The 54,738-nt window shown below is 26.1% G+C and carries 39 protein-coding genes and 2 pseudogenes; 10 read left to right on the forward strand and 31 right to left on the reverse strand.

What is annotated here, in order from left to right; genetic code table 11:
* Nucleotides 1-640: DUF5692 family protein (locus Q1J60_RS11195; protein WP_300262173.1), on the reverse strand; the 640-nt coding region annotated here is incomplete at its 3' end.
* Nucleotides 641-923: 283 nt separating this feature from the next.
* Here Q1J60_RS11195 and Q1J60_RS11200 point away from each other — a divergent pair.
* On the forward strand, nt 924-1,526 hold the full coding sequence (locus Q1J60_RS11200; protein ID WP_300262176.1) for a TetR/AcrR family transcriptional regulator: 603 nt from the start codon (nt 924-926) through the stop codon (nt 1,524-1,526).
* A 111-nt stretch (nt 1,527-1,637) separates the two neighbouring features.
* Here the strand turns inward: Q1J60_RS11200 and Q1J60_RS11205 are convergent, their stop codons facing one another.
* From Q1J60_RS11205 to Q1J60_RS11275, 15 genes are all read right to left on the reverse strand, one after another.
* On the reverse strand, nt 1,638-3,428 hold the full coding sequence (locus tag Q1J60_RS11205) for an ABC transporter ATP-binding protein (protein WP_300262179.1): 1,791 nt from the start codon (nt 3,426-3,428) through the stop codon (nt 1,638-1,640).
* The gene (locus Q1J60_RS11210) at nt 3,428-5,239 is read right to left on the reverse strand and encodes an ABC transporter ATP-binding protein (protein WP_300262181.1); all 1,812 of its coding nucleotides are present in this window, start codon (nt 5,237-5,239) and stop codon (nt 3,428-3,430) included. The genes Q1J60_RS11205 and Q1J60_RS11210 overlap by 1 nt, the downstream gene beginning before the upstream one ends.
* A 318-nt stretch (nt 5,240-5,557) precedes the next feature.
* Complete coding sequence (locus Q1J60_RS11215) at nt 5,558-6,601, reverse strand: CAP domain-containing protein (protein WP_300262184.1); 1,044 nt, start codon at nt 6,599-6,601, stop codon at nt 5,558-5,560.
* A 564-nt stretch (nt 6,602-7,165) separates the two neighbouring features.
* A complete protein-coding gene (locus Q1J60_RS11220; protein WP_300262186.1) occupies nt 7,166-9,580 on the reverse strand; it encodes a glycoside hydrolase family 2 protein in 2,415 nt (804 codons plus the stop codon).
* 215 nt (nt 9,581-9,795) lie between these two features.
* Nucleotides 9,796-10,443, reverse strand: coding sequence for a Crp/Fnr family transcriptional regulator (locus Q1J60_RS11225; protein ID WP_300262189.1), 648 nt, complete (start codon nt 10,441-10,443; stop codon nt 9,796-9,798).
* Complete coding sequence (locus Q1J60_RS11230; RefSeq protein ID WP_300262192.1) at nt 10,443-12,143, reverse strand: FAD-dependent oxidoreductase; 1,701 nt, start codon at nt 12,141-12,143, stop codon at nt 10,443-10,445. Before Q1J60_RS11230 ends, Q1J60_RS11225 begins: the two co-directional genes overlap by 1 nt.
* A gap of 329 nt (nt 12,144-12,472) precedes the next feature.
* Entirely contained in the window at nt 12,473-13,258 is a 786-nt protein-coding gene (locus tag Q1J60_RS11235; RefSeq protein ID WP_300262195.1) for a TMEM164-related integral membrane acyltransferase, read from the reverse strand.
* A 380-nt stretch (nt 13,259-13,638) separates the two neighbouring features.
* A complete protein-coding gene (locus tag Q1J60_RS11240; RefSeq protein ID WP_300262196.1) occupies nt 13,639-14,556 on the reverse strand; it encodes a polysaccharide deacetylase family protein in 918 nt (305 codons plus the stop codon).
* A gap of 239 nt (nt 14,557-14,795) precedes the next feature.
* Entirely contained in the window at nt 14,796-15,143 is a 348-nt protein-coding gene (locus tag Q1J60_RS11245) for a hypothetical protein (protein WP_300262199.1), read from the reverse strand.
* Nucleotides 15,144-15,373: 230 nt separating this feature from the next.
* Nucleotides 15,374-15,748, reverse strand: coding sequence for a DUF956 family protein (locus tag Q1J60_RS11250; protein ID WP_300262201.1), 375 nt, complete (start codon nt 15,746-15,748; stop codon nt 15,374-15,376).
* Between the two features lie 168 nt (nt 15,749-15,916).
* A complete protein-coding gene (locus Q1J60_RS11255; protein ID WP_300262204.1) occupies nt 15,917-16,828 on the reverse strand; it encodes a PTS system mannose/fructose/sorbose family transporter subunit IID in 912 nt (303 codons plus the stop codon).
* 19 nt (nt 16,829-16,847) lie between these two features.
* Entirely contained in the window at nt 16,848-17,651 is an 804-nt protein-coding gene (locus Q1J60_RS11260; RefSeq protein WP_300262207.1) for a PTS mannose/fructose/sorbose transporter subunit IIC, read from the reverse strand.
* A gap of 41 nt (nt 17,652-17,692) precedes the next feature.
* Complete coding sequence (locus Q1J60_RS11265; RefSeq protein WP_300262210.1) at nt 17,693-18,673, reverse strand: mannose/fructose/sorbose PTS transporter subunit IIA; 981 nt, start codon at nt 18,671-18,673, stop codon at nt 17,693-17,695.
* A gap of 465 nt (nt 18,674-19,138) precedes the next feature.
* Nucleotides 19,139-19,966 (reverse strand): HAD family hydrolase, encoded by an 828-nt coding sequence (locus tag Q1J60_RS11270; protein WP_300262213.1) that lies wholly within the window; start codon nt 19,964-19,966, stop codon nt 19,139-19,141.
* A gap of 175 nt (nt 19,967-20,141) precedes the next feature.
* The gene (locus Q1J60_RS11275) at nt 20,142-23,525 is read right to left on the reverse strand and encodes an endo-beta-N-acetylglucosaminidase (RefSeq protein ID WP_300262216.1); all 3,384 of its coding nucleotides are present in this window, start codon (nt 23,523-23,525) and stop codon (nt 20,142-20,144) included.
* A 428-nt stretch (nt 23,526-23,953) separates the two neighbouring features.
* Between Q1J60_RS11275 and Q1J60_RS11280 the strand changes: the two genes are divergently transcribed.
* Complete coding sequence (locus tag Q1J60_RS11280) at nt 23,954-24,574, forward strand: YdcF family protein (RefSeq protein ID WP_300262219.1); 621 nt, start codon at nt 23,954-23,956, stop codon at nt 24,572-24,574.
* A gap of 40 nt (nt 24,575-24,614) precedes the next feature.
* Here the strand turns inward: Q1J60_RS11280 and Q1J60_RS11285 are convergent, their stop codons facing one another.
* Complete coding sequence (locus Q1J60_RS11285; protein WP_300262222.1) at nt 24,615-25,160, reverse strand: hypothetical protein; 546 nt, start codon at nt 25,158-25,160, stop codon at nt 24,615-24,617.
* A 338-nt stretch (nt 25,161-25,498) separates the two neighbouring features.
* Between Q1J60_RS11285 and Q1J60_RS11290 the strand changes: the two genes are divergently transcribed.
* Nucleotides 25,499-26,014, forward strand: a complete 516-nt coding sequence (locus Q1J60_RS11290; protein ID WP_300262224.1) for a hypothetical protein — start codon at nt 25,499-25,501, stop codon at nt 26,012-26,014.
* A 421-nt stretch (nt 26,015-26,435) separates the two neighbouring features.
* On the opposite strand, the gene hisJ is transcribed toward Q1J60_RS11290, so the two are convergent.
* From hisJ to Q1J60_RS11305, 3 genes are all read right to left on the reverse strand, one after another.
* A complete protein-coding gene (gene hisJ, locus Q1J60_RS11295) occupies nt 26,436-28,310 on the reverse strand; it encodes a histidinol-phosphatase HisJ (protein WP_300262226.1) in 1,875 nt (624 codons plus the stop codon).
* A 183-nt stretch (nt 28,311-28,493) separates the two neighbouring features.
* Nucleotides 28,494-29,207, reverse strand: coding sequence for a M48 family metallopeptidase (locus Q1J60_RS11300; RefSeq protein ID WP_300262229.1), 714 nt, complete (start codon nt 29,205-29,207; stop codon nt 28,494-28,496).
* Nucleotides 29,208-29,331: 124 nt separating this feature from the next.
* On the reverse strand, nt 29,332-29,802 hold the full coding sequence (locus tag Q1J60_RS11305; protein WP_300262232.1) for a hypothetical protein: 471 nt from the start codon (nt 29,800-29,802) through the stop codon (nt 29,332-29,334).
* A gap of 326 nt (nt 29,803-30,128) precedes the next feature.
* Here Q1J60_RS11305 and Q1J60_RS11310 point away from each other — a divergent pair, with 326 nt between their 5' ends.
* The gene (locus Q1J60_RS11310) at nt 30,129-30,656 is read left to right on the forward strand and encodes a hypothetical protein (RefSeq protein WP_300262235.1); all 528 of its coding nucleotides are present in this window, start codon (nt 30,129-30,131) and stop codon (nt 30,654-30,656) included.
* 138 nt (nt 30,657-30,794) lie between these two features.
* Here Q1J60_RS11310 and fliB read toward each other — a convergent pair whose 3' ends face one another.
* Both fliB and Q1J60_RS11320 read right to left on the reverse strand, forming a co-directional pair.
* On the reverse strand, nt 30,795-32,060 hold the full coding sequence (fliB, locus tag Q1J60_RS11315; RefSeq protein WP_300262238.1) for a flagellin lysine-N-methylase: 1,266 nt from the start codon (nt 32,058-32,060) through the stop codon (nt 30,795-30,797).
* Between the two features lie 82 nt (nt 32,061-32,142).
* Nucleotides 32,143-32,883, reverse strand: a complete 741-nt coding sequence (locus tag Q1J60_RS11320) for a hypothetical protein (RefSeq protein WP_300262241.1) — start codon at nt 32,881-32,883, stop codon at nt 32,143-32,145.
* A 220-nt stretch (nt 32,884-33,103) separates the two neighbouring features.
* Between Q1J60_RS11320 and Q1J60_RS11325 the strand changes: the two genes are divergently transcribed.
* Complete coding sequence (locus tag Q1J60_RS11325) at nt 33,104-33,685, forward strand: phosphatase PAP2 family protein (protein ID WP_300262244.1); 582 nt, start codon at nt 33,104-33,106, stop codon at nt 33,683-33,685.
* A 234-nt stretch (nt 33,686-33,919) separates the two neighbouring features.
* Here the strand turns inward: Q1J60_RS11325 and Q1J60_RS11330 are convergent.
* The 7 genes and pseudogenes from Q1J60_RS11330 to Q1J60_RS11360 form a co-directional block, all read right to left on the reverse strand.
* Nucleotides 33,920-35,141, reverse strand: a pseudogene (locus Q1J60_RS11330) (IS256 family transposase).
* 233 nt (nt 35,142-35,374) lie between these two features.
* On the reverse strand, nt 35,375-37,900 hold the full coding sequence (locus Q1J60_RS11335) for a SpaA isopeptide-forming pilin-related protein (RefSeq protein ID WP_300262247.1): 2,526 nt from the start codon (nt 37,898-37,900) through the stop codon (nt 35,375-35,377).
* 687 nt (nt 37,901-38,587) lie between these two features.
* Nucleotides 38,588-38,785 carry a winged helix DNA-binding protein gene (locus Q1J60_RS11340; RefSeq protein WP_300262250.1) on the reverse strand — a complete coding sequence of 66 codons (198 nt, stop codon included), beginning with the start codon at nt 38,783-38,785 and terminating at the stop codon, nt 38,588-38,590.
* A complete protein-coding gene (locus Q1J60_RS11345) occupies nt 38,782-38,919 on the reverse strand; it encodes a hypothetical protein (protein ID WP_300262253.1) in 138 nt (45 codons plus the stop codon). Before Q1J60_RS11345 ends, Q1J60_RS11340 begins: the two co-directional genes overlap by 4 nt.
* A 278-nt stretch (nt 38,920-39,197) precedes the next feature.
* Entirely contained in the window at nt 39,198-40,127 is a 930-nt protein-coding gene (locus Q1J60_RS11350) for a 2-dehydropantoate 2-reductase (protein WP_300262255.1), read from the reverse strand.
* Between the two features lie 35 nt (nt 40,128-40,162).
* Nucleotides 40,163-40,312, reverse strand: a complete 150-nt coding sequence (locus Q1J60_RS11355; RefSeq protein WP_300262258.1) for a hypothetical protein — start codon at nt 40,310-40,312, stop codon at nt 40,163-40,165.
* 1,077 nt (nt 40,313-41,389) lie between these two features.
* Nucleotides 41,390-46,054 (reverse strand): NPCBM/NEW2 domain-containing protein, encoded by a 4,665-nt coding sequence (locus Q1J60_RS11360; protein ID WP_300262261.1) that lies wholly within the window; start codon nt 46,052-46,054, stop codon nt 41,390-41,392.
* 635 nt (nt 46,055-46,689) lie between these two features.
* Here Q1J60_RS11360 and Q1J60_RS11365 point away from each other — a divergent pair.
* Both Q1J60_RS11365 and Q1J60_RS11370 read left to right on the forward strand, forming a co-directional pair.
* Nucleotides 46,690-48,069, forward strand: coding sequence for a GntP family permease (locus Q1J60_RS11365; protein ID WP_300262264.1), 1,380 nt, complete (start codon nt 46,690-46,692; stop codon nt 48,067-48,069).
* An 84-nt stretch (nt 48,070-48,153) separates the two neighbouring features.
* The gene (locus Q1J60_RS11370) at nt 48,154-49,485 is read left to right on the forward strand and encodes a DUF4317 domain-containing protein (RefSeq protein ID WP_300262267.1); all 1,332 of its coding nucleotides are present in this window, start codon (nt 48,154-48,156) and stop codon (nt 49,483-49,485) included.
* A 146-nt stretch (nt 49,486-49,631) separates the two neighbouring features.
* Here Q1J60_RS11370 and Q1J60_RS11375 read toward each other — a convergent pair whose 3' ends face one another.
* Nucleotides 49,632-50,588 carry a hypothetical protein gene (locus Q1J60_RS11375; protein ID WP_300262269.1) on the reverse strand — a complete coding sequence of 319 codons (957 nt, stop codon included), beginning with the start codon at nt 50,586-50,588 and terminating at the stop codon, nt 49,632-49,634.
* A 139-nt stretch (nt 50,589-50,727) separates the two neighbouring features.
* Between Q1J60_RS11375 and Q1J60_RS13060 the strand changes: the two are divergent.
* Nucleotides 50,728-50,838 (forward strand): annotated as a pseudogene (locus Q1J60_RS13060) (YjjG family noncanonical pyrimidine nucleotidase); the annotation flags it as partial.
* A gap of 224 nt (nt 50,839-51,062) precedes the next feature.
* On the opposite strand, the gene Q1J60_RS11380 reads toward Q1J60_RS13060, so the two are convergent.
* Nucleotides 51,063-51,473, reverse strand: coding sequence for a peptide deformylase (locus Q1J60_RS11380; protein WP_300262272.1), 411 nt, complete (start codon nt 51,471-51,473; stop codon nt 51,063-51,065).
* A gap of 211 nt (nt 51,474-51,684) precedes the next feature.
* Between Q1J60_RS11380 and Q1J60_RS11385 the strand changes: the two genes are divergently transcribed.
* Nucleotides 51,685-52,353, forward strand: coding sequence for a hypothetical protein (locus Q1J60_RS11385; protein WP_300262275.1), 669 nt, complete (start codon nt 51,685-51,687; stop codon nt 52,351-52,353).
* A 926-nt stretch (nt 52,354-53,279) separates the two neighbouring features.
* Entirely contained in the window at nt 53,280-54,737 is a 1,458-nt protein-coding gene (gene cls, locus Q1J60_RS11390; protein WP_300262278.1) for a cardiolipin synthase, read from the forward strand.
* The last annotated feature ends 1 nt before the right edge of the window (nt 54,738 follow it).

The following is a 54,738-nucleotide window of genomic DNA, read 5'->3' on the forward strand; positions in this document are numbered from 1 at the left end:
TACATGAAAGTAATAATGCAACTCCACAGTAAATTGAGTGATCTGATATACAGTTATAAGTATAAGCAAAGTTCCATAAATCATAAGCTATAACCCATGCCCATATCATATCTGGCCATATCATATCCTTTGTTTCATTTTTTGATATAAATATTCCGTACCAACCACAAATAGTAACTATATTTAATAATCCTGCTATACCATTCATGATATTCCAAGGTCCAGAGATTGTCCAAAGATTGTCTACAACACCACCATTAGTTAATCCATAACTAAATATTTGAAAATCTCTAATAGCAGCCTCTAATATGTTAACTGCTAGAATAATTGCTGGAAGAGCTAATGCCCATTTTTTTTTCTGTAATGATGGAATATATCTAAGAGCCATAAACCAGATACATCCTGCAAGTGCTGAATAAGTTTTTACCCAGTTAAACCAAGTTCCAGTTCCATATTCATTTCCTGGAGCAGCTGTAGTTGGCCAAACAAAAATAGTTAAAAATGTAGGTACTATTATAAATAGTAATATACCTGCCCATTTTTTTGATCTTCCAAGCTCATTAAATGCCATAAGTGCCATTAATACAAAAAGAACTATTGCCCATCCTTCAAAAGACATTCTTTCATATAAAATTCCCATAGTGTACCTCCAATTATTATTTTTTTTCAATGTGTTTTTCATTAATTATTTAGTTTAACTTATTGCTACAGCTTTTTAAATTTTATAATACCTTATGCAGAACTATATTCACCGAATATTATTCTGCACATAAAATATAGCATGATTTAATTTATTTTTCAAATATCTAATTAAATTATTTTAATTTTTTTTACAAATACATATGTACACGGTTTTTTATGCTATACTAAATAATCATATAATTAACCAAATTAATATGACATTAATCTAAAGGAGTTTTATAATGAAAAAATTAACTGATAGACAAAAACAAGCTATTAAAACAAAACTAAAAATCACCCAAGTAGCTACTGAGCTTTTTAAGATAAATGGATTTGATCGTGTGAAAATTCAAGATATTTGCAAAGCTGCCGATATCTCAATAGGAGCATTTTATCACCATTTTAAATCAAAAGCTGAAATAATTAATAAAACATATGAACAAGTTGATATTTTAGTAATGGATAAATTTCAAACAAAAAAATTCGCTTCAAACTTTGAAAAACTATTCTTTTTATTAGTTGAAGGTGCAACTACTATGGAGAAACTTGGTTGGGTGTTTGTGAGTGAAATATATAAAAATTTACTCTCTATAAATGAAAATTATACTATTAAACCAGATCGTCATATGGCATTAGAAGTTAAATCTATTGTAGAAGAGTTGCTAAAAAACAATGAGTTAGAAAGCTCTCTTTCTTCATTAGATTTAACTATGATAATACTTAGGATGTCTAGAGGTACCGTATTTGATTGGTGTCTTCATCAAGGAAGTTATAATCTTAAATCTCAAATGGAATTTGACTTAAAATTAGTTCTTTCTAATTTTAAGCCTAAAAATATAAATTAAATAAAAGTCGCTAATAAGAGCGACTTTTTTATTATCATTACTAAAAAATTAAAGCTTCAAATAAGTAAATTAATTGGTGTTCTATGTTGTAATTAAAATTCATATTATTTTTTAAATATAATATTGTGCTTGAGCACTATACATAGTTTCATACTCATTACCTTTATCTTTTACAAGTTCATCATGAGTTCCATATTGAATAAGCTTTCCTTTTTGAAATACTGCTATTTTGTCACAAAATCTACAGCTAGATAATCTATGAGAAATATATATTGTTGTCTTTTTTCCTATAAGTTCATTGAACTTACTATATATTTCATACTCAGCCTTTGGATCTAAAGCTGCCGTTGGTTCATCAAGGATTACTATTGGTGCATCCTTATAAACTGCTCTAGCTATGGCTAATTTCTGTGCTTGTCCTCCCGAAAACTCTATTCCACCCTCATCAAAGTTTTTATATACAGGAGTGTTTATTCCCTTTTGTAATTTTTCTAAGTCTTTTCCAAAACCACTCTTTATTAGAACATCTTCTATTTCCTCATCCTTAACCTTATGAAAATCATTTAAAGCTATATTTTCCTTAATTGAAAAGGACATTAGTTTAAAATCTTGAAATACTACTGATAGAAGTTTCATATATTCATCATAATCATATTCATTTATATTAACTCCATTTAATAAAATTTCACCTTCTGTTGGATCATAAAGCCTTGCTAAAAGTTTTATAAAAGTAGTTTTTCCAGCACCATTTAATCCAACTACTGATAACTTTTCACCCTCATTCATTTTTATTGAAACATTTTTTAAAGTAAACTCTTTACTTCTTGGATATTTAAAGGATACATCTTTAAATTCAATATTAACCTTTTCTAAGTTTCCAATCTTCTTTCCAACTTTAGTGTGTTTAGACTCTATATTTTCAAATTCCACAAAGGCTTGAAGATATCTACACATTTGTCTTACCATTACATAATTTCTAAAAAGATTAGATATGGATTTACTAAAATTTATGGTAGCATTAGTGTACATTGTAAAGTCACCAATTCCTATACTATTTATTAAAACTCTATAAGTTATATATCCATAAACTATAACCATTTGAAATTGTAATACTATTTCATTGAATCCTTGATACTTCCCTACTTTGCTAAACATTTTAATAAATACATTAGTACTATTTATATTAAAATCATCTAGTTTCTTTACAAATAAAGGAGCTACATTATAAAGTCTTATATCTTTACCTGCTGAAAAATCATTTATTGTATTAATATAATAGCCAAACTCTCTATTTAGTGGAATTAAGGAATCAAAGAATTTATGCTGTAACCTTTGAGATTTCTTATACATAAATGAACTTAAAAGAACAATTAAAATTATTAAGGCTATAATAATCCAATCAAGAGTTAAAATAACCCCTATTAATCCAATTATTTTAAGTATCTCAGTTAATCCCTTAGATATATTATCTGTAAGTTGCCAAATAGCCCCTTGATTTCTTATTGGAAATAAAGCTCTTTCCTTTAAGTTTAAAATCTCTGGATCTTCAATGTTTTCAAAATCCATGTCCATAACTTTCTTTCCTATAAGCAAATCAAATCCCGCTACTACTTCTTCATTTTTAATATTACATTTTTTCTCTAAAACTCTATTTATTAAATTTAATACTCCATTGCCTAGTACAGTTAATAAAACTAACATAACAAGAACCTTTATTCTTCTCGCTCCTAAGAGTTCATCTATAATATACTTTGGCATTATTATATTTAAGAACGGAACTGCTGCTGCAAATAAAGATGAAAAGAATAATGTTGGTATATAGGTCTTTGATATTCCATGAGCTAATTTTAAGAAATGTTTTATTATATATAAATCACTTGTGTACTTTTCTTTATTCTCCATTATGCTAAAGCCCCACTTTCTTCTTTATAATATTGTGCTTGTATATTAAACATATCACTATACTTACCATTTTTCTTTAATAATTCCTCATGGGTTCCATACTCAACAATCTCACCGTTTTCAAAGAAAGCTATAACATCACAGAACTTTGTACTTGCTAATCTATGAGATATATAAATTGCTGTTTTATCTCCAATTAGTTCATCAAATCCCTTATAAATATTATATTCAGCTACAGCGTCTAAAGCTGAGGTTGGTTCATCTAATATTACTATTTTTCCATTCTTATACAAGGCTCTAGCTAGAGCTAACTTTTGATTTTCTCCTCCTGATAACTCAACCCCTTCTCCATCTAAAATTTTTAAAAGAGAAGTGTCTATTCCCTTTTGAAGAGAATTTATTTTATCTCCTACCCCAGCCTTTTCTATGCATTGTAAAACCTTTTCTCTATTAATATCTTCTAAATTCTCTAGAGAAACATTTTCTGCAACAGTAAATGCAAAGGTTTTAATATCTTGAAAAACTACTGATAAGATTTTATAATACTCTTCCTTAGAAAAGTTTTTTATATTTATCCCATTTATTAAAATCTCCCCACTTGTTGGCTCATAAAGTCTACATAAAAGCTTAACAAATGTTGTTTTACCTGCTCCATTAATTCCAACAATAGCAAGCCTTTGCCCCTTTTTAATCTTTAAAGAAATATTTTTATAAATATATTTATCTGTTTTTGGATATTTAAACGATACATTTTTAAATTCTATTTCATAAGAGCTATCAATAGGTATATCACTAATTTTTTCTTTATCCTCACTCTTTATTTCTAAGAACTCTCTCATATCATCTAAATACATATTTTGTGCCTTAATATGAGCTAAGTCATCTAATATACCTTTCATCCAATCTCCAAATCCATTTATTGTTGAAAAATACATTGTGAAATCCCCTATGCCCATTCCAGTAAAAAGCACATTATATATTAAATATCCATAAACCACACATTCTCTTATTACAAGAAGTATTACATCAACAATCTTAACCTTTAATTGTTTTTCTTGAACATCCTTAGATATATCTATTCTCTCTCCCCTAAATTTCTTAAATTTATCAATAAGTATATTTTTTAAGTCATATATTCTTATATCTTTACCATAAGCAAAATCATACATTGTATCAAATACATAGAAAGTTCTTCTATCCTTATCAGCTGCCTTTTCTTTTTGACTATACTCATACTTTTTAACCATCATAGTTAAAGCATAGCTTATTAAAACATTTATTATTAAGAATAATAAAATCCATGGACTTAAAAATAATACTATAGATATATATCCTACAAAGGCAGTTAACTTTCCAAAGAGCCCTAAAAGTGTATGATATACTCCTTCAACCCCTGTATTATTACTCATAACTGCATTCATAACACTCTTTATTTTATTTAAAATCTCAGGATCCTCAGTATTTTTAAAATCCATTTTCATTATTTTATCACTTATCATAGTTATATAGTCGAATCTAATTTTAGTAACCCTAGGACTATATACACATCTAAGCCAAGCTATAGAATAGTTCACAATTGATGATAAAAGAAAAAATCCAATTAAAGTCATTAAAATTATCTCTATTCTTCTCTGTCCCAAAAGTTCATCAATTAAAAATTTTGGTAAAAAAATCCCTATAAACGGTGTAATAGATGCCAAAATAGTATAAACAGCACATTGCGCAAACAAAACCTTGTCCTGACTCCAAGCATATCCCATAATATACTTAAGATTACTTAAAAGAGTCCCCTTTTTCTTATTACTCCTCATAAATTCCATCTCCTAATTCCCATTAAACCCACTTATTTATCATCTTTAGCTCTAATTTATTAAACTATATTTTTTAACACTATCATTTACCATATCTAAATTTATTTTTTACTGACAAAGCTATTTTTTCTAAATTAAAGAAAATATTGTCACTTGAAAAATTAAAATAAAAATCCTATTTATATTATACACAATATACCAAAAATACCATAAAATTCACATAATATTTTATAAAATTTAATTTATTAAACTAAAAAAACTCATAAAAAGGGCGTGTATCAAAATAACTTTTGATACACGCCTTTTAAAATTACTATTCTATTTCATAAACTCTTGTGTAGCATAATATGTATTTCCTATTTTATAAACTCCTACACCAATAGAAGTAAAGTTAGGAGAAAGTATATTAGCTCTATGTCCTGATGAGTTCATCCAATTAGTCATAAATTGATTAGCTATGTTTGAATCACCTGAATATCCACTTAAATAAGCTATATTTTCACCCCAATAATTATATGAAATTCCATTAGCTTTCATTTTGGCTGTTATTAATTGTCCATTTGGATCTTCATGAGAAAAATATTTTCTCACTCCCATATCCTCTGACTTAATACGAGCATATTTTTGCATAGTGTTACTATAACTTAAAGGAGCAACCCCAGCTTTAGCTCTTTCTTCATTAACCTTATTGAATATCATTTGTTCAATTTGAGTTACATAAGAACTACTATTACTTGATTGTTCCACTGGTTTCTCAACTTTCTTTTCTACAGAATTATTTTCTTGTTTTTTCTCAGATTCTTTATTAGTTTCTTGTTTTTTCTCAAATTCTTTATTAGTCTCTTGTTTTTGCTCAGATTCTTTATTAGTTTCTTGTTTTTGCTCAGATTTTTTATTAGTTTCTTTCTCTACTTGCTTATTTTTATCTAGCTTTTCCTCTTGTTTATCATTTGAAGGTTTTGCCTCTTCATTATTATTTTGTGCAACTTCTTTATTTTCATTATTTGATTCAATAATTTCTAAATTTCCATTTTTATTATTAGATTCTACCTTTTTCTTTTCATCCTGTGAAGTATTTTTAATACTCTCTTGTTTTTTAGTAGTATCTATTGCTTTATCCTTAGAAAAATTCTTATTTTTATCATCAAAAACCTTAGTAAATGGATTACTGTTTAAACTATTAGTTTTCTCCTTGGATTGTTCTGATTGTTGTACTTCCATCTTTTCTTTATTTTGATTTGAAACACTTTGATTGGCTTGTACATTTTTATTGGATATATTATTACTATTAAAATATCTAGCCGCAACGCCTCCAGAACATAATCCTAAAGATAATAATATAGAAATTAAAGTTTTACTCATTTGTTTCCCTCCTAGTTTTCTTTTGTTTTCATAATAAGTGTAGCTAAAATCATTTTAGTCTCTCTTTATATAAGATATTACTACTTAAATAATTTATTATATTAAAGTAAAAATATAACTTTAAATCATTTAGCTATTAAATAAAAATTATAAAGTCTTGTCCATAGACTTTATATTAATTATATATGAATATTTAATTAACATCCAGCTTTTTCCCTAAAATTTTCCAATATTATTGCTGGTTATATAGTAAAAACAACTCTACACTAATAAATTATTCACTTCTTCCCTATTTTTTCTTATTAATTTCCATATAAATTATAAGGATATTTGTTCTTGATTTAGCTAATAATATTAATGGACCCTCTTACTCTTAAAACTTATAATTTCGACAGTTGTCGTCCTTTCAAAGTTACATAAAAAGAGTTATATCAATTACAACTTATAAATAAAAATTATAAATTATTAGTAAAATTAACTAATTACCTTAATATATTTATAATTTTTATATCTAAGTTTTGATATAACTCCATCTTTTTATTTGCAATACTTTAACTATTAACTTTACTTAACTTCTATAGAAATTTCTTGTTCAAAATACATGCTCTTAACTTTTATTTTGCAAAGACCATCTTCACCTTGAGTTCTCACCCAGAAAGCTGTTGCTCCACCAGAAATTCCAAACTTACTTGGTCCAATTATACTTAAAGGTCCATCTATTTCTACTTCAATAAAATCATTATTTAAGAAAAGAATTTCTCCTAAGTTATCTAAGAGCTTAACTACAATTCTAGTAGCATCATAACTTGTTTTATCTAAAGAAAGTTCTAAATCATCTGGTATAACTTCAAGTTTATTCATGCTTCTAAGCTCACCTATTTCTTTAGAAACAACCTCTTTATTATCTGTAAAACCTTTTATTATTAATGAGTTTTCCTTATCTCCCCAACCTCCAGCTAATTTGTAAACTAAAGACATTATTTTAAATACAGGTATATTTACTCTTTCACTAAAATCTTCAATATATTTAAAATCTTCTTCAGCTAAATTAGTTAAATTAGAATCTTTTAATTTATTTAATACAAAATCTTTAATTTCTTTTTTTGATTCTTCAGTAAGAGGTATTTCTGAATCCATAGATAAAATATGTGAAACCTCTATTGGTGGATGTGGTAAATTTGGAAACTTTTCTTTGTTAGGATAATAAGTATCTATATATATTCCATCTTTAAATATTTTTATATAATCACAGTTTGTAAGGACTGTAAATGGAAGTATTGCTCCTCCATCTCTTTCTCCTTTAGCTCCTAAAGTAATAGGCTCTAAAACTACCCCATCCTCTACTTTCTTTTGACTAGCATATGAATAAGCTGCATACTTAGGATTTCTAAACATATCAGAAACTCCATGATAACAAATTTTATCTCCTGAACCAAAGGAACTATGTGTATTATAATCAAAAGCACACCACCCTATAGCTCCACTTATTTCATCTAATCCAAAGGATTCTTCAATAACTCTTAAATGTCTATAAGCATGTTCAACTTTTTTACATTCTTGATCAAAACTTTTTGTTGGATACATATGACCATTATATTCAGTTACTAAATAAGGAACTTTCTCATCTTGTCCTGTTACTTCTCCTTGAGTTCTTAATACTTTTTCTCCACCACTATGTATAAAATCATTCATAGTATAAACATCTTCTATAAAATCACTATTTTCTAAATATCTAACTCCACCAGTTTGTCTAATAGGATCTAAACTTTTTGCCATAGCATTAGTTTTTAAATAAAACTCATGATTATCTTGAGACTCATTTATTCTAACTCCCCATAAAACTATGGAAGGTCTATTATAATCTCTTTTTATCATTTCCTCTACATTTTTAATAGATTCTTCTTGCCAAGCTTCATCCCCTATATGTTGCCATCCTGGTATCTCTTCAAAAACTAATAATCCAATCTCATCACATTTTCTTAAGAAATGTACTGATTGTGGGTAGTGAGATGTTCTAACTATATTAAGTCCTAATTCATATTTTAAAATTTCAGCATCCTTTTCTTGAACTCTTTGAGGCATAGCATATCCTACATATGGATAAGCCTGATGACGATTTAATCCAATAAGTTTTACTCTTCTTCCATTTAAATAGAAACCATCTGGTCTAAATTCAGCTTCTCTAAAGCCAAAAGTATCTTTATATTCATCTATAAGTTCTGAGCCATTTAATAACTTAACTTTTATTTCATAAAGCTTAGGATTTTCTATATCCCATAACTTAACCATATTTAATTTGTCTATTTCTATATTTTTAATACTTAATCCTTCTTCAATTGGTAATTTTGTACTTAAAGTTTCTTCAAAAGTATCATCACCAAACTCTACAACAACTTCAAAATCATCTCTATGATTTTGAAAGTTGTTTATTTCTATATCAAGATTTAATCTTTTTTCTTCCTTTAAACAATCATATGCTCTTGCATATAAATTATTTATAAATATAGGCTCAACTATTCTTAAGGAAACTTCTCTATATATTCCTCCATAAGTTAAATAATCAACAACATATCCATGAGGAGGTATATCAGGTCTTTCTGTTGAGTCAACAATAACTTTTAATATATTATCTTCATTAATTTTTAAGGCATCAGTAATATCTATTGAAAAGTTAGTGTAACCACCCTTATGTCCACCAACATGTATTCCATTTAAATACACTTCTGCCGCTATCATAACTCCTTCAAAATCTAAAAATACTTTTTTTCCTTTAATACTATCATTAAATTTTAAAATTTTAATATAAGTAGAAATAAATTGATATGATTTTTCATCAAAATAATTATATGGTAACTCTATATTTGTATGAGGTAAATCTACCCTTTCAAAATTACTAAAATTAAACTCATTTTTTAAATATTCATCTTTGTAATCATTTACATAAAACCATTGATCATTAATATGAATTATTTTCCTCATAAATTCTCCTCCTGATTTTGCGATTAATTGCATATAAATTTTCAGTTAATTATTACCATATATATTATACATGTTTTTACTATGAACTTTCTTTTAACAAATTAGAAACTTATATAAAGACTAAAAATTTTCAATCATAAAAACACTTTAACTCCAGTAAGATAATTCTTAAAGAAGATTAAAGTGTTTTTATTTTAACTTATATTTTAAAATATTTATAACTTTTTAAGTAAAGTTATTTTTCCTCTTGATAAAGTTAAAGCTCCTTCCTTTTCCATTTTTTTAAGCTTTCGACTTATCACTTCTCTCGATGTTCCTATTTCTTTTGCAATTTCATTATGAGTTATATAAATATTACTTGTTCCTCTTCCATTTAAAAATTTAATAAGCCTAATATCTACAGACTCATGTATTATATTTTCATTTTTATCTATGATTCTCTTAAACTTTTTGTATAGATCTTTATACAATACTTGAAAAAATTCTAAATCATTAAGCATATACATTCTTAATACTTCTGATGGAACTATAAAAATTTCTGAATCTTGAATAGCGTATCCTTCAATATTTAAAGGAAAACATTTTATAAAACACCCAAGAGCTTCATGACACAACTCTCCTTTTTTTATATTGTATAAATTAGTTTCATCACCTTCTTCATTTATTCTTTGAATTTTTAATTCTCCTTTAATAACAAAAGGAAATCCTGCACAACTTTTTTCTTCACTTGATTTAATAAATTCTCCACATTTTAACTTTATTAATACTATTTTTTCCTCAAAAGCTCCATTATTTTTTTTATTTATATTATTTAAAAAAGGGTAGGTTTCATATAACGCTTTTAACTTTTCTTCATAACACATTAATTAAAATTATACTCCGTTAATATTGATTCTCTTCCCATTGTCTTATCATTAAAATATTCATAAAAAGAAATTCCCAAGAAACTTCCTGTTATATTAATTATATTTTTATATCCTAAGTTTTGAAGAGCTAAAGTTGCATTATAACTTCTTTGACCAGTTCTACAATGAACATAAACTGGTATATCCTTTGGAATTTCGTTAACTCTTTCTCTTAATTGACTAAGAGGAATATTTTTTGCTCCCTTTATATGCCCTCTTGCAAATTCTCCCTCTTCTCTAACATCTATAATATAAGCTCCTAACTCTACTAATTTTCTTACTTGATCAACATTTATCTGTTTAAATGCTCCTTTTAGTAAGTTTGATGCAACATATCCAGCATAGTTTACAGGATCCTTTGCTGTTGAAAATGGAGGCGCATAACAAAGTTCTAAATCTCTTAAATCATCTACTGTAGCTCCAAACTTGATAGCTGTTGAAATTACATCAACCCTTTTAGTTGCATCTCCTTTTCCTATAGCTTGTGCACCTAAAACTTTTCCTGTTGGCACCTCATAAATTAATTTAAAATGAAGCGGATTGCTTCCAGGCATTATTCCAACCTTATCTGATAAAATTACTCTAACAATGTCATACTCTATATCCATTTTTAAAGCTTTTATTAAACCTTCATTTAATCCTGTAGAAGCTCCATTATAATTAAAAACTTTTATAGCTGATGAACCAATATATCCTTTATTTAAAACAGGTAAGCCATTTATATGATCTGCAACACTTCTTGCTTCTTTTTGAGCCGGTCCTGCTAATGAAATCTTTGCTTCTTTTCCTGTCAAAGCATTAAATACTTCTATAGCATCTCCTATAGCATAAATATCTTCATCTATAGTTCTATAATTTTGATTCACTTTTAAAGCACCAGTTTTACCAATTTCCAAACCTGCTTCCATAGCAAGGGAAGTTTCTGGAGATACACCAATTGCCATAACTACTGCTTCTGTTTTAACTTTTTTGCTTGATTCAAGTATAACCTCTTTTTCATTAAAAGAAGCCACCTTATCTCCTAATATTAAATTCACTCCATGGTCTAATAATTCTTTATGAAATATCTGCACCATATCATAATCAAATGGTTTTAATATTTGATCCATAGCTTCTATTAAAGTTACATTAACCCCAGCTTCTATCAAATTCTCAGCAACCTCAACTCCAATATATCCTCCACCAATTACTGTAACATCCTTAGCTTTGTTTGATTTTATAAAATTATTTAAATTGTCTATATCTAATACATTTCTTACAGAAAATACATTAACCTTTTCTATTCCCGGAATATTAGGAATTATAGGTTTTGCTCCTGGTGATAATACTAACTTATCATAAGATTCTTCATAAATTTCATCTGTAATAACATCTTTAACTATTACCAATTTTTTATCTCTATTTATAGAAATAACTTCACTATTTACTCTTGCATCAATATTATATTGCGCTAAAAATTTCTCTGGACTCATAAGAACAAGTCTACTAACTTCACTAATTGTTCCACTTAAATGATATGGAAGTGCACAATTTGAAAATGATACATGAGGTCCTTTTTCAAACATTATAATTTTATCATCTTCGCTAAGCCTTCTTAATCTAGTTGCAGTAGAAGCCCCTCCAGCAACTCCTCCAACTATTAAAATCTTTCTTTCCATAATAATATACCTCCATATTTTACAATCTATTAAGTTAAATGAATATTACTTTTTTCACTCCTAAAGTTATAATCTAATCTTCAGATACTTTTATTTCTTTGTTAGCTTTTACCCAAAATTTCATTCAAACTTATATAATTTTCAAATAACAAGTAATTTTTCGAATAGTTAAGCTATTTTCTCATCACAACTTAATAGAAATCATTTTTTCTATTAAATCAATTATTAGTATTTTAACTTAATTATAATTTCATTATACAACTAAAAAAAAATAGTTATGTGACTTAATCACACAACTATATATTTTAATATATTTACAATAATTACTACTAATATTTAATTAATGAATATTCAAACAGAGTTTCTTTTTTATAATTAGTCTTATTAAATGGCAAATACATAATAAAGATTCCTAATACAAAAATTAAATATGCAAATATTGATGTTGTAACAATATTATTTTCAATATTTATAAGAGTAAGTATTTTATATCCATCTGATGGATTTAAAAAGGCATAATTTGCATCAAATAAACAATTTGCTATAAAGGCAAAAACTGCAAATATAAAAGAAAAAATAAGTGCTTGTTTCATATTTTTTCTTTTTACTCTAAATTCATCTATTAATATTATATATAATGATGCTATCAATAAAAAATAATGGCCTATAAAAAATGTATAGTAAGTTATATGAGGAAAATTATAATAGTTAATTATTGGTATTATTAACGCTCCTATAGATCCTATTATTCCCCAAAAATAAGCTATTGACTTTGCAAATTCATTACTCTTCCATATCAATCCTATTGCTGCCATAATTATTGCAATTCTACATGGATACAAAGGTAAACTTTCTTGCAAATAAAAATTAGGAAATCTAGAATACCATATTGCTAAAAATATTTGAGTTGATACTAAAATAAGTGCTATAGTTATTTCAAGTATCCTTCTATATTTAAACCTCTTTATTTTTTCTTTAAATATAATTACTATAAATATTGTTGCTATTATTATACATAAAATAATTTTAAAATATAAAAATGAAAATAATGGAAAAGTATAATCATCTGTTTTTATCCTAAATATTTCATTGCTAATCTCTAACAATCTATTCAAAGTATTTTCACTACTCAAAATATTTGCTGAGTAGTTTCCTCCTTCTTAAATTTATTTTTAAACTATATTGTAAAACTCTACTAAAATATAACTTCTTAAATTTATAATCATACAGTTAATAACCCCCTTATATAATCAACTTCTTATTGCTTTAATAACTTTTTACTATATTATATACTTTATCATATTAAAAACAAATAATTTATTAATTTATTCTTTACAATATTTTGTTAATTTTCTTAATTATAAAAAATTAAAGCTACTAATTTTATTATTTAAATTATATCGCATAAAATTAGTAGCTTTTATCTATATTATTTTCTTATTTTTATCTATATACTTTATTAAATATTATCTTTTAAATAAAACTTATAACATATTTATTTAATACTTTTAAATTCAAAGCCCTTACTTTGTAAGTATTCAATTATTCTTGGCAGCGCCTTAACTGTTTCTTCTTTTCCATAAGTATCATGCATTAAAACTACAACATTATCTGCATTAGGACCTAAAGCTTCTACACTTTGTTTAGCAAATTCAACTAATTCATCTGCATTTTTCTTTTTTCCTTCTGCATCTGCATTTAAAGCATTCCAATCAATATTATATATTTGCTCTTGAATCATTTTTTCCTTCATAGGCGTTCTCTCTTGCCAAGACCAATATCCACCTGGAAATCTAACTATTCTTGTTGAGAAATCTTCACCTAATACTTCTTTCATTAAGTTTTCATTCTTATTTATGTCTGTCATTATATTATTTACATTCATCTTTCTATTAGGATAAAGATATTTGTAATCGTGACTATATGTATGATTTCCTATGGCATGTCCATTTTTAACGATTTGCTTTAACAATTCCTTTGATTTTTCTCCAGCTTTTATAGAATCTCCTGTTACAAAGAAAGTTCCTTTTATATTATACTTATCTAAAATATTTAAAACTTCTGGTGTATTAGTTGTTGATGGACCATCATCAAAAGTTAAATAAGCTATCTTTTTGCCATCTTTTCTAACTGGATACTGTAATGTTCCCTTTAAAAGACCATTAGTGTACTCTGACACAACCTTACCATCCTCAGCATTTGGATCTTTATCAAAAGGTAAATACTCTAATTCATTTGTCTTTGATTTATCTTTGACTTCTATACTTTTTTGATTCTCTGTATCCTTAGCTTCTACAGACTCTTTATTTTCTGTGGCCTCAACTTTCTTTTTATTTAGTGAATTGCATCCTACAAAAGATCCTAAACATATTAACATACTAAAAACAAGACCCATTTTCATTATTTTCTTCATCTATTTATCCCCCGTATTAATTAATATTACAAATTTATTATATAAAAATAAAAAGTACAAAAAAATACAAAACAGAAACAAACCGTTTAAAATTATTTTACTCTTTAATGTTATTTTAAAGAATAAAATATTTAAATCTAAAATTTATCTACTCAATTATAACACCTTAACATACTTTATATAATCTAAATTAAAATAAATTTCATTAAAAATAAAAAGCCACTAATTTAAGTAGCTTTTTAGACGGTTGCCCATGCCATGTAATAGTCATCTTTATTATCTTTATTAAAATTGACCTTAACAATTTTATAAGAACTATCGTTACAGCAACAAATCATTTTATTGCCATATTCATCATAAGTTCCTTTTTCATAATATTCTTTTAAAGAAATAAAATCATATCCTAAAGAATTTACTGTATCTTTTAAGTTTTCTATTCCAGTTCCTCTTATACCTAGCTTCTTTATTACATCGCATTGGCACTCTTCACATAATATAATGGCATATAAATTTAGTTCAGAATCATAAAGAACCAATTCTACAGTACCAAATTTAGATAATAAATTTTTAAGTTTTTCTTTAAACATTAAATTCTCCCCCTTAAGTATAAACATATCATTACATTTATATCTTTTAAGCAAAGATTTCATACATTAATTAACTTATGCATCTTAAAATTTATTATACTCCTCTATATTTTCTCAATCAAACCTCCATAGAAAGCTTAAATCAGTAAAATTAATCAATATTCTTATTCACACTAATATTTGTTTACTTTTATACTAAAAATACATTTTTTATAAATAAAAACTTAAAATTATTTCTTCTTAAATAGTGCTTTTATCTCTCTTTTAACAACGTCAAAGAAGCTTAAAGACCTAACTATATGACTTGGATCAACATATTTTCTAATAGTACGAAGTACCTTCTTTGTATCTTTAGAAGAGAAAGAATATGTACCATTTTTCTTAGTTTTAATTGCATATCGTGGAATCCACTTCCCTTTAAACATTATTGATGCAATGACGTAATCAACTTCTTCCCAAGGAATTTGAATGAATTTTCTATAATCATTAGAGTTATAGAATTCAAAACCTTTATCGCCAATCATTATTTGTCCGTAATCAGCAAGACCTGCAAAAGATGTTGCATCAACTACTAAATCCACTTTTGTATTAAGTGACTGAACCATACATATACCTCTTTTCTACTTAATATATACATTTATTTTTTTATATATTTATTAAAAAATCAAGATAAATTAGAAAAATTTTTTCTAATTCTATTTTAATTTCTTTATGTTTAAAAAAAGCCTAGGCTAAGTAAAAAATATTATACTAACCTAGGCTAAATAAAAATATTACATTAATCCTATTACATGGAAAATAATACCGATTACGAATAAAGCAAGAATAATCACAATTGGAGATACTTTCTTCTTAAGTAACCACATACAAAGGAATGTTAATAATAATCCTGCAAGTCCAGGAATTAATGAATCTAAGTTTCCTTGTAATGTTGTAACTTTATCAGCAGTTAAAGATAATCCAGATGATTGTTGTAATAAAGCTTGCTTAATACCTTCTGCTCCTGATGGAAGGCTATCCCAATTAATATAAGCACCTTCACTTAATTGAACACTTGATACTACTGGTGTAAATTTAATAGATACCCATCTATTAACTAATGACCCTAATATGAACATACCAAGTATAGATGCACCTTTTGTAATATCTTGTAATAAATTTCCTGATAAATCCTCTGTAATACGAGAACCTGCTTTGTAACCAAACTCTTGTGTATACCAAGTAAATGCCATACGAATAATATTCCAACCGAAGAAGAATATAATTGGTCCTAATATATTACCAGCCATAGCAAGTGAAGCACCTAATGCCCCTAATATAGGTCTAACAGTAAACCAGAATACAGGATCTCCGATACCTGCTAAAGGTCCCATCATACCAACTTTAACCCCTTGAATAGTTACATCATCTACTTCAGCTCCATTTGCACGGTCTTCTTCTAATGCTAATGTTACCCCAATAATAGGTGAAGCTACATATGGGTGAGTATTAAAGAATTCTAAGTGACGTGTTAATGCCGCTGATCTTTCTTCTTTAGTTTTGTATAATTTTTTGATTGCAGGAATTAATGAGAATGCCCAACCACCATTTTGCATTCTTTCATAGTTCCAAGATCCTTGAATGAAAGTTGAACGCCACCAAATAGAAAGACGATCTTTTTTTGTTAACTTTAAATTTTTCTCCATTTTCGTCTTCTCTCCCTTCTTAGTATCTATCGATAATGTCGCCTACTGGATCTCCAATGTTTGATCCACCATTACCTGAGCCACCTTTTTTGCTAAGTGCTAAGTAAATAAAGGCTAATGCTACACCAATTGCACCTAATCCTATAAGTGTAAGTTGAGGAATAGTTGCTAATACAAAACCAATTGCAAAGAATGGCCATACTTCTTTTGTTGCCATCATGTTAATTACCATTGCATAACCAACAGCTACTACCATTCCACCACCTACTGCTAAACCATCTGTTAACCAAAGAGGCATAGAAGCAAGTAATGCACTTATTGGACCAGCACCTATTAATAAAATTAATGCAGCTGGAAGTGCTATACGTACACCTTGCATAATGATAGCAATAACATGCCACATTTCAACTTTTCTTATATTTCCTTCTTTAGCAGCAGAATCCATAAGATGTACAAATGCTGTAGCTAGTGTACGACAAATAATTGTTAATAATAATCCTGCAACAGCTAATGGAATTGCTATAGCAATAGCTGAAGAAATTCCAGCTTGCCCTTCTCCACTAAGAACTAAGATAATTGCAGCTGCAACAGATGCTAAAGCTGCGTCTGGCGCTACGGCAGCACCTATATTTGCCCAACCTAAAGCGATCATTTGTAAACTACCGCCTAGGATTAAACATGGTATTAAGTTACCTGTAACTAATCCTATTAAAGTACAAGCAACTAGCGGTTGATGAAATTGGAATTCGTCTAGGATCCCTCCTATACCAGCTAAAAATGCAATAATAATAACTAATATTACTTGAATTATATTTAAATCCACTGTTATTAATCCTCCTTTTCATTAAAATAATTTATATTAAATTATTTTAATTTATTTAATTCCTCTTGTGCTTTTTTAAGAATTTCATCCATATTTCCTTTTGTATCATTTGGAACTTTACGAACATCAAAATCTAATCCAGCTTTTTTAAGTTTATCAAAAGTATCAATATCTTCTTGATTAAAAGCAAGTACTTTGTTTGGTTGAACCTTACCTGGAGAATGAGCCATAGAACCAACATTAACTGTCTTTATAGGTACTCCTCCCTCTACTGCTCTAAGTACATCTTCTGGATTTTCAAAAAGAAGTAATGCACGTTGTCCTCCGAAGTGCTGATCATCTTTTGCAAGCTTAATCATTTGACTAACTGGAATAGTATGAGCTTTAACTCCTGGAGGAGCAGCTTGTTGAATCAATTTCTTACGAAGATCATCTTTAGCTACATCGTCTGATACAACAATAATTCTTGTTGGTTTTACAGTTTTTGTCCAAGCAGTTGCCACTTGACCATGAAGTAAACGTGAATCAATACGTGCTAAAACATATTCAAATGAGCCAGGTGCACCTACGTTAGATTGTTGAGCAGAATTTGTATTAGATTGTTCAGTAGCATCTACTGGTTCTAATGATTCTGGCTTAACTTTAACTCCTTCTCTAGCTGTTTTTAAAATATTTGCAGCAATTTCTTGTGCTGATTCCATTGAAAAACGTGAAGCATATGCTTCAATAACCATTGGTAAATTCATACCAGCTACGATTGCCCATTTATCTTTATGCTCTTCAACTAGACTATCTGCTTGGTTAAATGGTGTTCCTCCCCATAGATCAACTAAGAATAAAACCTCATCTTGATTGTCAAAGGATGCAATTGCTTCTTTCATTTTTGCTTTAATATCATCAGGCCCTTCACTAGGCATTAATGTAACCGCTTTTACATTTTCTTGTTCTCCAAAAATCATTGAACCAGATTGCATTATTCCTTTAGCAAACTCTCCATGACTAGCAAGAATAATTCCTACCATATGTATACCTCCTATTTTTTTATTTTTTAAGACAAATTTTTCACTTTATCCTATGTTAATTTTACAAGGTTTACATCCATTTTACAAGTCTTATATCAATTTTGTAAATATATATTTTTTTAAAATACAAATTTTATTTAATTAATAATATAACATAAAACAAGTATTTATCTAAATAAAGGACATTTTTCTCATTCATAAAAACGCCTTAAATCATTTTGAAATATTTTCAAAAAATTAAAACTTCACTTTCAAAAACAAAATAAAATCATCAATTTAATCATTTTTATTACTCATTATTTTTTTATTGTTTTTTTAATAATCTTAATAAAAAAACAATAAAAAATAAAAGAAGTATTTCATTTATGAAATTTTTATTATCAAACTTAATTTTACATATATATTATTCTTGATTTTTCCAAAATATTTTATGCATAATAATAAAATATAATCTAAATTTTCCTACTATTTAAATCTTTCACATAAAAATTTAATAACAGCATCATCATTGTTATTTCCAATAATACCTGTAGCGATGGATTTTAACCCTTCTGAAGCATTTTCTAAAGCATAACATTCGTCTGCAATTTCAAACATAGGAACATCATTTTCTCCATCACCAAAAGTTATAACTTTACTATGTTCTACATAATCTGCCAAGAACTTTATTCCATTAGCCTTAGAAGCCTCTTTATTATATACATCTAAGAAAAAAACTCCCTCATTATATATATCTTTATAACAATTACCAGTAACACCTTTTACTCTCATTATCTTCTCAAATAATTCCTCGGCTATAAATTTATTATCTTCAAAAAATACAAAATTTATTATTTGATTATCCTCTAAAACATCTAAATAACTTTCAATTTTTTTAAAAGACTTAAGTGGTTTATTGCATCTTTCCTCATAATATTTTCTCTCAAAATCATAAGTAAAATCTTTATGATAAACCCATAAATAATCATCTTTTATACCATAAAGAAAAAATGTTTTGTTATATTCTTCAAGTATTTTGATAACCTCTTTAACACTTTCTTTGTCTATTTCTTTAACATCTATATATTTTTTATTTTCAATATCAAAAATTATAACTCCATTCATAAGAACAACAGGTGTTTTTATATCTATTCCATATAAAATATCTGAAACAGTAGCTGGACTTCTAGCTGTAGCAATTGCGAAATTAACACCTGTGTTTATAAGTCTGTTTAATTCTCTTTTAGAATAATCTGATATAACTTGATCCTTATTTAATAAAGTTCCATCTAAATCTGAAACAAATAACTCCATTTACTACCTCTTTCTATAATGTACTAAACATTAATTACCTTTTTTATCTAATATACAATATATCTAAATATTATTCAAAGGTACTAAATAAAAAGCCATTTATTAAAAGATTTATCTTTTAATAAATGGCCTTGAAAACTTATATTTATTTTATTTTCTTAATTAATTATTTAGTTTATCTAGCTGTTCTTAATGTTATTGTATCTCTTTTTGAAATTTTACCATTAGAATACTTAGCCGCAACTTTAAAGTTATAAATTGTATGTCTGTTTAACTTTCCGACTGTAAATTCAGTTTGATCTGCTGAAACTTCTCCAACTTTCTTGTTATCCTTATAGATTATATATCCATCTAATCCATAAGTATTTTTTGGTGAATCCCAAGAAATACTTACACTCTTCTTTTGAACATCTACTGCTTTTAAGTTAGTCGGTGCTTCATTTTCTATTTTCATTTCTATTTCACCAAAACCTGAGTACGGAACTTCAATTCTTTTAACCTTCTTACCTTCTGATTTAATTTCTAATGTTAATACTCCACCATCTGTATTAACAGATATTCTATCTAAAATAGCTATATCTTCTCCTTCAGCTACTGGAACACTAACCTTCTCCGGGAACATTGAATCTTTATCATTAAATATGCTTACAATATCTCCAGCTTCTAAATCCTTTATTTTTAAAGTACCATAATTATGATTTTCTCCATTCATTCCTGGTGCCTTATAAGGAATTAATTCAAATCTTTCTGGAGCCTTTGAATACTCCCAATTTTCTCCTTCAAAAGCAACACTCATTCTTAAGCTTTCTCTCTTACCTTCTTCACTTATTCCATAATAAACTCTTCCACCATCTTCACCAAAATCTAACCCTTCAAATCTAGCTTGTCCGCTAGAGTCTATAGTAGCAGTAGCAAAAGAAGTTTCATCATTTAATCCTTTATAAAGGTTAACAGTTTGTCCTTCTTTACCTCTTGTAAATAATATAGAGTCATTAGCTCCTTTATTATTTTTAGCATTTACAAATCTCATTGGAATCTCAGTTGTTTGATCTATAAATGTTTCCTCATATAATTGGAATTCATATACTCTTATAGCTGCCCAAGGTGAATTTCCTGAATCATCAATTCTAAGTCTTAAATGTTGTGCAACTATTGGATCTACTAGATTTCTATCAGTAATAGCCTCTGTATTATCTCTTACAGTATCTACCGGCTCATAAGTTTTTCCTCCATCATATGAAACCTCTAAAGCAAAATCCTTTGTATTCATTTCTTTTGCTTCTCCACCAGCTTCAGCATGTTTAACAACCCATCTTTGAATCTTTTTTTGCTCTCCTAAGTCAATTGTTAACCAACCATCCTTAGCTCCAGCGGCACACCATTTACTATTATTATCAACTTTTCCATCAACAGCTTTAAGTCCTGGCTCTGCGGCACCCTCTGCACTAGTTTTAACTTCTTTATATAATGCAAAGTTTTCAAATTCTTTCTTTTCTGGAATTTGTGTAGCATCATGAGGAATTCCCCAATTAAATGTTACTCTCTTTCCTTCTCCTCTATTGTAATTTACATCTACAGGAACTACTTCAATGTCAAATTCCATTTCTTCACCATATCTCTCAAACTCTTGAACATAGTAAGCATCATTTGGAGTTGCTCCCATAAGTTCTCTAGAGCCATCTGGCTTAATTCTATATATTTCATAGAAAGCTAAGTCATCATTATTTCCTGATTCTAATCCATTCCAGTAAATTCTAGCCTCTGCACTATTTGAATTATGAACCATTGTTTCTTCTAAAATAACATCACTATTTTTTAAACTTTTATTATTTTTATCAGCTTCTTCTATAGATATTTGTCCTAAATTAATTTTAAAGTTTTCAACATCTTGACCACTTTCAAACTTTAATGATATTGCAGAAATTGTTTTCCCAACATAGTCACCTAAAGGTATTTTAACCTCTGTCCATTCTCCATTACTATTTTTATTTACATCAAAGAATGTAAAGTTTTCTTCATCATAATTTTCTCCAAAACATAATCCTACTTTCATATTTGGAGCTGATTCTGTTTTATAAACAATTGATAATTCTGTTGAGTTATTCTCTATATTTAAGTCTGTGCTGTATAACTTAATATGGTTTGGATTTGCAGCCTCTAACTTACCTTCAACCTTTAATGAACTTCCTCCATTGTATGCAGTTTTAAAGTCAAAATCCGGATTAAGTTTTGAACCATTTGATTCAACTATCCATCTCCAAGTTGGTAAATATTCTTGCATTGCTCTATTATTCCACTCTTCATCCCTTGAAAGTGAACCATCTATATAATAATCTTCTCCATGTCCTAAATTAAAGTTTGTCACAAATGGTAGGTCATTTATTGCTGATCTATCTGGAACATAGTTAGCTAATCCTGTCCAATCTTGATCTGTATCTGATTTTGATGGATCACCTGTTGGTCCTACCCAGAATTTTTGATCATTCTTATAGAAATCATAAACATCCTTAGACATTGAAAATGTTGAATTTGGAGTATACATAGCTAAAGAAAGTCTAAGCTTTCCATTCTCATTCAATAAGTAATCATCATTAAATGTAGTATTATATGCATTTTGTTGAACATCTAATCCTGCATAAACATCAAAAGGATTTCTTCCCAATGATTTAGCAGTATTAACTGTAGTTTCTATTTTTTCTGGAGTCCAATTATAATTTAAAAAGAATTCATCAGTTGTTCTATTTTCTCCATTTTGGAAGAAAGCAGCATTCTTATCATTTAAAGCATCTTGCCATTTAACATTTCCGTCTACAGTCATAGAATCATACCAACCTACTACCATATTGGGAGCTTTCTTTTTGATATACTCAAGTATTTCTACCATTCTATCTGCATCATTTTTTACACAACCATAAGATTCTTGGTTAAAAAAATATCCATCAAATCCATAATAATTAGCTACTTCAATCATTTTATCTGCAACTGGGAAGTTTCCATTTTTATCTTTTTGAAGGAATTCTCTTACTTGCTCAGCATATCCTTCTCCTGGTCCCCATGGGAATCCTATTGTAGCTAAAACTGGAACACCATTTTTATGTGCATTATCAACTACATCTGGAGTTGGAAGTGCAAAGATTCCTCTACTTGATCCTCCCCAATAAACATATGAATTTACATACTGCCAATATGAGAATACATATGAATCCATTGAATCACTCCCTTGTGATGGTGCTTTATCAATATATGGGTTGGTTAAAGCAACATTCATTATTTTAGCTTCTGGATTAGCATTTTCATTTACAATATCTCCCATAAACCTATCTTTAAGCTCAATACTTGCTCTATTATACTTAGCATCCGGATCACTTTCTGGTGTCCAATTTAGTAAAGTTTCAATACTATATACTTCTCCTAATGGTGATAATGATTCTTTTTGATCATATGGAACATTGGGTGAAGCCTTAACTTCTAATCCTCTAAACCCAAATAATGATGTCATCACTGATGCCATACATAAAACAGATAGCAAACGTTTACTCATGATACCTCTTTTTCTCATTCCCCTTTTCCCCCTAAAATATAAGTATTAATTTTATTATGTTATATTTATATTCAAGAAAATCATATAATATGACAACAATAAAAATTTTTCCAGAAAAATTTTATTTTTTTCAAATCCACTCCCTATTTATTTAAAAATATTGTCTTAATATGTTTAAATCAATTCTAAATAGTAATATAATTCTAAATTTATTCGGTTAAATTACTTACAATACTATCTATAAGAAGGAAATAATAAAAATATATGATAAAGAACATCACATCAAATAGTTTATAATGTAATATCAATTAACATAATTCTTTTTAATACATTTATTGTAATAGTTACTTAATATTTAAATCATAATTATGTAAGGTATATATGAGAGAATAGTCTTAAGGATAAAATTTGTATTAATTTAAAGAATAAACATAGGAAGTGATTATTTGCTAAAGAAGAAAATTTTAGTTGTAATATCTATTTTAATAGGATTAATTATTGTAGTCTTCCTTATTTTCGAAGGTTTTTTAACATATAAAATGATTAATTTTAAAAATATAAATCAACTTAAAGATGTAGAATATGAAATAATCTTAGGTGCAGGATTGTATGGAGACAAGCCAAGTCCAATCTTACAGGAAAGATTAGATGAAGGTTTGAAATACTTGGAATTACACCCTAATACTAAAGTAATAGTTTCAGGTGGACAAGGAATTAACGAATTAATACCTGAATCTGAGGCTATGAAAAAATTTCTTGTTAATAAAGGAATTAATTCTAATAGAATTATAGAAGAAAATAAATCTAAATCAACCTTTCAAAATTTAGAATTCAGTAAAAAAATTCTTGAAGAAAGGAATGCTGATAAAGATCAAGTATTAATAGTAACAAGTGATTTTCATTTATTTAGAGCTATGGAAATCGCAGATTATCTTGATATTAAAAATCAAGGTCTTCCTTCCAAAACTCCTATATATTTAAGAGTTCAATATATGGTTAGAGAATTTCCTGCTATGATTAAATTAATTCTACAAGAAACATTTTTAGATACCAAGGATATTATTTAACAAAAATTAGCCCAATAAATATCAAGTTATAACTTGATATTTATTGGGCTAATTTAAAACTTTCTATTTTTATATTTAATATATTTATTTCTGGACTATTTCTATCTACTTTTTCAATTTTAGCTATAATATATTTTGCTTCTTCTATATCGCCTCTTCTTATAGCTTTATCAGCCTTATTTGAAAAATCGTCTATTATACATTTCTTACAAACTTCTATTTCTTTCTCACTATTTCTTTTTAAATCATTTGAATCATCATCAATTTCTCTAAAAGTATCTATGGCTTCTGAATATCTTTTTAACCTTTTTAGTCGCAATCCCTTATCATAAAGTTCTTGTTGTTCTTTATCACTCTCTATTTCCTGTATTTTTTTGCATATTATATGTGTCTTATGATCCATTAATTTAGCCTTTTCTAATAATACTTCTGCAGTTTCATATTCTTTATTTTCAATAGCTTTATTAGCATTTTCTATAATGTTATTAACCCTTTCTTCTCTTAAATTTGTATAATGTCTAGATATTAACAAACTACCTAATCCTAAAGATATAATAACTAATAAAACTATAATCAATTTCTTCATATAAATCTCCACCTTTAAAGATACAAAATATTTATTCACACTTTGTTCATCTTTATTATAGCATTACAGAAAACGTTTGTATATATAGAGAAATTTTTATTTAAATACTTATTTCATTAAAGTTTCTTTTATTTATACAACCAAATTAAACATCAAAAATACTATTTAATCCTTTACTTATATTTATAAAAAGTTTATATTAATATAGGGTTAATTAACATTTTGTTCACCTTAAGAGTAGTTTTAAATTATTATTTCTAAAACTCAATAGCTTTTAACTAAAAAAATTAAAAGCTGTTTCATATTCAATATTTAATTATATTAAGGAGTTGAAAAAATTGAATAAAACAAACAAATTTAAAAACACTATTTCAATATTAATCATGATTGCTTTATCATTTTTAATAATCTACTTGTTACATGATATTTCAAAAGCTTTAGTTGGATTATTATGTGGAGGAAAAATAGAATTTAGTCATGGTATCACAGTAGTGAATGCTAATTATGACAAATTTTCTTATGCTCTTAATCTTGTACTAGGAATATCAATACCTGTATTATTTTTGTTTGTGCTAGTACTTATATTTAATAATTCATTAAGAAATGGCTTATATCATAAATTTACTATTATATTTTTCATATGTTCATTGTTAAGTATCTCAGTGTACTTAATTTTCTATCCATTTATATCATTATTTACTGATCTTGGATTACATACTGAATTGGATGAATTAATAGAAATAACAGGAATAAATCCTCTAATTATATTATTGTTAGCCTTATTAATAATAGCTTTCTTAATAAAACTAGCTTCTAGAAAAAATTTATTTAGAAATATGCATAATATTAAATAATTTTTTAAATCTATTTATTTTAGATAAATGTTGATTTTAGGTAGAACTATAGCATTTTAAAATTTAATTTTATCTATTATTTTGAATAGATAATATAAACTATATATAAAATTAAATGTATCTAAATAGATACCTAAAATCAACACTTATCTAATTTTAAATATTTATTATTCTTTTTCTTTTCAAGCATTATGTTAAGTATAGTATCATCAACATTTTTAAAACCATTTTGTATTAATTTTTCTATGCTTTCAATTGTTTATTCTACATCCTTTGCCACTATTCCATCATTAGCAGTTGCTGATATAACATTCTTAGCTAAATTCGAACATTGTATTGCTACATTAGTTCCTGTTGCAATCTTTATCCTTTGCTCCATAGCATATCAATAACTGAAAGATCTAGAATCATATTATTTATACTATAAAAACTCTTTTATACATTTTATATATTTAGCAGAATGAGAATCACTTCCTAAAACCATAGGTATTCCCTTCTCAATTGCCATTTCTAGAACTTTTCCTTCTATATAAAGTTCATTACACTCTTTTTTTCTTAAACCTGAAATATTAAAATCAAGTTCATATCCTTTTTCTTTTATAATCTCTAATATCATATCTATCTTTGGAATATATTTTTCATAGTTATAAAGAAATTGCTTATTAAACTTTCTTACTAGATTCAAATGTCCTATTCTCTTTGGTTTGTATGGTCCTAAATCACTTTTTAATGCCATAATTAATGTATCATAATATTTATCATATACTTCCTCTAAAGAACCTAAGTCATCTATAATATTTTTAAATTCCTCTACACTAAAATCAATACAATAATATCCTTTATTTCCTTTTATCATATGAACAGATAAGATTCCATCATCTAAGTACTCTCCATATTTATTTAAAAGGCACTTAGTCTCACTTTCATAATCTTCTATGTAATCTACTTCTACTCCAGTATTTACTTTTATCTTATCTTTATACTTTTCTTTTAATACTTGTAACTCTTTTAAATAAGATTCCATTTCTTCTAATTTCATAGCACTATCTTTCAAAGGCGAAGGATCAGTAAAATTTTCTGGAAGTGGTAAATGCTCAGTAAAACTTATTTCATCCAATTTACATTTTATAGCTTTTTCAATATAATCTTCAATATTGTCATCACTACCATGAGGGCAATATTTTGTATGAACATGACCATCTTTATTTTTAAAATTATACTCTTTAATCATATCGTTAAAAAATCTATACCCTCCTTTTTCTCTATTTTTCACTTTATACATAGCTTTATCAGAATTTCTCATCAGTACTTCTATTTTCTCTCCATCATCTGGAAATATTGTTATACCTATTGATGAGTCAATATTACATGTAATATCTCCTATTTTTATTATTTTTCTTAAGGAATTTTGAATATCTTTAACTATTTCTTCAATTTCTTTTCTATCACATATATCCTTTAATATAGCTGAGAATTCATCTCCACCTATTCTTCCTAAAATATCACCTTTTCTTAAACATTTATATACCCTTTTAACTGCACAAACTAGAACTTCGTCACCTACATTATGTCCATAATTATCATTTATTTCCTTGAAACAATCTAAATCTATAAAAAGAACTGCAAATTTCTTATCCATATTTTTACTTTCATTTATAGTATTTCTAAAAGATTTGAAAAACAATCTCATGTTGGGAATATTAGTTAATTCATCATAATTGGCCATTCTATCCAATTTAATCTCCAAATTTTTCCTATTTGTAATATCTTGTCTTGAACCTACTATAAAAACACCATCATCTTCATCTAAAATAGGCAGTAGCTTAGTTAAAAACACCTTTCTTTTTCCATTCAAAACCAAATCATCTTCGAATACAACTACTCTTTTTGCTTCTATACAATTCTTATAATAACTACAGAACTTTTTTCCAATCTCTTCACCAAAAACTTCTTTTGGAGTCTTATTTATAATCTCTTCTCCTTTAAGTCCAAATTCATCAAGATATGCATTGTTATTTCTCACATATCTAAAATTTCCATCCTTAAGCATTTGAACTAAAAATAGAGCATCTTGAGTTCCATTAAAAACTATATAATATTGCTTTAACAAACTTTTTATGTTCTTTAGAGCTTCATATAAAGTATTTTTTCTTTCACAATTTCCGCATAAATTTTCTATTAACTTCAATTCATTTTCTATCTTAAGACTTAAGATATCCATTTTAATATTTTTATCTTCTTTGCTATCTTCATAATTTACTTCATCTATATTTTCTTCTAAATAGTACATTTTCATATCTTCCCCTCACTTATGAAGTATATGATTTAATAATCATAACAAATATAAATTAATATTTCATTAAAAAGATTAACATTTTATCCATATACAGTATATAATATTAGTTTAATAATTTCTATCTTAATAATTATAAAATACTAAAATTATGATAAATATTATTTTTAAGACTATTTAATTGTTTTATATATCCATTCTAATTCCATTATCTTTTAACCAGATTTTCTTTTCTTTATAATTTGGAATAATCTTAGAAACATAAATCCAATAATTCTTTGAATGATTTTTATGAATCATATGCGTCATTTCATGCACAACTATATAATCAATTACCTCTAAAGGTGCCATTATACACCTCCAATTAAAAAGTAAATCATTATAATATGTACAACTACCCCATCTCCTTTTTTGTTCTTTAACCTTTACACTTCTAGCATTCAAAGGATAAAATTTTAAATAGTGTTTAACTCTTTCTTTAATTATCCTTAATCCTTCCTCTCTATACCATAATTCAATTGCTTTCCTTAATTTTTCCTTATTGTATTTATTAATATGAACAACTAATTCTTTTTCTATTAAATTAACAGAAATCTTTTTTAAAAATGGGCTAAACTTTATTTTTAATGGATATTCATTTCCTAAATACATAAATAAATCTCCATCCTTATAGCTTTTTTCAACCTTTTTATAATTACGTTTGCAAGCCTGTTCTTTCTTTTCAATGATCCAATTTCCTTTTTTTCTAACATGACTAATAATAACTTCCTCTGAAATACCAATAGGTGCTCTAACTTTTACTTCTCCCTCAACTGAAATCTCTATACTCATAGTTTTTCTTTTACTTAATATTAATTCAAAATCTATAATCCTCTTTTCATGTTCAAATCTTACTATCATAACAAACCTTTCTATAACTTTTGATCTTTAATTTTTAAGCTTTAAGTTAATTAAAATAATATTCCATAAAAAAGATAGTACAAATAAAATATAAAAAATGCTTCACAAAGTTTTGTGAAGCATTTTAATTATATTTTTTATTTTCTTCCATAATTCTTACTATTCCAGCTATAGAAAACACTATAACTTCTACCATTCCTAGTGAAACAGCTAAAGACATTCCTATGTTTATAATATACTTTATAAGTGATGTATTTAAAACCTCAGTATTAATTACATTTAAAGAAACTAATAATATACCTAAAATAATCATTATACTTATTCCATATTTAAATACACATGAATAAAACTTACTAAAATATTTAAGACTTTTAATTCTATCAGTAAAACCTTTAATCCAAGATGTAAAAGTTAACCCTCGCTTCTTTAAATCCCATATATGGTATCCTAAAGCAAAAATAGTCCATAAAAGAGCAATTCCTGCCAATATTGACTCTTCTAAAGAACTACTTGCTTTTCTTATCATAAATATATAATCAATCATTACAAAAATAGTAATAATCTCAATCTTTAATTTTCTCTCGTAATTTTTCATTATCTCCTCCAAAACTTTTAAATCCTATATAATAAATATTATCAATTTAAAGTTTCTTTGTAAATAAATTTCATTTTATATCTCTAATATAAAGATAATCTTCAGCTTTATCATTTAAATATTAATTGCTTTTTATAATTATTATGGATTAGATTTTGTATTTTCAGCATAATCAAATATAAAATTATATTAATATTAAAAATTTATAAAATTTAAATTATAAAAACCTATAATAACTATAAATAAATCAAATAAGTAAATTTATTTTAGTATAAACAAAAAGATGATATACTTTAGAAAAGATTCTTAAAGTGAGGTGAATATTTATGTTTACAATTAATAATTTCGCTTTTGATTCTATAAAAAAATTAAATGAATTAAAACCATATAACTGTTTAGACATAAGATCATATAAAAAAAATAGAAAAGTAGTTATAGAAAAACTTGAAGATACATTCAATGTATATGAAGATGGATATGAAAAAAGAGAATTCCTTAATATTTCAAAAGAAGAGTTAAAAAAACTTTTAAGAATTATAGAAAAAATTGAATTCCCTAGAAGTAATAAACTTAGAGTATATGTTTTAGAAACAAAAGATCAAAGTACTTGTAGAGCAAACTATAGAGATGAAAGCATTTTTGAAGATGAAGAAGAAAAAATTTCTATATTTATAGAAACATCTTATAGTTCCTATGAAGCAATAAAAAGTTTAATTGAAGACAGTAATGATTTGATTTTAGAAGTAAACTTCGCTCAAAATGTAACTATAAAATCAAAGGTTTCAGATGAAACATACTTAACTTTAAAAAACTACTTAAAAGATAGACAAGATACAAATATGTTTGCATGCTAGTTTATATTGTAAATTATTAAAATATAAACTAAAGCATTAATTTTCACTTGACCTGTATTTTCAATCCTAATGCAATAAAAAACTCCATCCTAAATATAAATAGGACGAAGTTAAAAATTCTCATTTCCATCTACTATTTTAATCTTTTGTAAATACAGGCAGTAAAATTTTAGCAAATTCTAAATTATTAAAATCATGCTCTTTTATATAATTTAATAAGTCAATTAAATAAGTTTTGTGATGCTCTACAACCTTTGAGAAACACTGAATAAATCTTACTACTTCTTCTTTTGAAAGAAATTTATTTAACTTACCTTTATTCTTATTTTTCTTATCATATATATACATACCAACTAAATAAAATCTTATAAATGTATATCTTATAAGCAACATGATATAGCTATCAAATATTGATTCTCTCTCACACAATGGAAATAAATTACTATAAATAAAATTAACTATGTAGTTTTCAAATATATAACTATTTTGCTCTATAAATACTTTTTCATATTCTTCAAAAGCATTTATATACATTTGAACATTTTTAACTAAATAATTTTCTTCATCTAAATTAAATCCTATCTTAACTTCTTTTGAATAATCCTTAAACCTATCACTATCTATATCCTTGTCTATCCTAAGCATAGTAAGTAATTTCTTAAAGAAATCAACTTGAATAACATAATTCATAGAATTTTCTTCATATGAGTCTTGAAGATTATTTATGTCATATTCCTTTATAAAGCTTAAAGTATTATTGTAATTATATTCATACTCATCCTCTAAAGAGTTTATAAATTCACCTAATATGTAAAGTCTTTTATTTAATGAAAACTCTCTATTTTTCATTATATTTATACTAATCTCTCTAATTTCTTTAAGAAACTCTACTGGAAGCCATGACTCTTGATTAACTTTAGTATTAATCTCACTTGATATTATGTGTTTTTCTAAAGTTTCATTACTTTCTGAAAACTCAATACCGTCCTTATTAAGCAAAAGTATTCTAGCAGCCTCTGGACATGCTACATTAATAGACATTTCATAAATTGAATCAATCTTATTGGTTACCCTAGGAAATGATGTACAAACATTTGAAAGATACTCTTCTCCAAGATTAGAATGAATAGCACAGTAGTTATCACTTTTTAAAAATGGACATCTCTTACTTTCTCCTAATTTAACTTTAGCAAAATCAATTTCATCACATTGACACTTCTTATTTTTAATAATATTACTTTCAAGTATATTCTTTATATCATTATTGCTTACACTTTCATACTGCTCAAAAGTAAACTTATCAATATCAACATCCCAGCCTATACAACAGCTATCTTCGCATTTTCCTCCAATACACTTAAACTCTTTAAGATGTATTGGATATCTCATTTTAACATTCTTCATTATATACTTCCCTCTTAAATAAAATAATTTAATTTACTTAATTATTTTATCACACTATATTATCTTATTTTAAAGCCAAATACTAATAAAATTCTTTAATTTTTTTAATCATACTTTCTTTATTTTCTTTTAATTGAGGTATTCTATTTACATTTGCACCAGATGGATGTGGAAATCCCCTAAGTATTTGTCCTTCACTTATAAATCCCTCTTCATTAAGCTTAAATAGTACTTCCTCAACTGCTTTTCCTAAAGGTATCAATAATATATTTTCAAAATCATCTAAACTCTTGATTTCCTCAATAAAGTTCTCATAAACATACTTCATTAAAAAATTACTCTTTATAAGTTTAGGAGTGTGTCCTGTATAATTTGCTTTTTTAACAAAAACAGAATAAGGAATTAAGGATACCGTATGTAATAAATAATCTTTTTTTCCAAAAAGCTCTTCGCAATCATTTATGTTTAATGTCTTACTAAGTTCTATCTCATTTAACATACTAATTATATTTTTTCTTAATGCTCCACTAAAACGCCCTGCAACTTTGCATTTATATTGAATCCCTTTAATATCATTACCAAATTCTAATTCTTTTCTTGCTGTAGCTATAGCTGTGCTCATTTGATTAAAACCTGGAGTTATACCAATTATAAACACCTTGGCATTAGGATTTATATATTCATTATGCGGAGCATAATAAATTTCAATATTTCCATCTTTATCAATAAGAAAATCATCTATTAAAAGTTCTTCTTTTGTATATTTATCTTTTAAAGGAAGCTTTTTAATTGCTTCTTCATAATCATATAATGTCTTTTTCATATTAACATCTCCAAATAATATTCTTACAAAATAAATATAATCTTAATATAATCTCAATTCAACATATATTATTCTTTATTTTTATATAAAAATTAATTTTTTGTAACTTTTGTGTAGTTTCTTAAAAAAACAAAATATATATAATTAATATTAAATGTGTACAAGCATTATAAAAATTTTTAAATATAGCAAATGAAAAAATTATTAAGGAGAAATACATATGAATTTTTGGAATAACATTTTTAACTCTATTAATGGGTTGGCAGGAAAAAATCACTTATTAGATTCAATTATGCTTTTCAGTTCACAAATATTGCCATATATTCTTTTAGGTACAGTAGTTATAGTTTATTTAATAGGTATTATAAGTAAAAAGAAAAAAGCTAGAGGACTAGCTGTTGATACTATTGTTTTTACTGCAATAAATTTACTGTTATCAGCAGTAATAAGTCACTTTTTTTATGCTCCAAGACCCTTTGTAAATGATCCTAATGCAAATCTATTATATCCACACAAGCCAGATTCATCTTTTCCAAGTGATCATGCAGTTGGTAGCATGAGTATAGCTTTAGGATTAAATAGATATAATAAAATTCTTGGAACAATTGAAATAATTCTATCTATATTAATAGGAATTTCTAGAGTATATGTTGGGCACCATTATCCTCAACATGTCGTTGCTTCATTTATACTTGTAATTATACTAAACGTACTTTACATAAAATTCTTAAGCAAAAGTGTTCAAAAAATTTATTTTTCAATTGAAAAACATATACCAATTTTAAATAAATTAGTTAAATAATCTAAAACCTTAAAGTTTAAGATAATTTAAATTAAATTCTAATTTCTATAATATATATTATGATAATCTAGAATAATTTGTGTAATTTAATATTCTGTATCGGTTATATAGCTGGAAATTTTATTTCCAGTTATATTTTTATATTTTTCTTCAAATATTAATAATGAGTTATTATTTTAATTTTATTATGTGCAAATTTTTGAAATATATACTTTAAATGCAACTATATACAAGCTAAATTGCTAGTGCAGTTTCGATTCTCTCCGCAAAAATTATTTCAAATTGTAGTAGAATAGGACTCCTATTTGCTATTGGTGAAGTCCATTTTTTCATCATTTGATCTTTAGCTAAATATAGAGACTTCCTTAGTGATTCGTCTGTTGGAAATACTGTTCTTATCTTAGTAAATTTTCTTAACTGTCTATTGAATCCTTCAAGCAAATTTGTAGTATAAATCATTTTTCTTATACCACTTTAAAAATCAAAGAATGTACTTAAATTATTCCAATTAGAGTACCATGAATCTATGACATTAGCATATTTATAATCCCATTTTTCTTTTAACACGTCTAACTGCGATAACGCTAGTCCCACGGTTTCAGCCGTATATAATAATTTTAAATCCTTCATAAAGTATTTTTTATCCTTGTAAGATATGTATTTTAATGAGTTTCTTATTTGATTAACTATACAATTTTGTATATAAACATTAGGAAATAAAGCTTTTATGGCTTCTGGAAGTCCTCTCAATCCATCCATGCAAGCTATTAATATATCTTTAACACCACGATTATTCAAATCATTACAGACACTTAACCAAAATTTAGCTCTCTCTGCTTCACCAATCCATATTCCAAGAATATCTTTATGTCCATTCATGTCTATTCCTAAACATATATATGCAGTCTTAGATACAATTTTATTATCTTCTCTAACTTTAAAATGAATTGCATCCATATATACAATTGGATATACCTTATCAATCATTCGGTTTTGCCATTCGGCAACAGCTACGAGAACTTTATCTGTTATATGAGAAATAGCCGATGTAGACAGTTCAATTCCATATAATTCTTCCATTTCTGATTGAATATCTCTAGTAGACATTCCTCTGGCATATAATCCAATAATTTTCTGGTCAAATTCATTACAATCTTTTTTATTTTTTTACTGAAACAGGGTTAAAGTCACCGTTTCTATCACGTGGAATATCTAATTCCACATCTCCGTAACTACTTCTAACAGTTTTGTTTTAAGTGCCATTTCTATAATTTTTAGAATTTTCTTCAGAACATCTTTCATATTTAGTTCTACCTAGGTGTTCTTCCATCTCGGCATCTAACAATTGTTGCATAACATCTTTAAATAGTCTTTTTATCAATCTATTCTTACCAACTAAATCTTCAACTGATTTACAATTTTTAATTTCTTCTTGATAATTGATTTCTTTACTCATTTGAAATCCTCCTTAAAATATTAAGAATATTATTACAAATTTTCCAGCTAAGTATTCAAAAACTGTAGAGAAATTAATATATAAAAAAGAAAGTAGGTAGTTTTATTTTTTAATAAAACTACCTACTTTCTTTTTTAGTTATTAAGATTTTTTCAAAATATATATAAATTAATTGTAATTTAATATTTACATATATTTAAATAATAATATCAATTTAAATTCATTTATAATCATTAACTTCTAGTGTTACTAATGTCTTTTTTACTCTTTTTTCCTAATATCAATAGAGCAATTGAGCATATTAATATTATAGCAAAATATTCTATACCACTTGATGCTTCTCCAGTTTTCGGTAAATTTGACTTAACTTTAGTATTTTCAGAAGTTTTTATTTTTTCTGGTTTTGCTGTATCTTCACAATCATCAACTTTTTCCATATACTTATCTACCATTACAACTGGTGCATCACCTTTTACTTCTGCTCCATCATCTAATACTTTACCATCTTTATCAGATATAAAGTTAATTAATGGTGATAATGAATATCCATCTACCATTACAATTAGCGCATCACCTTTTACTTCTTTCCCATCAGCTACTACTTTACCATCTTTATCAATTGTAAAATTAATTGCTGTTGCTACTTCGTATCCATTCGGTGCTGCTGTTTCTACCAATTTGTAACTTCCAGGTTTTACTATGAATTTTTTTTCTTCTCCTGTTGATACCCATTCTTCTACTAAGCTTCCATCTTCTTTTTGTAGTTGGATTGTTGCTCCTTCTAATTCTTTTCCAGCTACATCTCTTTTAGAGAATTTAACTGTTTGGTCTGAATATCCATCTATCATCTTAACTGTAGAATTTTCTTTTGAAATCCATTTACCATTTTCTTTTACTTCAAGCTTACCTTCATGAGTTACTCCAAATGTAATACTTTCTGCCTTCTCGTACCCATTTGGTGCTTGAGTTTCTATCATGGTATAAACACCTTCTTTTAGCTTAAGCTTTTCTTGTGTTTTACTGGATGTCCACTCTTTTACTAACTTACCACTTTCGTCTTCACCTTCAACTACTTTTAATTTAGCTCCAACTAGTTCTTCAGTTCCATTTACTTCAACTTTACTAAAATAAACTTCTTTTTCTACTGGTAAGTATACATTTGTTATAGTATAGCCGGTTTTAGAATCTCCTGTAACATTTACATTATATGTATTATTTTCTATTTCAACTTTTCCTGATACTGTTCCTTCTTCTTGCACTGTATATGTTATTCCTGTCTTATCTATAACATTATCTACTACTGGTAGGTCTGTAAATTCTCCACTCCAGTTGTTATTTTTATTTAGAGTTATACTCTTATCAGTTTTTTGGCCATTCTTATATAGGAATACTTTTACTTCTGGAGCTCTATCCTTTTTAATCCCTTTCCATTTCTTTGTTACTGATACTTTTGTTTTTGCTGGGTTAAGTGTTAACTGTTTTAAAGCATCTACCATCTTAACTGTAGAATTTTCTTTTGAAATCCAATTGCCGTTTTCTTTTACTTCAAGCTTACCTTCACTAGTTACTCTAAATGTAATACTTTCTGCCTTATCATAACCATTTGGTGCTTGAGTTTCTATCATGGTATAAACACCTTTTTTTAGCTTAATCTTTTCTTGTGTTTCACTTGATGTCCACTCTTTTACTAACTTACCACTTTGGCTTTCACCTTCAACTACTTTTAATTTAGCTCCAACTAGTTCTTTGGTTCCATTTACTTCAACTTTACTAAATAACACTTCTTTTGATAAATCATCAATTACATTTAATTTTAAAACTTCACTTTTTTGGTCATTTTCATTTAAATTAAGTACACCTATCTTTTGACTTTTATCTAAAACTTCTACATATCTTTTACCTATATCTTGGTGTCTAATTAAGTTTAAAGTTACATCTTCAACATTATTTAAATTATTATTTTTAGCAACTATATGAATTTTATTATCTTTAATACTTGCTTTTATGTCTTTAGATGAAGTAATCTCTTTATAAATATTAAGCTTATTATTCTTTTCTGTAATATCTATACCCTTTATTAAATCACTTTTTTTAACATTTATAGTATTATCTTTAATCTCTAAATTATTATAATAAAAATCAGGTTTAAACTTCTTGTTTTTATAGTATAAATCAACTTTATCTTTAATTTGTTTTTTCATACTTTCTACTTTTTGTGAATCCCAATATGGATAAGCATAATGATTTTTATCAAGAATATAAAGTTGTGAAAAATCTTTATAACCAAGTTCTTCCCAAATTAATATTTGAGTTGCAATATACCAATTATTGTCTGTACAATCTTTATTATCTGGATTTCCATACCCATAATGTGAATATAATGCTATTTTTTCTTCTTGATTAGAAGTTAATTTCAAATTAGAATTTTTAAAATCTTCTGCCTTATAACCATCTAAATTTTTAGTATTTACTCCAACCTCAGGCTCTAAGCAATAGACAGGCTTTCCATTTAAAAGTATTTTAGAAATACCAACAATATGTTGTTTACTAAAATTACCTGTAGAAGGATTATATACTAAAATCTTTTTTCCATCTTTATCTTTGGCATCAATAATAACAATTTCATTACCATTAATTAAATTAGATTCGATAGTAAATTTGTTGTTATCTTGAGCAAATGTTATAAAATCTTTTGGTAAAACACTTAATCCCATCATAAAAATTGTAAATAATGAAATAAATCTTTTCAATCTTTCCATAAATTCCTCCTTTTGTAATAATATAATCTGTCAATTTAAATGAATATTTCTTTTTTCAATTATTTAAAATAAAATAAATTTTATAAAAAAATTTATTTTCATAAAAAATGCGAAAAAAGTAATAAATAAAATTAATTTAATAATTCCTAATTGTCATTTAAAAAAACTATTTAAATTTTGATTTGACAATAAGGATAATCAAAAATATCAATGTAAAAAGTATGATAAATAATCCTTTTTTGATTTCGTCCCTCATGGATTATTAAATGGTTCTACACCTTCCGAAGTACTGATTTTAGTACTAATTATTTAAATAAAAATAATTGGTTTATTGCTACTTAAATTATTGATATCTTTGATTAACCTACAAAAATCAAATCACCTTTTAAAGTTTTATCATGAAAAAATTTATTTAATATTATATAAAATTTAAATAATGATTAATTTTACCAACAGTTAAGCTATTTTTCATAATAACCTAACATGTTCAAATACTTTAAATAACTAAATCAATATTCTAATCTATTATTAAAAATAATAAGTAAGTTTGATATATAATTATTAATCTAAAATCATAATAAGTTGTACATTTTTTCTTGTTTTAAAATATGATAACTTTTTATTTAATTTTAAAAATTATATTTTATTCATACTCCAATATTCTTGCAGATTCATTTGTTAATTTAGTTAAAAATTATATTCCTCTTCTCCAAGTATCTCTTTATAACGATTATGTAACTTTAATCTGTATTTTTGTATATCCTCTTGTATTTTTTCTCCACTATCAGTTAGATATATATGGGTTAACTTCCCTTCTGATTTCCTTTCCACCAATCCATTTATAACTAATTTATCTATAAGTCTAGTTATTGTAGACGGCTTCAAATGAAGCTACTCACATAATTCTTTTGAGTTATTCCTGGTTTAAAATTTACACCAAGAAGTATATATACATATGTTGGAGATATTCCTAATGGTTTTAATTCATCTTCAGCTATTTTAGCTACTATTTTTTTCAATCTGGTTGCAGTTAAAAACAAGCACTGGCAAAAATTTTCTTCAAGGCATTATATACTCAATCCTAACCGCTTAAAATTTATTTATATATTATAATAAATATAAGTATTTAAATTTGCAATCAAATTAATTCCATTTTTTTTAATTAAATGAAATTTTATTATACTATTATTTTATAATTAAAATAATTATTTAATTATATAATTATAAAATATAAAAAGTTGATTTCTATAAAATATAAAAATCAACTTCTTAAAATAACTATATTTATTATATATTCTTATTTAATAAGTAATTGCTCTTTTGCATGAACAAGTGTAGTAAGTAAGTCATTATATGGTGTATTTATATTAAACTCTTTGCCTTTTCTTGATACATAACCATTTATATAATCTATTTCTGTAAGACGATTATTTTGTATTAAATCTTGATGCATTGATGGATAATGAGCTCCAGCTTGACTTGGATCATATATTGCTTCTATTCCTCTTGCAACCTCTTCAATATCTAACTTCACTCCATATTTAGCTGCAACTTCAGCAAATTCTTTTATTATATTACGTATAAGTTGTGGAGCTTCCTTTAGTTCACCAAATTCTTTAATATTACAATCTAAAATTGTACATCCACTATTTAAAGTTCCATTTACACAAGCTTTACGCCATATTGAAAATAGTACATTTTCACTATAGTGAACTTTTAATCCTGCATTACTTAATATATGGCAAATTTCTTTTGCTTCCACTTCCATACTTGGATCAATATTTTGAACTTCTAGACTTCCGCTTCCTGTTAATACAACATGTCCTGGCCCTTTTAACCCAGCTGTCCATAAAGTTACTCCCATAAGTATGTTTTTACTATCAACATATTTTGCCACAGTTTCATTATGTCCTAATCCATTTAATAGACATAATACTTTTGTATTTTTTCCTAATATATCTTTTATAGATTCTAACATTGGTTCTAATCCCATAGATTTAGTAAATAATATTATTAACTCTGGAATTTCCTTAGCATCTTGAGGTAGCATTGCTGGTATTTTTACTTTTTTAATTTCTCCATTTTCCTCAACAGTTAATCCATCTCTATTTATAGTATCTATATGATCTTTCCATGCATCTATTAACATAACTTCATTTCCAGCTTCATGCAGCATATATCCATAACGTGATCCCATTGCTCCTGCTCCAACAATTCCGATTTTCATTTCAATCAACTCTCCTCTTTTATCTTTTTTATAAATTAAATATATTTAAAAATATTTTCATCATATAAATGTATAACTTTTCTACAAAACCACTCAATAATAAATGCTCCTACAAAATGTATTACGAAGAATGCCAATATCACTACTAATATATCATTTGTAGCTCCAGTAGTATTTATAGCCACTAAAGGCTCATCATATTTCTCTTCTTCCTATTATAAAAATTTTTTTAAGTTGCAATCTATAGCAATACAAATTTCATTAAATAGTATCTCTAAAAAACATTTATTATACTAAGACTTTGTTTATTTTTTATCATTTGTATTTTTATAAATTTTTATTTTAAAATCATTTTTTGTAAATCACTAGTAATTATATAAAAATCAATAGTTTTAACATATGAATTTATACATTTTTTTACTTTATTTGTATGTATAACTAATTTTCCCGCTATAAATATACCATAACATAAACATAAATTGCAATACGTTTAAGATATGAAGGTTAAAAATATAACAAATCATTATGCAAAATTAATATTTTTATTCTTTATAGATCAATTGATTTTATAATATCTAACCCTTCTTCTCTTAATTCTGAAGTTATACCATCTTTATTTATTTATTATTCTTAAAAAGTCAGTTAACATGTTGATTCTTTCAGAATCAATAACCTTTGCTTATCCATCTTTTAATATTACTTTTTTATTTTCCATATATAAATTTTAATAGCACAATAAATTTTTGCTAGATACTTCCTCCTTTTCACTTGATTATTGTCTCTATTATAATGCTATTATAAATTTAAAGTTGTTATTTAAAATATGACTGGGGTCACATTAAAAAATTTAAAGAAGAAAATAAAATATTATATCTATTTCCCGCTAGTGGAATTTTAATAGTACTACCAATATCTACGTTATTAATGGCTGTATTAGTATTTAGATAAGCATTATTTTTACTTCCATCAACTGATATATATAATGGGAATGGGATAAGTAAAATATAGATTTATTAAATTAAGAAAAATAACTAATATTTTTAATGATTTGCAAAGTTTTATATAAATTTTCAATAAAATTCTTATAAGCTTGTCTTAAAAATCTTGATTTATCTTAGTTTTTAATATGTATAACTATTAAAAACTATTGTACATAAAAGAGGTATATCAAAACACAGTTTGATATACCTCTTTCAAGCTTACAACTATTTATAATAATACTCTAAATTATTTTTATATTATCAAAATAATATCTATAATACTTATTTATTTTTCTTTCTCTTCAATATCCTTGTTCCCCATATACCTATACTAGATAAAGCAGAAAGTACTAATATAAATGCAATATTTTTTAAATTTTTATTCTTTTCTACATTTGTATAAGAAGAATTATTCACATGATTTTCTGTATCTTTAGAGTCTTTTGACTTTTCATCACTAACGGTATCGACTGCTCCTTTAGATTCAGATGATTCATTCTTAGTTTCATTTGATATATTACTATCTGCGCTACCTACATTTATATTATTTGAAGTATTGTTATGCATATCTATATTATTATTAGTATTATTATTATTATTAGTATTATTATTATTGTTATTAGTAGTATTATTACCACCAATTATTACATTCTCACTTGGCTTATCTGTTATATTTGAATCTTGTAAATTATTATTACTACTATTATTGTTTGGGTCTTCAACTACAACTCCATTATTTACACTACCATTTTTATCACTACTATCTGGTCTATTAACTATGCCAGCATCTGAATCTTTTTTTATCCAATCCACAGTAACTGGAACTTCAAATTCATATCCTGTACTCTTAAGTCTAAGCTTAAATATAAATGTCTTATTTTCATTAAATAAATAATATGGTTTTCCATCATTATTTAGAACTTCAACTTCATTAGGATTTATATCTAAACACGCCTTAACTTCTTGTCCTTTTTTATCATTAATATTTTCAAAATTAATGAAATTGTCCTTTTTACTCTTATCAATCCATGTTACTTTAGCTTCTGCCACTCCAACATTTCCAGCTTCATCTACAAATTCAAACTTATAACACCCATTATCTTTAAATGTATATGAATCTGAACCACCATTTAACATAGTAACTTTTTTACTTATATTGCTTAACTTTGCTGTAACATTGTCTTTAGTCCAAGTATTAATATCATAAACTACTGTAGCAGTAGGAGCTACTTTATCTATCCAATTTACTGCTGTCGGTACAATTGTAGTATTACCAGCTTTGTCTTTAATTATAAAGTTAAACACTCCATTTTCTTTGAAGGTATATGATGCTTTTCCATTGTTATTTTCAATGTACTCACCTTCTTGTAAGTCACCTATAGTAACTGTAACATCCTTGTTAGTTTTATTAGTTTCACTATAACTAACTTTGACAACAGGTCTTTCTTTATCTATCCAACTTACAGCTACAGGTATTTTAGTTATATTTCCTGCTTTATCTTCTAGTTCAAACTCAAAACTTCCGTTCTCTTTGAAGGTATATGAAGCTTCACCATTATTATTTTTTACCTTTGCATCTGGTGATATATCATTTAATGTCACTATAACATTTCCATTAGTAGGATTTTTAGTACTATAAACCACTGTTGCTTTTGGTGCTTCTTTATCTATCCAATCCACTGTAGCATCTATAGTTTTTTCTTCTCCATCTATATCTGTATATCTAAATGTGTGAGTCCCATTACCAGTAAATGTATAAGTATTATCTCCAATTATAGTACATCCTTTCGGAAGTGTAATTGTTGCAATTACATCATCTTTTGTAGGATTTGCACTTGAATACTTAATAGTTGGGTTAGAATCATAATTTTTAGTTGCATCCTCATAGAAATTTAACATATTACCTGAAAAATACATATCACATTCCCCTGGAGTATTTCCATATGTATTATCAGCAACAATTTTTATGTATCTACAAGCAGTAGGCTTATCTAAATTTAATACTTTAAGAGTATTATCCCTAGCTAAATCTTTAAATGTACCTGATTGAGTCCACTCTTTTCCATCTAAGCTTGTATATATTTTCCCATTTTTTAATTTACCATTATTTCCAAGAGATAAATATTCTAATGAAGTTATATATCTTACTTTATCTAACTTAACTGTATAGAATTTATCCTTTTCTCTTTTTCCAAAAGTAGTATGCCAACTTGTATTAGGTGTACCATCTATAAAATTAGTAGCAGCATGATTTTTGTCATTTTGTGAGCTATATTCTGTAACATGTATATTTTTTAATTGAACATACTTTCTTGTATCTGTATCAGTATCTTTTGTAAATTTATAATCAAATTCATTACTCTTTAGATAATTTCCATGAGCCTTATATCTAACCTTTACAGATTTATCTCCATCAAATCTAATACTTCCTTCTGAATCATTTGCATTATTTCTAGAAGAATCAGATTTATCAATAGGATAATCACACCATGTTTTACCATTATCAAGGCTAAATTCTAAATTATCTAAATTACCTATAAGTGCATTTTCTAAATCATTTGCATATATAACCGAATTATCAATTTTTTTACCTGGTAATATGTCTATTGTATAAGTAACATTATCACCTACTAGTCCAACTATTATATTGTTTTCAGCATTTATAGAATTTAATTCCTCACTACTTAATTCTATAACCTGATTATCTGTTTCTTTCCAATTTTTACCTCCATCAAGACTATATTTAACTCTTATTGATGAACCCTCGTATTTAGGATTTATAACTATTTTATTAGCATTATTTCCATCAAAAGAGAATGTCGCTAATTCATTAGATTTTTTATTCAAGTAAAAATCAGCCAATTGCTTACATGCTTGAACATTAGAAGTTAATTCTGGAGTTGCATTAGATGCCTTTATTAAAGCTTGATGAATTAATAAGTCCAACTGAGCTATATTAGCTTTATCAGTTATATTATCTTTAAGCTTATCTAATAATTCCATCATAACCTGAGGATAATATGTAAAATCACTTATAATTTCTTTTGCAAGGTCTAAATATGTGCTAGTTTGTATAGTATTATCTTTTTTATAACTATCAATAAGGCCATTCATAGAATCTAAGTTTATTTTTTGATATTTTAAAGCCTCTTTATAAATTGATTCTTTAATTTTATTATCACTATAACTATCAGCTAGCAAATTAAGCATAGTTGCCTTTAAATAATTTTCAGAATCATAAACGGCATCAGTTGCTAAAACAACATAACTTGCATTATGCCAACTAACTTTACTCCAATCTCCTACTCCCCAATTAAGCATTCTATCATCAAATTGATTTCCTGTTTGTGTCCAACCAGAAACATCATTTTGCAACATCCATTCATACCTTTTATTTTTATTATGCCATCCATATGTTATAGAGGCAGCATGTCCAGGTTGTCCGCAAGGACTTGAAGGTCTCCCAAAAACCTCAGATAAAACTGAATATGTTTGAGCTAATCCTCCACAAACAGATCCTTCTTCAAAAACCATCCAAAGTCTATGAATACCTTTTTGACCAAAATCATTATAATATTTACTAAAATCGTACTTGTCATTATAATAATTAAAATTTTTTTTATCAAAGAATTTAGGATTATCATAATTATATCCATCTCTATATTGGATATAGTTATACGCATCTAAGAATTTTTTACCCATATTTTTTTGTTTAAGTGCATAGTCTGCTAACCATAAAATTTCATCATCATTTAAACGAGTATCTACATCCCATCTCATTAAAGGTATTGGTAAATCCTTAAATTGTTTAGTCGACCACTTACCAAAATTCTCTTGTTTCCCAGCTTCATCCATTTTACCAAGTTCAATTAATTTCTTAAATGCTTCATATCTTTTTACTGAATCTACTGGCTTATCACTAGATACCCAAAACTTTACCATTTCTTCTCTAGCAAAAGCCAATGAGATACTTATAGCTAGTCTTAAATTAAAATTATCATCTGCATTATTTTTTAATTCATCCTTATATTTAGCGTATATGTCGCAGAAGTATCTTAAACTTCTTTGGTAGCTACCACCAATATTTACAGGACCACCAGTAATAAAGTATTTTAATGCTAATTCATTATTAAGCAAATAATCTATTGCATCAGCATAATCTTTTGATTTACTTGCTATTCTTTGTATACTTTCATATCCTACTCTGTTAACAAATGCTCTTCTTAAAATCATCATTTGGTTGTGTTGCATATTATATTCTACTCCTTTTGAAGAAAGAATATCATCATAATATTTTAAAGGATGTAAATTATCAATTTTAACGCCTGCTAAACTATAATCGTCTTTTACAAGTTTAGCATCCCCATATACAGAATGGTCATTACCATTATTTTTATTTTGATCAGCACATAATTTTATATAGTTTGCTCCATTTAAATTTATATCTACATACTTCGCCTCTTCATTTCCTTTTACAACACCTGAATCTTCAACCAAATCCCATTTTTTTCCATCTTTTGAAGTATATATTTTAAAAATTACACCGTCTCCTTTTGCCCCTTGTCTACTATCTATTCCAAGATAAGAAACAAACCTAGTATATTTATCTTTATATTTAGATATGTCGTACACTAATGTAGAAGGTGCATGACATCCCATACCTTTGTTAAACTCTACTGTCTCACCATCAACATTTAAACTTATTTTTTTACCATCTGTATTTAAATCTTTCATTATAGACCCATAGCCTACGCTAGAATCTTTTTTTATATAATCTATATCTGATAAATATATTTCTTTTTTCGCTTCATCATTCTGAGTTTCACTACTATAATTACTTTGTAGTTCTTTAGCACTTACAAGTTGCGTAGATTCTGATAAAGTAGTTAACACTATAGAACTAGTTAATCCAACAGCAATTATCTTTTTAATCTTCTGACTATTCATATTAGCCTCCTCCTTTTTTGCATTTTCGATCTGTTAAGTTAAATTGATTTTGATATACCATATTAAATACTTATTTTAAAAATAGACATTTCAAACTTATAAATTTTATATAATTTCCTTATAATCTTCTATATTTTTTTACTTCTCTCCATAGTAAAAACGCATTTTATCAAACTAGCTAAATATTATTTTACATAGTTCAATAAAACGTGTCTACTATTTTATACTAACATCACTCTTATTATTTTTTAAATATAATTCAATTCTTATTAGCATAGAAAATCTTTCTGATTTTCCATGTAATAAAAAAATAACTTTTATACAATAATATTACAACATATATCGGTAAACGATTAACAAAGAAGCTATTTCGCATTATTCACCTGTTTGTTTTGTTTAATATAAATTATTATATGATATAATATTTTATCTAATTAATATTATTAAATCAACCCTATAAATTTATAAATATAAAATAAAAAAATAATAAATGAATTTAAATAAGGAAAGGAGTTTGAGCTGTATCAAAATATAAATATAAAACTCAAAAACATATTTTTATAATTACTAAATTATCTTTATATCCATTATGAGTTTTATAAAAATTTATTTTAAAATACAGCTATTTAATCACAATGATAAATATCTTAGGTTTAATATTATCCTTAATACTTATAATGTATCTTGCGTATAAAGGATACTCAACAATAATAACAGCGCCAATTGTGGCATTATTAACTATATTGCTTACTACTGGGTTAAAGGGACATTTAATGGCTAGCTATACAGAAATATACATGGCAGGCTTTGCAAGTTTTATAAAGAACTATTTCCCTCTTTTTATGACAGGAGCAATTTTTGCAAAATTAATGGAAGAAGTAGGTTATGCTAAATCAATAGCACACTTTATAACTAAAAAAATTGGAAAAGAAAAATCAATATTATCAGTTGTTCTTTCTGGAGCATTACTTACTTATGGTGGTGTTTCCTTATTTGTAGTTGCATTTATTCTTTATCCAATTGCCTCTACATTATTTAGAGAAGCTGATATTCCTAAAAGACTTATACCTGGAACAATAGCTCTTGGGGCATTTACTTTTACAATGACTGCTCTGCCAGGTTCACCAGAAATTCAAAATGTTATACCAATGAAATATTTTGGTACAGATACTTTTGCAGCACCATTTATAGGACTATTAGCAAGTATTATAATGCTAACTCTTGGTATGATATGGCTTACAAGACGTGCAAAATCAGCTAAAGCTAATGGTGAGGGATATGGAAATCATAATGATTCAGTAGTTAATGAAAACTATGAAAATTTACCTAGTATATTTAAAGCAATAATTCCTATAATAATAATTTTTATAGCTAATTTATTCTTTTCAAAAGTTTATTATGAAAATGTAGATGGAAGTTATCTTAAAGAATTTAATACAACTTTAAGTAATGTTTCTGGAACTTGGAGCGTAATAATTGCTATAGTTTTAGCTGACTTATTTTTAATAATAACTAATTTTAAGAAAATAAAAAACTTAAAATCAGTATTAGATAAAGGTGTTACTAACTCATTTAAACCACTATTAAATTCTAGTGCCATAGTTGGATATGGAAGTGTAATAAAGTCACTAGCTGTATTTACTCTTATACAATCTGTAATATTTGGTATTTCATCAAACCCAATAATCTCTGAAGCTTTGTCAGTTAACTTAATATGTGGACTTACAGCCTCAGCTTCTGGAGGACTTGGAATATCTTTAGATGCCCTTGCTCCAACATACTTACAGATGAGTAAAGCTATGAATATTTCACCAGAAATTCTTCATAGAATAGCTTCTCTATCTTCTGGAGGATTAGATACTCTTCCTCATAATGGAGCAGTTATTACTACTCTAGCCATTTGTAGTTTAACTCATAAAGAAGCTTATAAGGATATATTTGTAACATCTGTCCTTATTCCTATATTTACAACAGCGATAATAGTCTTATTAGTTTCTATAAAATTTGCTGTTTAATAATAAAATCTTTAATTAATATATAAAAAATACTATACTTAATAATGAAAATATATTAATTAGTTTAGATTGAGGAGTTTATATATGAGAAAAAAAGATATACTTGAATTAAAAAAACGTCTAAAAAAAGACCATTGTACCTTTACTAAAATGTGCGGATGCTATGTCAATGGAGAAAAAAATATTATTTTAAACTTTAGAGAAACTTTTCTAAACTTAGATGAAGATGAATATTTCAAATATTTAGAAATCGCTAAAAAGGTTATGTCTGGAACTATTGGAAATAATATTTTAGAACTAAACTTTCCTTTAAATGATTATCTTGTGAACGAGAGCCAAGTTTCTCTTATGCAATTAAAAAATAGTCAATTAAAGGATGATGAACTTCTTAATGATTTTTATAAATTAGTTATAGATAATTATGATTACACAGGTAACTTTTTAATACTTCTTTTCCATGATGCTTATGATGTTATCACAAAAACTAAAGATAACCTCAAAGTAGATGAATCTGAAGAGGTATATGAATATATTTTATGTGCAGTATGTCCAGTTTCTCTTTCAGGTCCTGGTCTTAGATATTTTGAAGAAGAAAATCAAATAAAATCACGTATTAGAGATTGGGTAGTTGAAGCCCCTGCTAATGGATTTGTATTCCCTGCTTTTATAGATCGTAGCTCAGATGTTAATTCTGTAATGTATTATACTAAAAATGCTAAAGATACTCATCCAGAATTAATGGAAAATGTATTAGGTTGTACTTCAAAGCAAACTGCTACTATTCAAAAGCAAATATTCCAATCAATTATTAAGGATTCTTTCTTAGATGAAGAAAAAGCAGAAAAAGTATTTATGGAAGTACAAGAAAATTTAAATAATATGATAGAAGAACATAACTCTATGTATGAAGATACTCCTGACTGTGAACCTATAGCTTTAACAGATAAAGATGTTCAAAATATATTAATAGAAAGTGGAATTCCTGAAGATGTTACTAGCCAGATTGAAAAATCTTATGTAGAAAGCTTTGGTGAAGATATTCCTTTAGCTGAAAACTTAATTGATAACAAAACTCTAAAAGCAAATGAACAAAGAAAAAAAGAAGAGCATCTTGAAAAGCAAGTAGCAATACTAAAAACTAGACTTGAAGAAGTAAAAAAAGAATCTACTATGGGCACTGAAGAAGATGTTCTTACAGAAACTTGTGATATAGTTTCTGATGAAATTTTAAAAAATAATTTAGAAGAATCTGAAGATAATAATGATATTAATAGTGAATATGATATTGTACTTCAGGTAAAGCCTGAGAAAATACATGAAATAAAATCTCAAATAATTGATGGTCAAAAGTGCATAGTTATTCCTATTAATGAAGATGAACAAACTAAAGTTAATGGTTTAGATGATTTAATTTAAGTGTATTAAGAATAAAGATATAAAGTTATTTTGGGAATGAAGAATGTAGACTGTAGAATAATTTGTGTAATTTAATATTCTATATTGATTATATAACTGGAAATTTTATTTCCAGTTATATTTTTATAGTTTTTCCAATTAAATTATTAATCATTGTCATTTATAAGCATACTATTTAAATACTTAACAGAAGTAACTATTCCATTATCATCAAGAATTAAAACTGTATCATAATAAGATATTCTATACTCATCTTTAGTATAAGATCTATATCTACTACCAATTCTAACATTCATATTTCCTTTTTCATCAAAAAATTCATCATATACAATACTCTCATCATCATCCATTTTTAGTTTACTTATATTTTCTTTAATAGTATCAATATTTTCACCTATTATATTTACATTATCATACTTAACTATATTTCTTTCTATCCAAGCTTCTTTCACCTTTGTTTCTTCTGAATCAAATTTAATTACTATACCACCAAAATCATAAGTTTGATTTCCTAAGTACTTAAACACATCATTGCTGAATTTTTCCTTTGCACTAAATGGTTTTAAATCCTCAAAATCATATTCTTCTCTTATATCAAAATCAGGATTTTCTAAAAATTTAGATTCTCTATAATAATAACAATTACCTGGAGAATTATCACGTATTTCCTCAATATCAAGCTTTTTCATAACTATAGAATTTATAGGTTCATAAAAGTTTACCAATGAATCATGAAATGAAGATGAAGATACAGCTAGCAATAAATTTCCTTCTTTATACGCCAACTCTTCTCCTCTTGAATTAAAAATATATGGCACTAAAACAAAACCAAATGTTATAACAATACCTATTATAAAAGATAAAAATGTAGAAAACACCTTAGCTATCCTTCCTATCTCTTTCTCCTTCCAAATTTTTTTAATAAATAATACGTTCAATATTGCTATAAATATAAATTTATCTAAAGCAATAAAGTCTTTAATTCCTTCTCTAAACTCTATACCATAATTTAATAAAACAAACTTTGAAATCAAATAAACAATATAAATTAAAAAACTTACTATCAAAAGAATCCCTGAAACACTTAATTTCTTACCTTTCATAATGCCTACTCCTTAAAAATTCAAATAACTTAATTATAAACTCAAAATTATATTTTACAAATATATTATTTTATTTATAAATATTTGTAAAGAGTATAAAATTTTTAAAATCACTTTAACAATCATTCCTTTTAATGATAAACTCTATATAATAACTAATGGTCTTATATCTGTTCAAAATAAAAGAATAAGACAATCTACTATAGCAAAATATTTTGATCCTATAGTAATTTCTGAAGAAAAATTTATACAAATAATTCTTAAAAATATCTTTAACAAAAATGTAACTCTGCCTAATAATCAATATATTAAAAATAACAATCTATTTTAAATGAAGATTTACATTATAAGTATTCATTAAAAGCTATATTTAATAATTAAAAAGTAGATGATTCTATTTGAAAATTAAATCATCTACTTTTTCAGTTTAATAAATATTCTTTTAAAATTATTAGTCTTTATTATTAAAACTGACTAAATTATTCTGCCATCAAATTGATAAACTTCATGCTGAATAATCTGTGCAGTAAATCCTGAAAATTTTTCTTTATGTTTCTTGAAATTTCTATCAAGACATTCTACTTCAATTATTTCATATCTTGTTATTTTTCTAAAACCAGTTAAAGATAAGCAACTTTCTTCTATTTCATAACCCTTCTCTTTCTTTACTATAACTGGATTCACCATAGGAACTATAATATTTCCTATGCTAAACACAAGTATGCATTTTTTCACTCCTATAATATTAGCAACCATATCAACACAACTCTCTAAATTTAATCTTAGATTATCAACTAAATCATCAATAATTCCTATATCTTCTTTAGTTGCAGGTTCTGATTTTTGTCTTAAAAATAATAAATCCTTAACAATTGGTTTTATCATATCTATTTCAACCTTTATAATTTATTTGCCTTAATAAGATCTAAAATTAAAAATCTTTTTTTAAAATCATACTTAAAATATGTCTTATGATACAGATTTAATTTCCATTATTTTTTATTGACTAAAATTCACTCTAGTAACTTTTATTTGTATAATCTCATACTATATACTATAGAAATTTATCTTAATATACAAAAAGGAGAAAAGTTAGATGAAAAATATAAAAAAAATAATGTCTCAAATGCCTGGCTTAAGTAAACAAATCGCTGTTACACTAAATAATGAATATCTATCATTTGAAGGTACACAAACTGAAGAAATAAAAACTCAAGATGTTGAAGATAAAAATATACTACCAGACTGTTGTCAAAGAGAAAGTTCACCAAAACCAAGCTGTCAATCTCATAGTACTACCTGTAAAAATACTAATCGTTGTGTAGATTTTTGTTGTGCAATAAATCTACCAAATAATTTCAATGTCAATAAACATGACCCTCAAACTAGAATATTATACGACTTAAATTGCTTAAATGCTATTATTGTTCCATGCTGCTGTAATGGAGCCCCTAGATATGATATAAAAATAGTTGGATGTATTCCTTTCATTGTTAATGTTTCCGTTGTTAAAGATGAAGGACAATGTTTATACCCTCATCATAATAATATAGCCTTATCTTGTTATAATAGTGTATGTGTAGATAATGTTGTTTGCAATAAATGCACTTATGAAGAAGCTATACTTGCACGTGAAATTATAAAAGATAAATTAAGGCATTGTCACTGTGTAAGTGTACAAGATTTAAATACTGATGTTTGCTATCATTCCTGTGTAATAAAAGTAACTGGTAGATTTAAACTTCCAGATTGTGATAATAAATAATTATAAAAACAATTTATTTTTAATATCATATTAATTTATTAACAAATAAATATGATATAGGTTGGGTTGTATCGAAACTATAATTTAGTAAAATTATCGAGAAAACTCCGAATAAAAAATAACAAGTATAACTTCAATTGTTAAAGTGTACCATTTATCAAGGAGATTTTAAAAAAAGCTATACACCATTAAGAAGATGATTTCTGCAATTAACAGGAGTCATCTTTTTTAAATTCCATTTATCTCCACTGTTATTCTAAATCGTGGACATGTTTTTAGTAAATACTTAAATATTTTAATTCTAATATTGTTATGACATTAAGTTCAATATGCATATTGTATATAAATAAATTTATTCTGCGAGGTAAAATTTATAGTATCAGTAGAACAAAATACGTATGTTTTAAAACAATCTGATGATACTATATGGAACTTTTTCTATGATGAGATATTCGGTATTATATACAAGATTTGTAAAAGAAATGTGTGGTCAAATTATATTTACAAATAAAACCACTGGAAAATTTTCAGTAACTCTATTACCTAACGATAACATATTTATTATATATTAAGATTTATATGAAAGCTTAATTATGGAGTTATTTGATAATACAAAATGGAACCATTTTAATCTGCTTGAAAATGAAGATAATAAAAAATTTGATATTTACTTTAAAACTCTTTTCTTCAAAAATGATTTATAAATACTATATAGTATTTATAATAAACATACTAATATTCTAACATTAATCTCTCAAATAATTGACAAAAATGGAGAATTAACTTCCCCTAAATTAATTGATCAATTTAAAGGCATCTATGAAATTCCATTTTATAAGTATCCATTTATAATAAATATTTGTTAGAATAGTGTATAATATTATTAATTTATAAGTATTAAAAAATATAGAAAGGATTTATTAATTATGATTTTTACTTTTTTCTCCAATTTACTTCATATTGTAAATTTATTAACCATTTTTTATATGATTTTTAAAGAAAATCGTTCTTCTAAAAGTATAATTTCTTGGACATTAGTATTAATTATATTACCGTACATAGGTTTCATTTTATTTTTAATGTTAGGAAGAAAAGTTAATATTAAAGATATTTTTATAATGAAGAAATCTGAACTTACTCTCTTTGATAAATACATGAAGAAATTAAAAAACACAAATAATTTAAATGATGACTTAAAAAAATATAAACATAATGATATGATTAAAGCTATTGAAAACATGGAATATTCACCTTATAGAATAAATGTGGAAACCAAAGTATTTTTTGATGGAAAAGAATTATTTGATGATATTTTAGAAAGTTTAAAGAAAGCACAAAAAAGCATAAATATAGAATTTTACACATTCAAAAATGATGACATAGGCTCAAAAATCTTAGATATTCTTAAAGAAAAAGCTAAATCTGGTGTTGAAGTTAGATTATTATATGACTCTGTAGGCAGTAGAAGCACTAATAGAAAAAAACTTCAGTCTGCAATTGATGCCGGTGTAAAAGTTGGTGAATTCTTCCCTGCTATATTTAGATTGATAAACATAAATATGAACTTTAGAAATCATCGTAAAATAATAGTTATAGATAATAAAGTTGGCTATGTTGGTGGCTTTAATGTAGGAGATGAATATTTAGGTAAAGATCCTAAATTTGGTTACTGGAGAGATACTCATATAAAATTCATGGGTGACTCAGTAAGAGACTTAGATTTAAGATTTTGGGCTGATTGGAGATATGCTACTAAGGAAGATGTTGATTTAAGCTACTTAATAGATTGTAAAAATGAAGAAACACCTTCTACAATGGCTAATTATTCAAAATGTGGTATGCAAATAATATCTAGTGGTCCTAACCCTTATAACTTTTATGAAATTAAATTATCATATTTAGAAATGATTCAAAAAGCTAAAAAATATATTTACATACAATCACCATATCTAATTTTAGATGATAGCATAACTGATAGTTTAAAACTTGCATCTATATCTGGAATTGATGTAAGAATAATGATACCTGGCAAAGGTGATCATCCATTTGTTTATTGGGCAAATTTAAAGTATGCTGGTGATTTACTAAACTTTGGAGTAAAAATATATCATTATGACAAGAATGCATTCCTTCACTCTAAAACATTAGTTATAGATGATGAAGTATGTTCAATAGGAACTGCTAATATGGATACACGAAGCTTTGAACTAAATTTTGAAGTAATTTCTATGATATACTCAGATGAAATAGCAAAAATACAACGTAAACAGTTTGAAAAGGACATGCTTATTTCAAAGCAATTAACCAAAGAAGACTATCTTAATAGAGGAATTTCAGTTAAAATTAAAGAATCATTTTCAAAACTCTTCTCAGCTTTACTTTAAT

It is taken from the genome of Clostridium sp. (genome assembly GCF_029258205.1).
Classification (GTDB): Bacteria; Bacillota; Clostridia; order Clostridiales; family Clostridiaceae; genus Sarcina.

What these genes read in the sequence shown, in the direction of transcription:
- Q1J60_RS11200 (WP_300262176.1), top strand. Translation starts at nt 924, where the DNA reads ATGAAAAAATTAACTGATAGACAAAAACAAGCTATTAAAACAAAACTA.
- Q1J60_RS11205 (WP_300262179.1), bottom strand. Translation starts at nt 3,428, where the DNA reads ATGGAGAATAAAGAAAAGTACACAAGTGATTTATATATAATAAAACAT.
- Q1J60_RS11210 (WP_300262181.1), bottom strand. Translation starts at nt 5,239, where the DNA reads ATGAGGAGTAATAAGAAAAAGGGGACTCTTTTAAGTAATCTTAAGTAT.
- Q1J60_RS11215 (WP_300262184.1), bottom strand. Translation starts at nt 6,601, where the DNA reads ATGAGTAAAACTTTAATTTCTATATTATTATCTTTAGGATTATGTTCT.
- Q1J60_RS11220 (WP_300262186.1), bottom strand. Translation starts at nt 9,580, where the DNA reads ATGAGGAAAATAATTCATATTAATGATCAATGGTTTTATGTAAATGAT.
- Q1J60_RS11225 (WP_300262189.1), bottom strand. Translation starts at nt 10,443, where the DNA reads ATGTGTTATGAAGAAAAGTTAAAAGCGTTATATGAAACCTACCCTTTT.
- Q1J60_RS11230 (WP_300262192.1), bottom strand. Translation starts at nt 12,143, where the DNA reads ATGGAAAGAAAGATTTTAATAGTTGGAGGAGTTGCTGGAGGGGCTTCT.
- Q1J60_RS11240 (WP_300262196.1), bottom strand. Translation starts at nt 14,556, where the DNA reads ATGAAGAAAATAATGAAAATGGGTCTTGTTTTTAGTATGTTAATATGT.
- Q1J60_RS11245 (WP_300262199.1), bottom strand. Translation starts at nt 15,143, where the DNA reads ATGTTTAAAGAAAAACTTAAAAATTTATTATCTAAATTTGGTACTGTA.
- Q1J60_RS11250 (WP_300262201.1), bottom strand. Translation starts at nt 15,748, where the DNA reads ATGGTTCAGTCACTTAATACAAAAGTGGATTTAGTAGTTGATGCAACA.
- Q1J60_RS11255 (WP_300262204.1), bottom strand. Translation starts at nt 16,828, where the DNA reads ATGGAGAAAAATTTAAAGTTAACAAAAAAAGATCGTCTTTCTATTTGG.
- Q1J60_RS11265 (WP_300262210.1), bottom strand. Translation starts at nt 18,673, where the DNA reads ATGGTAGGAATTATTCTTGCTAGTCATGGAGAGTTTGCTAAAGGAATA.
- Q1J60_RS11270 (WP_300262213.1), bottom strand. Translation starts at nt 19,966, where the DNA reads ATGGAGTTATTTGTTTCAGATTTAGATGGAACTTTATTAAATAAGGAT.
- Q1J60_RS11275 (WP_300262216.1), bottom strand. Translation starts at nt 23,525, where the DNA reads ATGAGAAAAAGAGGTATCATGAGTAAACGTTTGCTATCTGTTTTATGT.
- Q1J60_RS11285 (WP_300262222.1), bottom strand. Translation starts at nt 25,160, where the DNA reads ATGAAGAAATTGATTATAGTTTTATTAGTTATTATATCTTTAGGATTA.
- hisJ (WP_300262226.1), bottom strand. Translation starts at nt 28,310, where the DNA reads ATGAAAATGTACTATTTAGAAGAAAATATAGATGAAGTAAATTATGAA.
- Q1J60_RS11300 (WP_300262229.1), bottom strand. Translation starts at nt 29,207, where the DNA reads ATGATAGTAAGATTTGAACATGAAAAGAGGATTATAGATTTTGAATTA.
- Q1J60_RS11305 (WP_300262232.1), bottom strand. Translation starts at nt 29,802, where the DNA reads ATGAAAAATTACGAGAGAAAATTAAAGATTGAGATTATTACTATTTTT.
- Q1J60_RS11310 (WP_300262235.1), top strand. Translation starts at nt 30,129, where the DNA reads ATGTTTACAATTAATAATTTCGCTTTTGATTCTATAAAAAAATTAAAT.
- fliB (WP_300262238.1), bottom strand. Translation starts at nt 32,060, where the DNA reads ATGAAGAATGTTAAAATGAGATATCCAATACATCTTAAAGAGTTTAAG.
- Q1J60_RS11320 (WP_300262241.1), bottom strand. Translation starts at nt 32,883, where the DNA reads ATGAAAAAGACATTATATGATTATGAAGAAGCAATTAAAAAGCTTCCT.
- Q1J60_RS11325 (WP_300262244.1), top strand. Translation starts at nt 33,104, where the DNA reads ATGAATTTTTGGAATAACATTTTTAACTCTATTAATGGGTTGGCAGGA.
- Q1J60_RS11335 (WP_300262247.1), bottom strand. Translation starts at nt 37,900, where the DNA reads ATGGAAAGATTGAAAAGATTTATTTCATTATTTACAATTTTTATGATG.
- Q1J60_RS11350 (WP_300262255.1), bottom strand. Translation starts at nt 40,127, where the DNA reads ATGAAAATCGGAATTGTTGGAGCAGGAGCAATGGGATCACGTTATGGA.
- Q1J60_RS11360 (WP_300262261.1), bottom strand. Translation starts at nt 46,054, where the DNA reads ATGAATAGTCAGAAGATTAAAAAGATAATTGCTGTTGGATTAACTAGT.
- Q1J60_RS11365 (WP_300262264.1), top strand. Translation starts at nt 46,690, where the DNA reads ATGATAAATATCTTAGGTTTAATATTATCCTTAATACTTATAATGTAT.
- Q1J60_RS11370 (WP_300262267.1), top strand. Translation starts at nt 48,154, where the DNA reads ATGAGAAAAAAAGATATACTTGAATTAAAAAAACGTCTAAAAAAAGAC.
- Q1J60_RS11375 (WP_300262269.1), bottom strand. Translation starts at nt 50,588, where the DNA reads ATGAAAGGTAAGAAATTAAGTGTTTCAGGGATTCTTTTGATAGTAAGT.
- Q1J60_RS11380 (WP_300262272.1), bottom strand. Translation starts at nt 51,473, where the DNA reads ATGATAAAACCAATTGTTAAGGATTTATTATTTTTAAGACAAAAATCA.
- Q1J60_RS11385 (WP_300262275.1), top strand. Translation starts at nt 51,685, where the DNA reads ATGAAAAATATAAAAAAAATAATGTCTCAAATGCCTGGCTTAAGTAAA.
- cls (WP_300262278.1), top strand. Translation starts at nt 53,280, where the DNA reads ATGATTTTTACTTTTTTCTCCAATTTACTTCATATTGTAAATTTATTA.